The organism is Phocaeicola acetigenes (assembly GCF_027529745.1).
Classification (GTDB): Bacteria; Bacteroidota; Bacteroidia; order Bacteroidales; family Bacteroidaceae; genus Phocaeicola; species Phocaeicola acetigenes.
The window spans coordinates 1-57,671 of record NZ_JAPZVM010000011.1 but is presented as its reverse complement, the minus strand read 5'-3'; the positions used below and the strand labels follow the sequence as shown (position 1 = coordinate 57,671).

Annotated in this window: 51 protein-coding genes and 5 tRNA genes (1 of these 56 running past the window's edge); 26 read left to right on the top strand and 30 right to left on the bottom strand. The window is 41.4% G+C overall.

What is annotated here, in order from left to right; translation table 11 throughout:
- A protein-coding gene (locus O6P32_RS11635; RefSeq protein ID WP_269878666.1) for a hypothetical protein crosses the window boundary here: on the bottom strand, positions 1 to 151 show its 5' portion. The gene continues 626 nt to the left of window position 1, outside the view; only the first 151 of its 777 coding nucleotides appear in the window; the start codon lies at positions 149 to 151; its stop codon lies beyond the left edge, outside the window.
- A gap of 179 nt (positions 152 to 330) precedes the next feature.
- Between O6P32_RS11635 and rpsO the strand changes: the two genes are divergently transcribed.
- Complete coding sequence (gene rpsO, locus O6P32_RS11630) at positions 331 to 600, top strand: 30S ribosomal protein S15 (RefSeq protein WP_178267093.1); 270 nt, start codon at positions 331 to 333, stop codon at positions 598 to 600.
- Positions 601 to 952: 352 nt separating this feature from the next.
- Here the strand turns inward: rpsO and O6P32_RS11625 are convergent, their stop codons facing one another.
- Positions 953 to 1,432: an S-ribosylhomocysteine lyase gene (locus O6P32_RS11625; protein WP_178267092.1), complete on the bottom strand. Its 480-nt coding sequence runs from the start codon at positions 1,430 to 1,432 to the stop codon at positions 953 to 955.
- Positions 1,433 to 1,624: 192 nt separating this feature from the next.
- Positions 1,625 to 2,320 (bottom strand): 5'-methylthioadenosine/adenosylhomocysteine nucleosidase, encoded by a 696-nt coding sequence (locus tag O6P32_RS11620; protein ID WP_178267091.1) that lies wholly within the window; start codon positions 2,318 to 2,320, stop codon positions 1,625 to 1,627.
- A 96-nt stretch (positions 2,321 to 2,416) separates the two neighbouring features.
- Between O6P32_RS11620 and O6P32_RS11615 the strand changes: the two genes are divergently transcribed.
- A complete protein-coding gene (locus tag O6P32_RS11615) occupies positions 2,417 to 4,921 on the top strand; it encodes a YfhO family protein (protein ID WP_269878664.1) in 2,505 nt (834 codons plus the stop codon).
- Positions 4,922 to 5,041: 120 nt separating this feature from the next.
- Here the strand turns inward: O6P32_RS11615 and O6P32_RS11610 are convergent, their stop codons facing one another.
- Positions 5,042 to 5,791 (bottom strand): glycosyltransferase family 2 protein, encoded by a 750-nt coding sequence (locus O6P32_RS11610; protein WP_269878662.1) that lies wholly within the window; start codon positions 5,789 to 5,791, stop codon positions 5,042 to 5,044.
- Positions 5,784 to 7,046, bottom strand: coding sequence for a glycosyltransferase family 4 protein (locus O6P32_RS11605; RefSeq protein ID WP_178266978.1), 1,263 nt, complete (start codon positions 7,044 to 7,046; stop codon positions 5,784 to 5,786). The genes O6P32_RS11610 and O6P32_RS11605 overlap by 8 nt, the downstream gene beginning before the upstream one ends.
- Positions 7,047 to 7,261: 215 nt before the next feature.
- On the opposite strand from O6P32_RS11605, the gene O6P32_RS11600 reads away from it, so the two are divergent.
- Positions 7,262 to 7,762 carry a hypothetical protein gene (locus tag O6P32_RS11600; protein WP_178267012.1) on the top strand — a complete coding sequence of 167 codons (501 nt, stop codon included), beginning with the start codon at positions 7,262 to 7,264 and terminating at the stop codon, positions 7,760 to 7,762.
- A 54-nt stretch (positions 7,763 to 7,816) separates the two neighbouring features.
- Here O6P32_RS11600 and O6P32_RS11595 read toward each other — a convergent pair whose 3' ends face one another.
- The 10 genes from O6P32_RS11595 to xerD form a co-directional block, all read right to left on the bottom strand.
- Positions 7,817 to 8,728: a glycosyltransferase gene (locus O6P32_RS11595; RefSeq protein WP_178267013.1), complete on the bottom strand. Its 912-nt coding sequence runs from the start codon at positions 8,726 to 8,728 to the stop codon at positions 7,817 to 7,819.
- Positions 8,729 to 8,738: 10 nt separating this feature from the next.
- On the bottom strand, positions 8,739 to 9,755 hold the full coding sequence (locus O6P32_RS11590; protein ID WP_269878659.1) for a glycosyltransferase family protein: 1,017 nt from the start codon (positions 9,753 to 9,755) through the stop codon (positions 8,739 to 8,741).
- Positions 9,752 to 10,774, bottom strand: a complete 1,023-nt coding sequence (locus O6P32_RS11585) for a hypothetical protein (protein WP_178267015.1) — start codon at positions 10,772 to 10,774, stop codon at positions 9,752 to 9,754. The genes O6P32_RS11590 and O6P32_RS11585 overlap by 4 nt, the downstream gene beginning before the upstream one ends.
- A 10-nt stretch (positions 10,775 to 10,784) precedes the next feature.
- Positions 10,785 to 11,711, bottom strand: coding sequence for a hypothetical protein (locus O6P32_RS11580; RefSeq protein WP_269878658.1), 927 nt, complete (start codon positions 11,709 to 11,711; stop codon positions 10,785 to 10,787).
- Entirely contained in the window at positions 11,708 to 13,162 is a 1,455-nt protein-coding gene (locus O6P32_RS11575; protein ID WP_269878656.1) for a lipopolysaccharide biosynthesis protein, read from the bottom strand. The genes O6P32_RS11580 and O6P32_RS11575 overlap by 4 nt, the downstream gene beginning before the upstream one ends.
- Before the next feature lie 55 nt (positions 13,163 to 13,217).
- On the bottom strand, positions 13,218 to 15,260 hold the full coding sequence (gene metG / locus O6P32_RS11570; RefSeq protein WP_178267018.1) for a methionine--tRNA ligase: 2,043 nt from the start codon (positions 15,258 to 15,260) through the stop codon (positions 13,218 to 13,220).
- A gap of 318 nt (positions 15,261 to 15,578) precedes the next feature.
- The gene (locus O6P32_RS11565; RefSeq protein WP_269878654.1) at positions 15,579 to 17,117 is read right to left on the bottom strand and encodes a YifB family Mg chelatase-like AAA ATPase; all 1,539 of its coding nucleotides are present in this window, start codon (positions 17,115 to 17,117) and stop codon (positions 15,579 to 15,581) included.
- A 9-nt stretch (positions 17,118 to 17,126) separates the two neighbouring features.
- Positions 17,127 to 18,164 (bottom strand): thioredoxin-like domain-containing protein, encoded by a 1,038-nt coding sequence (locus O6P32_RS11560; RefSeq protein WP_269878652.1) that lies wholly within the window; start codon positions 18,162 to 18,164, stop codon positions 17,127 to 17,129.
- A gap of 137 nt (positions 18,165 to 18,301) precedes the next feature.
- A complete protein-coding gene (locus O6P32_RS11555; RefSeq protein WP_269878650.1) occupies positions 18,302 to 19,978 on the bottom strand; it encodes a tetratricopeptide repeat protein in 1,677 nt (558 codons plus the stop codon).
- A 165-nt stretch (positions 19,979 to 20,143) separates the two neighbouring features.
- Positions 20,144 to 21,055, bottom strand: coding sequence for a site-specific tyrosine recombinase XerD (gene xerD, locus O6P32_RS11550; protein ID WP_269878648.1), 912 nt, complete (start codon positions 21,053 to 21,055; stop codon positions 20,144 to 20,146).
- A gap of 66 nt (positions 21,056 to 21,121) precedes the next feature.
- Here xerD and aroQ point away from each other — a divergent pair, with 66 nt between their 5' ends.
- The 5 genes from aroQ (at position 21,122) to O6P32_RS11525 (ending at position 25,393) form a co-directional block, all read left to right on the top strand.
- Complete coding sequence (gene aroQ, locus O6P32_RS11545; protein ID WP_178267022.1) at positions 21,122 to 21,550, top strand: type II 3-dehydroquinate dehydratase; 429 nt, start codon at positions 21,122 to 21,124, stop codon at positions 21,548 to 21,550.
- 20 nt (positions 21,551 to 21,570) lie between these two features.
- Complete coding sequence (pyk, locus tag O6P32_RS11540; protein ID WP_178267023.1) at positions 21,571 to 23,031, top strand: pyruvate kinase; 1,461 nt, start codon at positions 21,571 to 21,573, stop codon at positions 23,029 to 23,031.
- A gap of 16 nt (positions 23,032 to 23,047) precedes the next feature.
- Positions 23,048 to 23,686 (top strand): O-methyltransferase, encoded by a 639-nt coding sequence (locus O6P32_RS11535; protein WP_269878645.1) that lies wholly within the window; start codon positions 23,048 to 23,050, stop codon positions 23,684 to 23,686.
- A 5-nt stretch (positions 23,687 to 23,691) separates the two neighbouring features.
- Complete coding sequence (gene rbfA / locus O6P32_RS11530; protein WP_178267025.1) at positions 23,692 to 24,027, top strand: 30S ribosome-binding factor RbfA; 336 nt, start codon at positions 23,692 to 23,694, stop codon at positions 24,025 to 24,027.
- Positions 24,028 to 24,166: 139 nt separating this feature from the next.
- Positions 24,167 to 25,393, top strand: a complete 1,227-nt coding sequence (locus O6P32_RS11525; RefSeq protein ID WP_178267026.1) for an FtsX-like permease family protein — start codon at positions 24,167 to 24,169, stop codon at positions 25,391 to 25,393.
- 141 nt (positions 25,394 to 25,534) lie between these two features.
- Here O6P32_RS11525 and ahpF read toward each other — a convergent pair whose 3' ends face one another.
- From ahpF to ribD, 9 genes are all read right to left on the bottom strand, one after another.
- Entirely contained in the window at positions 25,535 to 27,082 is a 1,548-nt protein-coding gene (gene ahpF, locus O6P32_RS11520) for an alkyl hydroperoxide reductase subunit F (protein ID WP_269878643.1), read from the bottom strand.
- Between the two features lie 17 nt (positions 27,083 to 27,099).
- The gene (gene ahpC / locus O6P32_RS11515; protein ID WP_178267028.1) at positions 27,100 to 27,666 is read right to left on the bottom strand and encodes an alkyl hydroperoxide reductase subunit C; all 567 of its coding nucleotides are present in this window, start codon (positions 27,664 to 27,666) and stop codon (positions 27,100 to 27,102) included.
- Between the two features lie 192 nt (positions 27,667 to 27,858).
- Positions 27,859 to 28,689 (bottom strand): glutamate racemase, encoded by an 831-nt coding sequence (gene murI, locus O6P32_RS11510; RefSeq protein WP_178267029.1) that lies wholly within the window; start codon positions 28,687 to 28,689, stop codon positions 27,859 to 27,861.
- Positions 28,690 to 28,808: 119 nt separating this feature from the next.
- A complete protein-coding gene (locus O6P32_RS11505; RefSeq protein ID WP_178267030.1) occupies positions 28,809 to 29,354 on the bottom strand; it encodes an OmpH family outer membrane protein in 546 nt (181 codons plus the stop codon).
- A gap of 62 nt (positions 29,355 to 29,416) precedes the next feature.
- Positions 29,417 to 29,932 carry an OmpH family outer membrane protein gene (locus tag O6P32_RS11500; RefSeq protein WP_178267031.1) on the bottom strand — a complete coding sequence of 172 codons (516 nt, stop codon included), beginning with the start codon at positions 29,930 to 29,932 and terminating at the stop codon, positions 29,417 to 29,419.
- Between the two features lie 108 nt (positions 29,933 to 30,040).
- On the bottom strand, positions 30,041 to 32,689 hold the full coding sequence (gene bamA / locus O6P32_RS11495; protein ID WP_178267032.1) for an outer membrane protein assembly factor BamA: 2,649 nt from the start codon (positions 32,687 to 32,689) through the stop codon (positions 30,041 to 30,043).
- Positions 32,690 to 32,691: 2 nt separating this feature from the next.
- The gene (locus tag O6P32_RS11490; protein WP_269878641.1) at positions 32,692 to 33,429 is read right to left on the bottom strand and encodes an isoprenyl transferase; all 738 of its coding nucleotides are present in this window, start codon (positions 33,427 to 33,429) and stop codon (positions 32,692 to 32,694) included.
- Between the two features lie 25 nt (positions 33,430 to 33,454).
- Complete coding sequence (locus O6P32_RS11485) at positions 33,455 to 34,927, bottom strand: DUF6242 domain-containing protein (RefSeq protein ID WP_269878639.1); 1,473 nt, start codon at positions 34,925 to 34,927, stop codon at positions 33,455 to 33,457.
- A gap of 332 nt (positions 34,928 to 35,259) precedes the next feature.
- On the bottom strand, positions 35,260 to 36,309 hold the full coding sequence (gene ribD, locus O6P32_RS11480) for a bifunctional diaminohydroxyphosphoribosylaminopyrimidine deaminase/5-amino-6-(5-phosphoribosylamino)uracil reductase RibD (RefSeq protein WP_269878729.1): 1,050 nt from the start codon (positions 36,307 to 36,309) through the stop codon (positions 35,260 to 35,262).
- A 32-nt stretch (positions 36,310 to 36,341) separates the two neighbouring features.
- Here ribD and prmC point away from each other — a divergent pair, with 32 nt between their 5' ends.
- The 9 genes from prmC to O6P32_RS11435 all read left to right on the top strand — a co-directional run bounded on the left by prmC (position 36,342) and on the right by O6P32_RS11435 (position 42,270).
- On the top strand, positions 36,342 to 37,187 hold the full coding sequence (prmC, locus tag O6P32_RS11475) for a peptide chain release factor N(5)-glutamine methyltransferase (RefSeq protein ID WP_178267035.1): 846 nt from the start codon (positions 36,342 to 36,344) through the stop codon (positions 37,185 to 37,187).
- On the top strand, positions 37,184 to 37,657 hold the full coding sequence (locus tag O6P32_RS11470; protein WP_269878638.1) for a regulatory protein RecX: 474 nt from the start codon (positions 37,184 to 37,186) through the stop codon (positions 37,655 to 37,657). The genes prmC and O6P32_RS11470 overlap by 4 nt, the downstream gene beginning before the upstream one ends.
- Positions 37,641 to 38,330, top strand: coding sequence for a ComF family protein (locus O6P32_RS11465; protein ID WP_269878637.1), 690 nt, complete (start codon positions 37,641 to 37,643; stop codon positions 38,328 to 38,330). Before O6P32_RS11470 ends, O6P32_RS11465 begins: the two co-directional genes overlap by 17 nt.
- A 101-nt stretch (positions 38,331 to 38,431) precedes the next feature.
- Complete coding sequence (gene pyrE / locus O6P32_RS11460) at positions 38,432 to 39,067, top strand: orotate phosphoribosyltransferase (RefSeq protein WP_178267038.1); 636 nt, start codon at positions 38,432 to 38,434, stop codon at positions 39,065 to 39,067.
- 106 nt (positions 39,068 to 39,173) lie between these two features.
- Positions 39,174 to 39,599, top strand: a complete 426-nt coding sequence (locus O6P32_RS11455; RefSeq protein WP_178267039.1) for an SRPBCC family protein — start codon at positions 39,174 to 39,176, stop codon at positions 39,597 to 39,599.
- Between the two features lie 10 nt (positions 39,600 to 39,609).
- Positions 39,610 to 40,950 (top strand): argininosuccinate lyase, encoded by a 1,341-nt coding sequence (argH, locus tag O6P32_RS11450; protein WP_269878636.1) that lies wholly within the window; start codon positions 39,610 to 39,612, stop codon positions 40,948 to 40,950.
- A gap of 75 nt (positions 40,951 to 41,025) precedes the next feature.
- Positions 41,026 to 41,098, top strand: a tRNA-Gly gene (locus tag O6P32_RS11445).
- A 10-nt stretch (positions 41,099 to 41,108) separates the two neighbouring features.
- Positions 41,109 to 41,193, top strand: a tRNA-Leu gene (locus O6P32_RS11440).
- Between the two features lie 84 nt (positions 41,194 to 41,277).
- The gene (locus O6P32_RS11435; protein ID WP_269878635.1) at positions 41,278 to 42,270 is read left to right on the top strand and encodes a metallophosphoesterase family protein; all 993 of its coding nucleotides are present in this window, start codon (positions 41,278 to 41,280) and stop codon (positions 42,268 to 42,270) included.
- 121 nt (positions 42,271 to 42,391) lie between these two features.
- Here the strand turns inward: O6P32_RS11435 and O6P32_RS11430 are convergent, their stop codons facing one another.
- The 5 genes from O6P32_RS11430 to O6P32_RS11410 form a co-directional block, all read right to left on the bottom strand.
- Positions 42,392 to 42,832, bottom strand: a complete 441-nt coding sequence (locus O6P32_RS11430; RefSeq protein WP_178267042.1) for a hypothetical protein — start codon at positions 42,830 to 42,832, stop codon at positions 42,392 to 42,394.
- 79 nt (positions 42,833 to 42,911) lie between these two features.
- The gene (locus O6P32_RS11425; RefSeq protein ID WP_178267043.1) at positions 42,912 to 43,838 is read right to left on the bottom strand and encodes a magnesium transporter CorA family protein; all 927 of its coding nucleotides are present in this window, start codon (positions 43,836 to 43,838) and stop codon (positions 42,912 to 42,914) included.
- 185 nt (positions 43,839 to 44,023) lie between these two features.
- A tRNA-Asn gene (locus O6P32_RS11420) sits at positions 44,024 to 44,097 on the bottom strand.
- A 24-nt stretch (positions 44,098 to 44,121) separates the two neighbouring features.
- Positions 44,122 to 44,195 (bottom strand) — tRNA-Asn (locus O6P32_RS11415).
- Positions 44,196 to 44,218: 23 nt separating this feature from the next.
- Positions 44,219 to 44,292 (bottom strand) — tRNA-Asn (locus O6P32_RS11410).
- Positions 44,293 to 44,370: 78 nt separating this feature from the next.
- On the opposite strand from O6P32_RS11410, the gene O6P32_RS11405 reads away from it, so the two are divergent.
- Positions 44,371 to 45,357, top strand: coding sequence for an adenosine kinase (locus tag O6P32_RS11405; protein ID WP_269878634.1), 987 nt, complete (start codon positions 44,371 to 44,373; stop codon positions 45,355 to 45,357).
- A gap of 74 nt (positions 45,358 to 45,431) precedes the next feature.
- A complete protein-coding gene (locus tag O6P32_RS11400) occupies positions 45,432 to 47,105 on the top strand; it encodes a S41 family peptidase (RefSeq protein ID WP_408636071.1) in 1,674 nt (557 codons plus the stop codon).
- A gap of 209 nt (positions 47,106 to 47,314) precedes the next feature.
- Here O6P32_RS11400 and O6P32_RS11395 read toward each other — a convergent pair whose 3' ends face one another.
- A complete protein-coding gene (locus O6P32_RS11395) occupies positions 47,315 to 49,009 on the bottom strand; it encodes a Na/Pi cotransporter family protein (RefSeq protein WP_269878631.1) in 1,695 nt (564 codons plus the stop codon).
- A gap of 81 nt (positions 49,010 to 49,090) precedes the next feature.
- On the opposite strand from O6P32_RS11395, the gene O6P32_RS11390 reads away from it, so the two are divergent.
- The 7 genes from O6P32_RS11390 to O6P32_RS11360 form a co-directional block, all read left to right on the top strand.
- Positions 49,091 to 50,764: a nucleoside kinase gene (locus O6P32_RS11390; protein ID WP_269878727.1), complete on the top strand. Its 1,674-nt coding sequence runs from the start codon at positions 49,091 to 49,093 to the stop codon at positions 50,762 to 50,764.
- A gap of 65 nt (positions 50,765 to 50,829) precedes the next feature.
- Positions 50,830 to 52,302 (top strand): RNA polymerase factor sigma-54, encoded by a 1,473-nt coding sequence (rpoN, locus tag O6P32_RS11385; RefSeq protein WP_269878630.1) that lies wholly within the window; start codon positions 50,830 to 50,832, stop codon positions 52,300 to 52,302.
- A gap of 10 nt (positions 52,303 to 52,312) precedes the next feature.
- Positions 52,313 to 52,993, top strand: coding sequence for a hypothetical protein (locus tag O6P32_RS11380; protein WP_269878726.1), 681 nt, complete (start codon positions 52,313 to 52,315; stop codon positions 52,991 to 52,993).
- Positions 52,994 to 53,125: 132 nt separating this feature from the next.
- Complete coding sequence (gene gcvH, locus O6P32_RS11375) at positions 53,126 to 53,506, top strand: glycine cleavage system protein GcvH (RefSeq protein WP_178267048.1); 381 nt, start codon at positions 53,126 to 53,128, stop codon at positions 53,504 to 53,506.
- A gap of 10 nt (positions 53,507 to 53,516) precedes the next feature.
- A complete protein-coding gene (purE, locus tag O6P32_RS11370) occupies positions 53,517 to 54,026 on the top strand; it encodes a 5-(carboxyamino)imidazole ribonucleotide mutase (RefSeq protein WP_178267049.1) in 510 nt (169 codons plus the stop codon).
- Positions 54,026 to 55,867 (top strand): 4-hydroxy-3-methylbut-2-en-1-yl diphosphate synthase, encoded by a 1,842-nt coding sequence (locus O6P32_RS11365; RefSeq protein WP_269878628.1) that lies wholly within the window; start codon positions 54,026 to 54,028, stop codon positions 55,865 to 55,867. The genes purE and O6P32_RS11365 overlap by 1 nt, the downstream gene beginning before the upstream one ends.
- A 578-nt stretch (positions 55,868 to 56,445) precedes the next feature.
- A partial coding sequence (locus O6P32_RS11360; RefSeq protein WP_269878627.1) for a carboxypeptidase-like regulatory domain-containing protein occupies positions 56,446 to 57,671 on the top strand: 1,226 nt, incomplete at its 3' end.

The window sequence follows — 57,671 nt, the reverse complement described above, 5'->3', positions numbered from 1 at the left end:
CTGTTCCACCTAAATTGTGCCAATAAGGTTTACAGCGCCTGGCTCGGATTTTATAAGGTTGCATGAAAGTAAAGCTGGCAATATCTTCTATCTTGATGCCTTTTTTCAGAAGATAAAGTTCTGTTTTATGGAGAGAAATATCTGTATACATATACTTATTATTGGGCATGTTTTTGCTTTGAAAACAATTTGTAGATGTAAAGGTAGTGGATAATGGAATAGCTTATTCTCTTTTTATTAATATTTTTGGGCTTAACTCATTGTTATTTGGAAGATTATCTTTACCTTTGCACCGCAAATCAAATTTATACATTTTAAAAAGTCAAAATTATGTATTTAGACGCAGCTAAAAAACAAGAAATCTTTGGAAAGTACGGAAAGTCTAACACTGATACTGGCTCACCTGAAGCGCAGATAGCATTGTTTTCATACCGTATTTCTCACCTGACTGAGCACATGAAGCTCAACAGAAAAGATTATAGCACTGAAAGAGCTCTGACAACTTTGGTAGGTAAGCGTCGTTCTTTGCTGGACTACCTGAAGCGCCGCGATATCGAAAGATACCGTGCTATTGTAAAAGAACTCGGTCTGCGTAAGTAATCCGTTACTTGCTGCAAACAAACACAAAAGTCCTGCTTTTCTTACAAAGGAAGGCAGGACTTTTTGTTTATCCCCCAAGGGAGAGTGATATTTTTTGTGATTAGTCATCCGGCTTTATGTGTCGGGACATGCCGTTACATTGCCGTCGTCGGCTGTATGAACCGCGTTGTCGATTGTACGGACGACGACGTTGGTTGTGCAGCCGACGTCGTCGGATAAAGAACACAACAGTTGCTTTATGGTTTTATTGCTATAATCCCAAGCAACGGATATATACTTGAAAATCCTTGCCTGTCATAGTATAAAATATGACAGACAAGGATTTTTCAACAATATGTGTATAACTTTCGGTTTACTGTGGGTATTGCAGATTGGCCTCTGTAGCCTGCTCCAGTACTTCGTGCAGGTATTTGGCCGCTTCCCACTTAGCCATCGGCAGATTCATCATGAGATAATTTCCGCAATCTCTGGCTGTAGCTCCGGGTACATCTCCTTCAAATTCGGCAATGAAGCGGAAGGTTTCCTGCATCAGTGGAAGAATATCTTTCGATTCGAGTTCACCTTTCATTACCAGATAATTGCCGGTAAGACATCCCATAGGCCCCCAGTAGATAATCTTGTCTGCCCATACCGGATGGTTGCGCAGGAACGTAGCTGCCAGGTGCTCCATCGTGTGGATGGCAGAAGGACTCAGAGCCGGTTCACGGTTGGGCTCTTTCATACGGATATCGAAGGTAGTTACAATTTCATTGCCTACCTCATCCCGACGAGACACATAAATACCACGCAACAGGTGGATATGGTCGATGGTAAAGCTTGGAATCTTCTTCATATGTTTTTTTGAGTTTTTGAGTTCTTTAGTTTTTGAGTTTGTTTGAACTTTTGAATTTTTGGGTTTCATTTTTACTCATAACGTAGCTTGGTCTGCTAATTATTGAGTTTGTCTGCTTACCATTTATAGGCTTGCCAGTTCAACCCATACAAAATCTGCCCGTTCAGATATAAAAACTCACAAACTTAAAATCTAAATCTTATTAGGTAATGCTTTCAAGAATGTTTCTGTGACATGGAAAGAGCGGTCTGCCATTTCTCCCCAGAAATTCTGATACTGTTCGAAATGCTTGTCGGCTCCCGGTGTATCGCTGATGATACGGAAGCTGATGAATGGTACCTTATATAAATAGCAAACCTGTGCGATAGCTGCCGACTCCATGTCAACTGCCAGCCCTTCCGGGAAATTTCCCTTAATGGCTTCCAGTTCACTCTGGTCGGTAATGAATTTATCGCCACTGCAAATCAGACCTCCGTGAATCGCAGTTTCTGTATCGAGCGACAATGCACAATTGTATAGAGTTTCATTACCCTCGAAGAAAGTAGGCAAGCCTTGAATCTGTCCGTATGCATTGCCTTCTCCGCACCATACATCGTGGTATACAATCTGGCGGCTGGCTACTACATCCATCACTTTCAGGCAAGTATCAATACCTCCGGCTACACCGGTACTGATGATACAGTCGGGGTGAAAGTTGCGGATCAGCTCAACCGAGCCGGCTGCTGCGTTTACTTTCCCGATACCACATTGCATCAGGATAATAGTATTGTTTTTAATGGTTCCTTCCGTATAGGTAAAAGGACCTTCTGTACGTTCGGTTTTGTTTTCCAGTTGGTTGGCCAGTTGCTTCTGTTCTGAAGACATGGCAGTAATGATTCCTATTTTCATATTAAAATTCTATTTTCGGTGGTAAAGTTACTACTTTTCAAGGAGTATTATGTTATCTTTGCTCTCCGAAAACATTTATTAATAGACTATTTTGCTATGAATTTACTGAAGAAACTACTACCTGATATCGTGGCAGTTGTATTGTTTGCAGTTCTTTCGTTTGCCTACTTTTATCCGGCAGTTACCGAAGGACGTATTTTGGCGCAACACGATGCAGTAGCCGGTATTGGAGCCGGTCAGGAAGCGAAGGAATATTATGGTCGTACCGGAGAATCGACTCGCTGGACCAATTCTTTGTTTGGAGGAATGCCTACTTACCAGCTTGCTCCCAGTTATGAATCGAGCCGTATGCTGAACTATGTACAAAATGTGTACAGCCTTTTTCTTCCTACTTATGTGTGGTATGTATTTGTCATGCTGCTGGGATTTTATATCCTGTTGCGTGCATTTAATTTCAAGGTATGGATGTCGGCTTTGGGAGCTATTGTATGGGCATTCTCTTCTTATTTCTTTATCATTATAGCTGCCGGACACATCTGGAAGTTTGTGACATTGGCTTATATTCCGCCTACAATTGCCGGAATGGTGTTGGTGTATAGAGGGAAATATTTGTCGGGCAGTTTGCTTACGGCATTATTTGTAGCCTTGCAGATTGCGTCCAATCATGCTCAGATGAGTTACTACTTCTTGTTTGTCATGCTGTTTATGGCTGTGGCATATGGAGTGATTGCCTGGAAGGAAAAACAATTACCTCGTTTCCTTAAAGCATCGGGGGTATTGGTTGTGGCCGGATTGGTGGGTGTGTGTATCAATCTTTCCAATTTGTATCATACTTACCAGTACAGTAAAGAGAGTATGCGCGGAAAGAGTGAACTGGTAAAAGAAAATTCGGCTAATCAGACGGGTAGTGGTTTGGAACGTGACTATATTACTCAATGGAGTTATGGTATAGGGGAAACCTTCTCTCTGCTTGTTCCCAATGTAAAAGGTGGGGCTTCGGTGCCTTTGGCAGAGAATAAGACTGCTATGAAGAAAGCAGATCCTATGTATATGGGGCTGTATAGTCAGATTGGACAATATTGGGGTGAGCAGCCGGGAACATCAGGTCCGGTGTATGTGGGTGCTTTCATTGTCTTTCTGTTTATTTTAGGATGTTTTGTAGTGCAAGGACCGATGAAGTGGGCTTTGGTTGCCGGTACACTTTTCTCCATTTTGCTGTCATGGGGAAAGAATTTCATGGGGCTGACCGATTTCTTCATCGATTATATACCTATGTATAATAAATTCCGTGCCGTATCGTCTATTCTTGTCATAGCCGAGTTTACGATTCCCCTGCTGGCTATTATGGCATTGAAAGAAGTGATCGAACGCCCTTCCCTGATTAAGGAGAAAGCAAAAGCCTTTTATATCAGTTTGGGACTTACCGGAGGACTTGCCTTGCTGTTTGCAATTGCTCCACGATTCTTTTTCCCGTCTTATGTGTCGACTATGGAAATGGCTGCTTTGCAGAATGCTATTCCGGCGGACCAATTGGCTCCCATTCTGATGAATCTGGAAGAAATGCGTGTCGCTATCTTCACTGCCGATGCATGGCGCAGTTTCTTTATTGTAGTAATTGGAGTGGCTTTGCTATGGGCATATGCTGCCGGAAAGATGAAAGCCTCGTGGCTGATAGCGGCTCTGACGGTATTATGTCTGGCAGATATGTGGAACGTAAACAAACGCTATCTGTACGATGAGCAGTTTGTGGCCAAAGGAACAGAAATGCAGCCTTTCCTGAAACCGACTGAGACTGACGCAGAGATACTGAAGGATAAATCTTTGGATTATCGCGTGTTGAATCTGTCTTCCAATACGTTTAATGAAAACAATACTTCGTACTGGCATAAGAGCATCGGTGGTTATCATGCTGCCAAATTGCGTCGCTATCAGGAGATGATAGAGGAGCATATACAGGGTGAGATGACCGACTTATTTAAACAGATACCGGAAGCTCAGGCAGATATGGAGAAAGTGGACGGTTCTCATTTCCCTGTGCTGAATATGTTGAATACGCGCTATTTCATTTTCCCGCTACAAGGAGGAAAGACATTGCCAATTTATAATCCGTATGCATTGGGTAATGCGTGGTTTGTGGATGAAGTTCAGTATGCTAATAATGCGAATGAAGAGATAGAAGCAATCCATCATCTGAATCCGGCTACTACTGCTGTGGTAGATAAGAAGTTTGCAGAAGAAGTGAAAGCGGTAAAAGAGTCGGTATCAGACAGTACAAGAAGCATTGTGCTGAAAGAATATCAGCCTAATGCACTGACTTACGAAGTGAAATCGTCTAAAGGTGGAACGGTAGTATTCTCCGAAATCTATTATCCGGGATGGCAGTCGTTCATCGATGGAGAGGAAGTGGCACACGGCAGAGCTAATTATATTCTGCGTGCAATGAATGTACCGGCAGGAACACACACTATTACCTTTACTTTCGACCCGAAATCGCTGCATATTACAGAAACAATTGCATTTATAGCAATGGGGCTGTTAATTGCCGGGGCCTTGGTGATATTGTTGTTGTCTATACGCAGACAAAAGCAGACACAGGCATAATATATCGTGTAGAACGATAAAATAAGAATTCCTCATTATACATTGTCTTTTCAATGTATAATGAGGAATTTTTTATTGAGTGAGTGACAAAGCAAACCGTGTCATCTTCTGTTGTCTTTCTTATTTCCGGTAAAGCAGACGGAACACAAAGCCAATGTGGTGGAGTACGGTAGATACATATCCGTAGTGCTTGCACATGATGTGGAAACGTTCTTTGAGCGAGGCTTTATGATTGCGGGTTGTCATTCCTTCGTTGAGGTAATCAATCAAAGTAAGGTGGGTATTATGAAGATTGTGGCTTTTCTTCATGATACGGATACACCAGTCGAAATCGGCAGAGAAACGGTAATGTAAGTCATACGGTTCGACCAGTTCGCGTCGTGCAAAAAATGCCTGATGGCATACCAGCATTCCCTTTCGGAAACTTTTCCATGTCAGTTGTTCAGGGGCAGAAAGGCGTCGCATACGTACAAAATGTCCTTCTTCATCTACAAGCTGGGTCTCTCCATACAAGACATCCGGTAATACCTCTCCGGTAATGGAATGTACCATTAGTAACAGTGTATCGTCTTCGTGTAAGGCATCGCCGGCATTAAGAAAACAGATGTAATCGCCCGTAGCCACACGTATACCTTTATTCATGGCGTCGTATAACCCTTTGTCTGGTTCACTTATCACTGTGTGTATATGCGTTTTGTAGCGGTTGATGATATCCAGTGTCCCATCCTTTGACCCTCCGTCTATAATGATATATTCCACTCCCTTATAGGTCTGGGTGATGACACTTTGAATCGTATCCTCCAAAACTTGGGCTGCATTATAGGTCACAGTGATGATGGAGAACTTGGGATGTAAGTGGGTATTATGCATTGTTTCCTGTAATCTGGTTATAGATTTGAATATATTTCATTGCCACAGTATGTTCGGAATACGAATTCATTACTTTACGGCGTGCTTCTTCACTTAGGCTTTCATAATCTCCTTCTGTGAGTGACCAATGAATGCCATTGGCTAAATCTTCTGCCGATTTATATTGTGCGATATAGCCGTTGTGCAGATGGTCAATCATTTGGGGAATTCCTCCGGTATTAAAACCTACACAAGGTATTCCACAAGCCATAGCTTCCATGATTGTATTGGGAAGATTTTCATGCAGAGAAGGATTGACAAATAAATCGGCCGCATTGTAGATGTGGGCAATTTCTTTTTCGTCCTGAACGAAATCAAGACAATAGATTGGGAAAGGGAAAAGCTCTGCATATTGCTGTGATTCTTTTCCAACCACCACCACTCCTAACGAACGTGAAAACTCCGGATACTGTGTAGTTATCAGCTTACATGCGTCAACCAAGAAATCAATACCTTTGTTTTTATCGGTAATCTTCATGGAACTGAAGAGTAGTAGCTTTTTGTCTGCAGGCAGGTGAAGTTTTTCCCGAATCGCTTTTTTGTCCAGCGGACGGAACAAATTCGTATTAATTGGATTGGGGATGTTGGTTACAGTGTGTCCTTGTGTCAGGACACTTTTCTTAGCCAGTCCTTCCAACCATTGGCTACATGTTACAAAAGTAATGTTTCCGTTGCTGTATAGTTTTTGCTTCTGGCGGAATATCCGATAAGAAAGGTCGTGCTTATGGCCTTTGTACAGTAGTGGGCAACTATGGCATTGCTTGGTATATTTCTCGCATGTGCGGGCATGGTGACAGATTCCGGTGACAGGCCACATGTCGTGTAATGTCCATACGACAGGCTTGCCGGATTCTAAAATTTTGCGGATACTTTTCAGTGAAAGCATTCCTTGATTAATCCAATGTAAATGGATAACATCTGCTTGCTGGAATTCGGGTAAAGAAGTAATATCAGTACCTGTATTGGCTATATCAACGGCAAAGAGGTTGTGCTTGTGAAAATGGTTGGCTTTCCAAATGACAATACGTTCCCACACAAACTGTGCTACCTTACGCCATGATTTTTTCAGTGCAACAACGGTAACTTGGTCAGTTTGCTTGTCCCGTACCAGCATTTTAGCCTTGATTCCACTGTTTTTTAACGCTGTCATCAAACGGTTGGCGGCAATAGCTGCTCCTCCGGTTCTTTCCGATGTATTGATGATAAGTACCCTCATTCCATTTTATTTTTTGCAAAGGTAATTATTTTATGGCATATTGTAATTATGTGTGAAAAATTGTAGAGCATGAGAAGTTGCTATTATTAGACATAAGGTTTATGCCTGTTAAAGAAATGTAATATTGGAATTTAATATTAAACGAATTCTCAAAATCGCACTCTTATGTAGTAAAAGCAATAATGCTAATTGGTTATTAAATAAAATGTAGACGTATGAAAAAATTAAATGTATTTGTAACAATGTTGCTGCTGGTTGTAGGCGGCACTGTATTTGCTCAGGAAAAACAAGTGAAGAAATGCGCAAAATGTACTCCGGAACAACGCATGGAGATGAAGATAAAGCATTTGCAGCAGGCACTTTCTTTGGACGACAAGACTACTGCCAAGTTTGCTCCTCTTTATAAGGAATATATGCAAGAGTTAGGTTCATGTTGTGCAAAGCCGGAAGCGAAACAAAAGAAGGCAGACCGTACCGATGAACAGATTATTCAGGATATGAAAGATCGTTTTGCTGCTCAGCAGAAAATGCTTGATACGAAAACCAAGTATTTTGATAAGTTCCAGAAGATTCTGAATGCCCGTCAGTTGGAAAAACTGTTTGCTCCTCGTCAAGGGAAGATGGCAAAGCGTGCTTTTCATCAGCCAGGCCCGAAGAAACCTGGACAGAAGTGCGAAAGACCATGTGGAAAAGAATGCTGTCAGCTTCCTAAATAATGAATATCATTGTAAAATGTGTCAACAGGAAACATTTCGATGTTTCCTGTTTTTTTATGCTCCAAAATCTCCTTTTAATGTACGACGAATACGTCGGAACGCCTTTGCCCAAAAGTTATTGGTACGGTAATAATATTTCTGGAATTCTTTGCGGGCTTCCAGATTTTCTTCAATGGGACTGAGAAGAGATACCGGAAGTGGTTGCATCCATAGTGTAGAGTTATAAAGGCCACCACCTCCACAATTGGTGCCACTTCCATCGAATCCAGTATTTTGGACCAGTGATTTACCTACATTCAGTGAAAGAATATCGGCTAAGAACAGACTGGCATTCCAACGGATAGCCCATGAGTTGTTTTTACCTTCTGTTTGCCGGCGGAGCATACGTGTAAAGCCATATGTTCCATTGAAATCGAATGTACGTGTCAACTGTTTACGTTCCAGTTCTTGAAGTAAAGCAGTACCATCGGGATTGAAATGCTTCCATGCTCGTGCCCAGGTAGCCCATCCCCAACTTCCTGTCCATTTTATAAGGAAAGTATCGGGTAATGTAGGAGCATGTGTAAAATCACAAGCTTGTATATGTCCTACACGGGATTCGTCTTTGTAGATTTCCAGTGCATCGTTCATAAAACGGAGAAAATATGGGGCTACAATCAAGTCATCTTCCAGTACAATTACTCTTCCATAGGCATTGACCTGTGTAGTAACTCCGTCGATGATGTTTCGGGCGAGTCCCCAGTTTTCTGTACGTTCTATTAAATTGACTCGTTTGAATCCGGTAATAGTATGTATGTATTCTCTTACCTCTTGCACACTTTGTGCTGAGGCTATGTCTTTGCATTGGTCTGCATAGATAAACAACTCGCTCTCTGCTGCTTCCTGATTCTGTAGTAAAGAGGAAATCAGCCGGCGGGTATGTTCGGGGCGGTTGTATACGAAAAGTAGGATAGGGGCGTATGTCATAAAGTTATTCTTATTTACCGGTTGTTAATAACTCCATTAAAGTGTGAATAAAGTGTGTCCAATTATGCTGCTCTAGAAAGCTACGATAATCGGAAAGTGAGATTTCTTCATCTTTATTTTGGGCAACAATAGATTTGATGTCATGAAAACTATTGAAGGTGTAGACCTTTAGATGTGGTTCATGAGCATAGTCACGGAAGGAGCCTACATTAGGGCCGATTACTTTGGCTCCAAATGACAGTGAATCCATCAGCATACCTGAACTTAATACCGATTCTGGGGCATAAGGGCTTAAAACAAAACGGGACCGTGCAATATATTCTCCCAGCTCTTCGAATGATGGACTATGATTCACCAATGTTACACAAGCAGGAGCTATTTCCTTCAGCTCTTGAAAGATTTGGTTGGAAGCGCCACCTATGATGCAAACTTTCCATTCATTTACCTGTTCTTCTTGCAAGAAGCGTACAAAATCGAATATTCCTTTGTATTTACTAATCTGTCCCCAAATAAGTAAGTCGTAATCAATCTGCTGCTTGTATTCTATCGGCAAACGGTTTTTGGTGGGGTGATGTACAAAATGAACCTTGTGGGCTGCATAAGGATATTTTTTTTCTATTACTTCTACACCTTCAGTAGCGTGAGTAAGAATTAGTGTACTGAGTCGTGCTATAAGCATGCCGAGCATTTTTTTGAGTACTTCTCTTCCATCGGCATGAGGACGTTTGTTGTGAAATATCCATACTATTTTCTTTCTGCATATTACTAGCAGAGGGAGGAAGAAAAGAGCAGCAATACTTTGTAATATCCCATATTTGAAATCAGGAATACTCTCGAACCAGTTAAAGACAAATATATCTCCCCAATTTTTGGGGAATAATATACTGAGTAATGGGTTTTTGTGTGAAGGATTAACTACGCAAGCATCTTTTTCTTCGTTTAGTGCCCGAATAAAATCCTGTATATATGGATTGCTCTTTTGTTCTGGCTTTACAATAAGATTAGGAAATATGACAAATTTTTTCATGATTGATTAAAGAGTTGTCGTTTTTTCTGTATGAGGCTTAGGATGAAATCATTGATCTTTTTTGGGAAGCCTATGGTTGGAATTCCATTATATAGACTTGCTTTTTCCCAAAACTTCGATTCATCTTTTATTTTCTGTTCTTTGGAAAGGAGCTTATATAACCGGTATAGGCCTCGCTTCTTTTCGTAAGGTAAATGCCATACCGGATAGTTTTCGTCACCAGGTGCTACATTATTAAACTGAGGGGAAGTCCACATTCGTTTTACGTATTGGTTTGCTGTCGTATTGCGCAGTTGCAGATGTGCCGCAAGGATACTCAGTACATGTGCCTCTTCGTTTAACTTATAGGTATGTTCTTTGCCATATTCCAGATTGAATTGCCACAACGAAGGATAAGCTTCATTGATACGGTTTACAGTATCTCCGCGAAGTGTGATGAATTCTCCTCCGTAATATGTCAGTGGCTGTTTAATATCTTCTTTATAGCATGCTCTGTAGAAAGCTTCCATCTGTGGAAGTGTAATACCGTTGATAGAATATTGACGGTCTGTGATAAACTCATACAATGCGCTTCCGTCTTCGCGTGTGCGATTGAACAAACCATTGAGTGAAGTACGGCAGAGGCAGTCGGCGTCGCTGATGAGCAAGGTATCCTGTTCTGTCATCCGTTTCCCCATTTCCTTAAGAATATCGTACAGATAAAATTGATTCTGCCAGGCTGCGTACCAGTGTTTTGGGGGACGGCAAGTATAAGGTAATGTAATAACCTCTACATGCAGGCGTAGAAACAGGTCAGTAAGGAAATTGGGTAAATCTGCTTTTCTTAAATTGGTAAAGAAAAGCAGGTGGGCCTGTGGGTTATAATAGCGGAAGGTTGTAAAAAAAGGTACTTGTATCTGCATATACACAGAGTGTACCAAGGCCGAGCAACCTTTCTGTCCTAATTGAGGATAGAAACTGGCGTCATCTTTTGATTCTTTGTAGAACCAGGTGGCTATATAGTTGATTGGTTGTTTCATTTTATTTTGTTTAATGCAAGAACTGGTCGATCCATTGGTTGATATCGTACTGTCTTCTGATAGATTCAGGGATTTCTGCCATGGGTCTTGCCATGAATTCCTTGATTTGTCGTATATTTGGAGTTTCCTGCAAGATAAGAATATTTGCTGGATTATAGAAATTATACTCCTTTATATGCGGGTTGTTAGTAATTAATTTCTTTTGATAGAATAGTGCTTCCAGAGGACGACGTGTCAGTCCGGTCTGGTTTTGCTGACAGATATCCACTACACAACGTGAGGCACTGAGTTGTCTGAGATATTCCGGATAGGTGATTTTCTCTGCAGGCAGTTTGGGAATGATAAAATTGCATTTCAATCCTCCTGCTTCCATTGTTTGGCGCAGCAGCAGCAAGTCTTCTTCCCTGTCTTTGGGAAGTCCACAAAAGAAACAGTCGGATGATGGTGCAGGTGGCGTGTTGTCGTCGTGAGGATAGCAAAAATACTGTCCGGCTGAATCCAGATGATACTTACTGGCATCGTGTGGATCAAAAGAACTTAGTCGGAATCCTAACTGGTGAATCTGCTTCAATTGTTTTTCCGGTTGTCGGAAAATAGTATGAATAGGATTGCAATAATAAATATAGCAGACCGTCTGCTTCGGGAGCAATGTCTTGATGGCACGAAGTGCCCGCACGTTGCAGCACTCGTATAGCAAGATACGGTCATAGGCATCTGCCTGGAGAAGATGATTCAGCTCCTGAGCAGAAAACCAGAGATACAAAACCTGTTTGGGGAGTGGAATACGTCCTACCACTAGATAGCGGGTAATCTGTTTCCATTTGCTTTTCGGGAAATTGAGAAAACTGGATACATACTCTATCCGTTGTTGCAATTCAGGGTGCAGTCCGTCGAAGATATAGCGGGGAGCCCCCATCACATATAGTTTTCCACTCATGATAATTTCTTTTTAAATAGATAATCTGTACACTCTTTCAGTATTTCGGTACGGGTGAGCTGCATGAGGCCGATATAGCAAGGTACTGCTACTGCCACTTTAACGGCAAAGGTAAGCAAGAAGTGTCCTTCGATGAGGCTGGAAGCCAGCCATCCGGCTAGACAAGATACTCCAGCGGCAAGCATGAAAGGTAACAAGTCGCTTATCAGCAATCGTACTGGAAGATGGATAAATCGGCGGGCATAGTGCTGCCATACAAAAAGCCATGCAATATTGATACATACATAAATTTCCACCATGGTTTGGATACTACCGTCGAAAGCAATGAGGGTCAGTACCGTAATCAACTGAATCAATACCTGTGTAATGATGTTCCACATGTAGATTTCTGATTTTCCCTGACTGATAATCAGATTGGAGAACAGCGTGGTAATGGGAATAAAGGCACCTCCTATACATAGAATCTGCATCAAGGGTACACTACCCAGCCATTTGGCTCCTACCGTAGTGAGAATCAGTTCTTGAGTGACGATGGAAAGGCCAAACATGGCAGGAAACGCGATAAAGGCTGTGAAGCGGAGAATCTTACGGAAGATACGCAACTGACGCTCGTGGTCGTCGCGGGTTGTGACAAAGACTGGTTGGGCTACACTGTTCAGCATACCAGTGATAAACTGATGTCCGGTGGTATTCCATTTATTGGCCTGATTGTAGTTACCTACCATCTGTGCATTGAAGAATTTTCCGAGAATTACAGACAGAATATTGTTGTTCAGCTGGTTGGCTATGTTTGTTACCAACAGTTTGCTACTGAAGGCAAACAGTGGTTTAATAGGAGTAAGATCGATTTGCAGAGTCGGCCTCCAGGGAGAGAAGTACCAGGAGCAGAGAGTTACTACTAGAATGTAAGTCAGACTTTGCGTAGCAATTCCCCAGTAAGAGAAGCCATTGAAAGCCAAAGTTATTCCGATACATCCGGATACGATATGAGCAATGATACCGCTTAAAGCCTGTTGGCGTACCTTTAAGTTACGGAAGAGGTAAGCTCCCTGTACCGTTCCTAGACTGGCAATTGGAATAGAGAGAAAGCAGTAGCGTGCAAGCGGAAGAAGTTCGGGTTCGTGGTAGAAGTGGGCAATGAAAGGCGCACAGCAGAACAGAAGCAGGTACACCGCGCAGCCGATGAAGGTGCTGCACCAGAATACAGCATTATAATCTCGGTGATGAATCTCCTTCAGGTTGACCAGTGCAGCCCGGAACCCACTTTCCTGCAAGGCATTTCCGATTAAGGTGAAGATGGTGAGCATCCCTACCATTCCATATTCTCCCGGCGAAAGGATACGTCCCAAAATGATGCCGAATACCAGTACCAACACTTGTTGGACGCTGTTGTTGATTGCTCCCCAAAATAATCCTTTTGCTGTTTTTTCTTTGAGTGAATGCTCTGCCATATGGTTGGAGTAAGAGAGCCGATAAGCATCGATGAAATGCTTATCGGCCTGATAATTATTTCACTTCACTTCCCGGTTTTACTTCTTTCAATACTGAAGTAACGGCAAGTGAACCGTCGAAGTTTTCTGCGCTGAGAATCATGCCTTCGCTAACCAGTCCGTTTTTGAACTGACGTGGAGCAAGATTGGCAATAAACAGTACTTGTTTGCCTACTAATTCTTCCGGAGTATAATGCTGGGCAATACCGCTTACAATAGTGCGGTTCTCTAGTCCGTCTGCAATTTTGAATTTCAGCAGCTTTTTCATCTTAGGTACTACTTCACATTCTAATACAGTACCTACACGGATGTCCAGCTTTTCGAAGTCTTCGAAAGCAATAACCGGCTTGATAGGATTAGCTTTGTAGTTGGCTGCTTCGTTTGCTTTCTTTGTTTCGAGCAACTTCTGTACCTGTGCATCGATGACAGCATCTTCAATCTTTTCGAACAGTAATTCAGCTTTGTTCAGCGGATGACCAGCTTCTAACAGATCAGTACGTCCTAACTGTTCCCATTCGAATGATTCCATATTCAGCATCTTACGAAGTTTTTCACTACTGAACGGTAAGAACGGTTCGAAAGCAATAGCCAGATTTGCTACCAGCTGCAAAGAAATGTTCAAAATAGTTGCCACACGGTTCATATCTGTTTTAGCCAATTTCCAAGGTTCAGTATCGGCTAAGTATTTGTTTCCGATACGTGCCAGGTTCATGGCTTCTTTCTGTGCATCGCGGAATTTGAATACATTGAGCAGTTTTTCTACCTCGGCTTTTACATCGGCAAATTCTTTCAGTGTATTTTGATCATATTCATTCAGCTCTCCACAAGCTGGAACTTTTCCTTCGAAGTATTTATGAGTAAGTACCAAAGCGCGGTTGACAAAGTTTCCGTACACAGCTACCAGTTCGTTATTGTTGCGTGCCTGGAAATCTTTCCATGTAAAGTCATTGTCTTTGGTTTCCGGGGCATTGGCTGTTAATACGTAGCGCAGTACATCCTGTTTGCCTGGGAAGTCACGTAAGTATTCATGCAACCATACAGCCCAGTTACGTGAAGTAGAGATTTTATCGCCTTCCAGATTCAGGAATTCGTTGCTTGGAACGTTGTCAGGTAAAATGTAGCTGCCTTCTGCTTTCAGCATAGCTGGGAATACGATGCAGTGGAATACGATGTTGTCTTTCCCGATAAAGTGAATCAAACGGGTTTCAGGATCTTTCCACCATTTTTCCCATGAATCGGGAAGTAGCTCTTTGGTATTGGAGATGTAGCCGATAGGAGCATCAAACCATACATACAGTACTTTTCCTTCTGCTCCTTCTACAGGTACAGGGATACCCCAATCGAGGTCACGGCTTACGGCACGGGGTTGCAAACCCATATCCAGCCAGCTTTTGCACTGTCCGTATACGTTAGGACGCCATTCTTTGTGGTCTTCCAGAATCCATTGGCGTAACCAACTTTCGTGTTTGTCGAGTGGCAGATACCAATGTTTGGTTTCTTTCATAACTGGCTTGCTTCCACTGATGGCACTCTTTGGATTAATAAGTTCTGTAGGTGACAAGGTGCTTCCACACTTTTCACATTGGTCGCCGTAGGCTCCTTCTGCGTGGCAACGTGGACATTCACCTGTAATATAACGGTCGGCAAGGAAGGTTTTTGCTTCCTCATCGTAATATTGCTCGGATGTTTTTTCTATGAATTCACCTTTATCGTACAGCTTGCGGAAAAAAGCAGAGGCTGTTTCGTGATGAATCTGAGAGGAAGTACGTCCATATACATCGAACGAAATACCAAACTCTTTAAATGAGTCTTTGATTAGAGTATGATAACGGTCTACTACATCTTGCGGAGTAATACCTTCTTTTTTGGCACGGATAGTGATGGGTACTCCGTGTTCGTCTGAACCTCCAATGAAGAGGACTTCTTCTTTTTTCAGACGCAGATAGCGTACGTAGATGTCTGCTGGTACGTACACTCCGGCTAAGTGACCGATATGTACTGGACCATTGGCATAAGGCAATGCCGAGGTAACGGTTGTTCGTTTGAATTTCTTTTCCATATACGTATATTGTAATTGTTTATTTTCAGTATCTTACAGTGATTAAGGATGATAAAAATCGGATGTGGAATCAACAGGGAAATAGGAGTTGTTGTTCTACTATATGGCTGTATCCAATCTTGCATCACGCAAAGATAGTGATTTTTACGCTTATCTTATGTTTTTTTCGGATTTACTCCATGCAATATTCTATTGTTGTAGACTATAGAGTTTGAATGCTTTTATGTTGCTGTATAGTGACAGCTCATTGTGAATGCAATAATTCTTCTAGCTTTGTTCGGTAGCATGAATATGGTATAAGTCAAAGGACTAAAACTGCTATCCTGCCCAGTTTTCTCGATCCAGATTTCGGTAGCTGATGGCTTCTGCCAGATGATGAGGCTGAATGACTTCGCTACCTTCTAGGTCGGCTACTGTACGTGCCACTTTTAGAATTCTATCATAGGCACGGGCAGACAGATTCAATCGGCTCATGGCATCGCGCAATAAGGTGAGTCCTTTAGCATCGGGCTGTGCATAGCGTGAGAGCTGGGAAGAAGTCATTTGTGCATTGCAATGGGTGTTTGGAGTGTCAGCAAATCGGGCAGATTGGATTTGTCGAGCCCGTATCACACGTTCGCGTATCACTGCACTGGATTCTCCGGGGCGAGCTTCTGCCAGTTTTTCAAAAGGAACTGGTACGATTTCCACTTGAATGTCAATGCGGTCGAGTAGGGGGCCTGATATGCGGTTCAAGTATTTCTGAACTTGTCCAGGTGAACATACACAATGGCGTGTGGGGTGATTATAGTATCCACAGGGACACGGGTTCATAGAAGCAATCAGAGTGAAGCTGGCCGGAAATTCCAGTGTATATTTGGCGCGGGAGATTGTGATGCATCGGTCTTCAAGTGGTTGCCGTAGAATCTCGAGTACACTCCGACTGTATTCTGGCAGTTCGTCAAGAAAGAGTACACCGTTGTGTGCCAAGCTAATTTCGCCAGGTTGGGGAGTGGCTCCTCCTCCTACCATTGCTACTTGTGATACAGTATTATGTGGGCTTCGGAAAGGACGAATGGCTATAAGCGAAGAGTCTTTATTCAGTTTGCCTGCAACAGAGTGAATTTTGGTAGTTTCCAGACTTTCTGCTAGTGATAAAGGAGGAAGAATACTAGGTAGCCGTTTGGCCATCATCGATTTTCCACTACCTGGAGCGCCAATCATCAGTAGATTGTGGCCGCCAGCAGCTGCTACTTCAAGGGCGCGTTTTACATTTTCCTGCCCTTTTACATCAGCGAAATCAAAAGGAAATTCGGTTTGATTGCGGTAGAACTCTTCTCGGGTATTGACAATGGTAGGTTTCAGTGTCTGTGTACCATTGAAAAAGTTAATTACTTCTGTGATGTTATGGACTCCGTATACGTTCAAATTATTCACTACAGCGGCTTCGCGTGCATTTTGATGGGGAAGAATAAATCCTTCGAAGCCCTGTTCGCGCGCTGCAATAGCTATGGGAAGAGCTCCTTTTATAGGTTGCAGGCTACCATCCAGACTAAGTTCTCCAATAATGAGGTAACGCTGAAGTTTATCGGTTTGGATGGTACCGGTAGAAGCCAATATACCGATGGCAAGAGGAAGGTCATAAGATGAACCTTCCTTTCGTATATCGGCAGGGGCCATATTAACTACAATTTGACATGAGGGGAATTTGTAGCCGTTTACTTGTAAAGCAGAAACGATACGTTCGTGACTTTCTTTCACAGCGGAATCGGGTAGTCCGACTAGGAAAAAACGGATTCCTCTCGAACTATTGACCTCTATGGTCACGATGGTGGCGTTGATTCCTTGTACGGCAGCACCGAACAGTTTGGTTAACATGAGGTAATATTAGTTGTTTTTCTTTTCTTTGTCTTCTTTAATAAGTTGAAGAACTTTTTGGTGTAGTTCTTCTCCGTAGAGATTGGTCCCCATTACTTTGCGGCTCTGGTCGACCAAAATATTAGCAGGCAGTTGGTAAATTTTATTTTGTTTTACTACTTGTGTGTTCCATCCTTTATAATCGCATACTTCAATCCATTGTTTAGAATCTTCTTTACATGCCTTGAGCCATGCGTTTTTGTCATAGTCTAAAGAGATATTCAATACACGATAATTTTCATTTTTCAAGTTGGTTGGAATTTTAAATAAAGAATCACGTATCGCCATGCTACCAGAATGCCAACTTGCCCAAAAATTGATAAGCGTAAAAATATTACCATTGCCACTTGTCCATGTAATGTATTTATTTTTACGGTCTTTATAGGAAAAGTAGTTTAAGTAGTTGGACGAAGATGATTTATTTTTGTTGTTTGGGAGAATATGGAATATACTGTTGATAATTCGGCTGTCCTTTACTGAACCATGTAAAGGCTCGGCTAAAGCAGCAATTTGTTCTAAATTGGGGTTGGGCGTTTGCACGAAATACTGGTTGAGAATATAGGCCGAAGCAAACGAGTTTAGGTGTGTACGAATAAATTCTTCTGCCATTTTTATTTGTCCAATGCTGTCTCCATTCAGTTTTTGGATGTTGGCTAGAAATTCTCCGTACGCTTTATTATCACCATTCCCTTGAATAATAGGATGTGAGAAACTGCCCTTTAGTTGTACACGGATGGATTTATCTGCGAAAAAAGGAATTACCTCTCCTTGGGAAGAGACCAAACGGAATAAGGTTGTGGTGTCGGGAGTGAATGTATAAGTAAATTTCCCGTTTTCGGGAAAGATTGTATCGGTTTTGGATACAGGATCATCGTAAACTACTACAATTTGCTCTTCTTTTAGATCTTCCAGTTCGCCATAAAGCTCAAAATTTGACGCTTTCTTGCATGATGTCATGCACAATAGTGCAAGTAATAAGATCAATTGTGGAGGAGTATGAATTTTCATATTTCTTGTTCTTTCTTGCGAAAATACATAAATAACAGATATCAAGCATGATAAATTGCTCTTATTTTTGAAGAATATAATAAAAAAGCCGGAATACAGAAGTATTCCGGCTTTCCGTGTTATGAGAGAATCAATGATTATTTGATTTCGTTTGCATATTTAGCAAATTCACGGTCATCAGCAGCTTTTGCAGCCAAAGCAGCATCTTTCTGAGCTACTTTTTCCATGCTTGATTTAACCAAGTCAGCATTGTTTGTTCTTGCACCAACAACAGCCATCAAGTAGTCTGTGTAAGCATCAGCGTTTTTCACTGCGTTCAAAGTATTCTTAGCTTTGTTGTAATCTTTAGCTAAGATCTGAGCCAAAGCAGCTGAGTTAGTCTTAGTGTCACCGAATGCAGCTACAGCTTTGTCATACTGACCTTGTTTGATGTACAAGTTACCCAAAGCTTCGTTTGCAGTATTTGCACCAGTTGATTTGCTCAAGTAAGTTTCAGCGTTAGCAACATTACCTTTTACTAATTCGCACAAACCAAGGTTAGTGTTTACTTCAGGAGCATTAGCGTTTTTGCTAGCAGCCTGTTTGAAGTAGTTTTCAGCAGCTGCTTTATTGTTTGCAGCGTAAGCCATCATACCCAAGTTGTTGTATGCACGATAATCGCTAGGATACAATTCTGTAGTTTTCTTGTAAATAGCTTCCTGACGAGCTTTGTCCTGAGTCAAAGTTGCAGCGTACAACAATTCGTCTACGCTTAATACTTTAGCATCAGTATCAAATGCTTCGTTGATTTCTTCATCGCTACGTCCAATAACGTCGTAGTTAGCTGTCAAACGAGCACGACGCAATTGAGGCAGAATTTCGTCAGCCAAAGTTTTGTAAACAGAAGAGATGTTTTTGATTTCTGTTTCACGTTGTTCAGGATCCTGATACATAGAAAGAACACGCAAGATCAGGTCTTTGTCCTGAATGCTTGATTTAGAAACCAACTCCTGGAAACCTTCCCAGTCCTGAGCAGTGTAAGTAGCTTCTACAGTAGTTTCAATCTTACCTTTCTTCAACTGCTGTTTCATGTATTTTTCAGTGTTGTTCTGACGGTCTTCAGCCAAACCTGTATTCAGTTTCACACCACCATCAGGAGAAGCGTAAGCAGAGATTGTGATATCATTCAGTTTGTAGTTCTTAGTGTCACCAGCTACAGTTACTACCTGTTTGTGGAAGTCTTTCAAACCTTCAGATTTCAATTCGCTTGCACGCAAGTTAGCCTGCTGGATCAAGAACATGATCTGTGCTTCTTTAGCCTGTTTGATGATACGCTGGAATGCGTCTGGAGCCAAAGCAGCGTTAGCAGAACCTACTGTAGGCAATTCAGATGTAGCAATTACACCATCTGCAATTTTTACAGAAGGAATAGTGTATTCTTTCTTTCCCTGTTTGATCTTGAAATCCAAGAACAATTCAGATTTCGCCATTTCTGGAACATAGTCGAAAGAAGCTTTCATTGTGTAAGTACCACCAGCTTTGTAAGCAATAGTTTGGTCATTACCTTGAACTTTTTCTCCCTGGAATACAGCAGCCTGTCCTTTTGCTTCGCCACCATTCCATCTCAAAACTGGAGTAACTTCAACAGTAGCGTTTTTCTTGAAGTACTTTTCAGGGAATTTACCTGTAATAGTAACAGGAACTTTACCACCCACAGCTTCCAGAACTTCTGGGTTAGTAGTGAAGTAGTCAGCAGACAATTCGCCCATCTTACCACATGAAGAAAGGGCAAAGACTAACAATGCCACTAAAGGCAAATACAACTTCTTAATCATGATTTTTTAATATTAGGTTTATAAATATTGTATAATATCTTTGTTTACTCAAATTTATTTGGGGCAAAGATAAGAAAAACTCCCTTATCTGTTGACTTTTATATCTGTTTTTTTTAGCAAATGTGAAGAAAAACCGTCAAAAAAGCTGGAAAAATCTTCTATTTGTCATTTTTTCTTATTCCGGGGGTGATGTTCTATAATTTCTTGGCGTAGTCTGCTTCGGTCAATATGTGTGTAAATTTCGGTCGTTCCAATACTTTCATGTCCCAGCATACACTGTATGGCACGAAGATTAGCTCCTCCTTCAAGTAAATGTGTTGCAAAAGAATGTCGGAAGGTGTGGGGGCTGATTTCTTTTGTTAAACCGATCCTACTAGCTAGTTCTTTGATGATGTGAAAAACCATGATACGAGAGATGTTTTTCCCAAACCGGCTTATGAAAACAAAGTCTTCAAACTCTGGTTTAATCAAACCTTCTCCTCTGCTGATAAAGTAGTTTTTTAGTTCGGTGATAGCTCGGGGGGAAATTGGAACTAATCGCTGCTTGTTTCCTTTTCCTTCTACTTTTATAAATCCTTCGTTAAGATATAGATCAGATAGTTTCAAGTTGCATAATTCTGAGACTCGTAGTCCACAACTATATAAAGTTTCTAAAATGGCGCAGTTACGTTGTCCTTCCCGGGTACTTCGGTCTATAGAGCCAATCAGACGATCTATTTCTTCTACAGTCAGTACATCAGGCAAATGTTTCCCTATTTGTGGCGCCTCCAACAATTCGGTAGGGTCTTGTGCAATGTAGTCTTCTAGAAGTAAATAGTGGTAAAAGGAACGAATGCCAGAAATAATACGTGCTTGCGAGCGAGGGTGTATACCAATGTCGTGTAATCCAGCTACGAATTGTTCCAGATCGTGTAATGTAATATCTGCGTAATGGATGTTTTCCAGTGTCAAATAGGCAAAAAGTTTATCTAGATCGGTAAGGTAAGCCTGTATCGTATTATCTGATAACGACTTTTCCAAGGTTAAGTATTGTCTATACTTTATTATTATCTTTTCATTTTTCTCGTGAGATTTCATTCTTTTTTCGTATATTTGTCGCAAATTTCTCGACAAATGTATGAAAACTTCAGGAGAAAAACAGATATGAACATACAAATCATCAATGGCCCTAATATCAACTTGTTGGGCAAAAGAGAACCTTCCATTTACGGTGCAGTTTCTTTCGAAGATTATCTGCAGCAGCTTAAAGCGAAGTATCCGGAAATAGAGATAGGGTATTATCAGTCGAATGTGGAGGGAGAGATGATTAACCGGCTTCATGAGGTCGGTTTCTCCTGTGATGGGATAATATTAAATGCGGGTGCTTATACACATACCTCCATCGCCTTACAGGACGCTATTCGCGCTATTACAGCTCCTGTAATAGAAGTACATATTTCCAATGTCCATGCTAGAGAAGAGTTCAGACATAAATCTATGATATCTTGTGCGTGTAAAGGCGTTATTTGTGGGTTTGGATTGGATTCTTATCGACTTGGGGTAGAGGCCCTGTTAACAGAAAGAAATAAATAACTGTTTTATATAGAAATAATATGATGCTTAAACAGACTAAAATCGTTGCGTCCATTTCGGATTTGCGTTGTGAAGTGGATTTTATCAGAGATCTTTACAATGCCGGTATGAATGTGGTCCGTATGAATACAGCTCATGCGAACCGTGAAGGCTTTGAAAAGCTAATTGCAAACGTTCGTGAAGTGTCTAACCGTATCGCTATTTTGATGGATACCAAAGGTCCCGAAGTGCGTACAACAGCAAGTGCAGAAGGACCTATAGATTATAAAATTGGAGATAAAGTAAAAATTGTAGGTAAGCCTGATCAGGAAACAACTCGTGAGTGTATTGCTGTAACTTATCCAGGATTTGTACAGGATCTTTCAGTGGGTGCATCTGTATTGATTGATGATGGAGAGTTAGCACTGGAAGTGAAGGAAAAGGATGCAGATACTTTGTACTGTGAAGTAACCAATGATGCTACATTGGGAAGCCGTAAGAGTGTAAATGTACCGGGAGTACGTATCAACTTGCCTTCTTTAACAGAAAAAGACCGCAATAACATCTTGTATGCAATAGAAAAGGATATTGATTATATTGCACACTCTTTTGTCCGCAATAAACAAGATGTATTGGATATCCGCCAAATTTTGGATGAACACAACAGTGGTATTCGCATCATCGCTAAAATTGAAAACCAGGAAGGTGTAGACAATATTGATGAAATCCTGGAAGTGGCAGATGGCGTAATGGTTGCTCGTGGCGACTTGGGTATTGAAGTTCCTCAAGAACGTATTCCGGGTATTCAGCGTATGTTGATTAAGAAATGTATTTTGGCAAGAAAGCCGGTTATCGTAGCAACTCAGATGTTGCACACTATGATTAATAATCCTCGTCCGACTCGTGCCGAAGTTACTGATATTGCTAATGCGATTTATTATCGTACCGATGCTTTGATGTTGAGTGGTGAAACTGCATACGGTAAATATCCGGTAGAAGCAGTTAAAACAATGGCGAAGATTGCTGCACAGGCAGAAAAAGATAAGATGGAAGAAAATGATATTCCTATCCGTCTGACCCCGGAGAATGCAGATGTAACTGGATTCCTTGCAAAACAAGCCGTACGTGCTACTAATTTATTGCCGATTCGTGCAATTATTACAGATAGTTTCAGTGGTTTGACAGCACGTAGCTTGGCTGCTTACCGTGGAAAATATCCAGTATTGGCTGTTTGTTATAGTGAAAAGACTATGCGTCATTTGGCTCTTTCTTACGGTGTGGAAGCTATTTATATGCCAGAAAAAGCAAATGGTCAGGAATATTACTTTACGGCTCTCCGTAAGTTGTTGAATGATGGCGTGTTGTCGGAAACAGACATGGTTGCATATTTGAGCGGCGGTAAGGCTGGAACTAAAACATCATTCCTTGAAATTAACCAGGTAGGTGATGTGTTGAAAAATGCTGATGAATACGTGTTGCCCAATCGTAACCGTTACCTCTAAGTTATAACATAGTAATATGAAAGAAACGGACGCTCTGGATGAGTATATACTTCAACATATAGATGAAGAAGGAGATTATCTGAAAGCATTATATCGGGCGACGCATGTAAAATTATTGCGTCCCCGTATGGCTTCAGGGCATCTGCAGGGACGTATGTTGAAAATGTTTGTGCGCATGATACGTCCGAAACAAGTACTTGAGATAGGTACTTATAGCGGATATTCCGCTCTCTGTCTGGCAGAAGGATTGGAGGAAGGAGCAATGCTCCATACCTTCGAGATCAATGATGAACAGGAGGATTTTACTCGTCCGTGGCTGGAAGGTTCTCCGTATGCTGATAAGATAAAGTTCTATATTGGCGATGCTCTGGAGATTGTGCCAGGGATGGATATAACCTTCGATATGGCATTTGTAGATGGGAACAAGCGTTTTTATGTAGAATATTATGAAATGATTCTGCAAAAGATGCATTCGGGAGGTTACATTATCGCCGACAATACGTTGTGGGATGGACATGTGCTCGAAGAACCGCATCACACAGATACGCAAACCATCGGAATAAAGAAATTCAATGATTTAGTAGCAGCTGATACGCGTGTGGAGAAGGTTATTCTCCCTTTGCGTGACGGGCTGACTATCATACGTAAAAAGTAATAGATATGGAAACAACCAGACAAAATAAGATTGCTCGTCTTATTCAGAAAGAATTGAGCGAAATATTCTTGTTGCAGACTAAGGCAATGTCGGGAGTACTGGTATCGGTCAGTGTAGTTCGTATCAGTCCGGATATGAGTTATGCGCGTGTATATTTAAGTATATTCCCTTCGGAGCGTAGCGAGGAAATTGTAAAGAATATCAATGACAATATGAAGTCCATTCGTTTTGAGTTGGGCAATCGTGTTCGTCATCAATTACGTATCATTCCGGAGTTGAAGTTCTTTGTGGATGACTCGTTGGATTATGCTGCACATATTGATGAGTTACTGAAGAAGTAATAATCGAAATAAACAATAAACAATTGACAATTGGCCACTGAATGTAGACAAAGGAAGCAGACAAATAGTAGACGCGAACTTTGTACATCAATGGTCAATTGTTTGTTTTTGATTGTTAATTATTTGTCCTCAATAGAATATGAACTTCCCTTTTTATATAGCCAAGAGATATCTTTTTTCAAAGAAATCGCATAATGCGATCAATGTTATTTCTGCCATTTCGGTGTGTGGAGTCGCATTGGCTACATTGGCTTTGGTGTGTACACTTTCTGTATTCAATGGCTTTCAAGATTTGGTTGCTACTTTCTTTACGGCATTCGATCCGCAGTTGAAAATAACGGCTGTAAAAGGAAAAGTTTTCGATGGACAAGATCCTAGAATATTGCAGATACGAGAGCTTCCGGAAGTTGAACTGTGCTCAGAATCTCTGGAAGATAATATTATGGTGCAGTATCAGGATAAGCAGACAATGGCTGTATTAAAGGGTGTAGAAGATAATTTTGATCGTCTTACCCCCATAGACAGTATTTTATTTGGAAGGGGAGAGTTAATTCTTCACGATGAAGTGGTCGACTATGCTATTCCCGGCATTCAACTACTTTCTACTCTGGGGGCAAGTATCCGTTTTCTTGATCCTCTCGAAATCTATGCTCCTAAACGAGGAGCTAAAGTCAATTTAGCTAATCCGTCTACAGCTTTTTCTACGGGACAGTTATTTTCTTCAGGCTTGGTTTTTGCTGTTAATCAGGAAAAATATGACGGTTCTTACATCCTTACTTCCTTAAGATTTGCTCGTGACCTGTTTCAGTATACTTCAGAAGTCAGTGCTATTAATTTGAAATTAAAGCCAGAGGCTGATACAGATGCTGTGAAAGAAAAAATAGAACAGATTTTGGGAGAAGACTTTTGTGTATCCGACCGATACGAGCAGCAGGCAGATACTTTCCGTATCATGGAAATAGAAAAGCTTATCTCTTACCTTTTCCTTACCTTTATTTTAGTCATTGCTAGTTTTAATGTTATTGGTTCATTATCGATGCTTATTATAGACAAGCGGGACGATGTGAATACATTACGAAATTTAGGAGCCAATGATAATCAGATTGTCCGTATTTTCCTGTTCGAAGGTCGTATGATTTCTTTTATTGGAGCTTCACTTGGTGTAGTATTAGGTTTGTTCTTATGTTGGCTACAGCAGAAATATGGCCTGATAGCCTTAGGAAGTTCGGGAACTTTTGTGGTAGACGCCTATCCTGTGAGTGTACATCTGACAGATGTAATAGTGATTTTCATTACAGTATTGGCCGTAGGTTTTCTTTCTGTATGGTATCCGGTACGTTTCTTGAGCAAGCGATTGTTGAAGTAAAACTTGTATCGATATATGTGATGAATACTGCATTACAGGCTACATAGAAACAAGAGTGTCATTCGGAATGAAATGCAGTCGAGTAATCTCTTCCTTATTATATTCCGAATGACAATTTTATATTCTTTATATATACATAGACTAACTTCTTATTTTATCTTCAAAAGCCGAAAGAGCAGCTTTGGCACCTTCTCCCATAGAGATGATAATCTGTTTATAAGCCACATCCGAGACATCGCCGGCAGCATAAATACCAGGCACGGACGTGCGGCAGTTACGATCGGTTAGAATCTCCCCGGCACGGTTTACTTCCACTATCTCTTTAAACAACTCGCTATTGGCAGAGAGCCCTATTTGTATGAAGACACCATCGAATGGCATTTGCATTTCTTCACCGTTTTCCCGGTTCTTCAGCCTTAATGCATTCATTGAATTTCCGTCGCCTATCATTTCAAGGGTTTGTGTACTTGTCAATACTTTTACATTGGAAAGTGTACGCAGTTTATGTTGAAGGACGGTATCTGCCTTCAGGTTATCCATAAATTCAATAACTGTTACTTCCGAACAGATTCCTGCCAAATCAATAGCTGCTTCTACTCCCGAGTTTCCTCCTCCGATTACTGCTACTTTCTTGCCTTTATAAAATGGTCCGTCACAATGCGGACAGAATGCAACTCCCCGTCCGATATATTCAGTTTCTCCCGGTACGTTCAGTTTTCTCCACGATGCTCCGGTTGCAATAATCAGAGACGGTGCACGAAACTCTTCACCACCTTTAGTACGAAGTATTTTTTCGTTTCCTTCTACTATACATTCTTCAATTTTACGGTTATCATAAATGTCGATATGATATTCCTCCAAATGTTTGCGTAGATTACCAGCTAAGTCTTTTCCTGTAGTATATGCTACTGAAATGAGGTTTTCTATACCTACGGTCTCATTAACTTGTCCTCCTATTTGTCCCGCTATGAGTGCAACTTTCAATCCTTTTCGTGCCGAATAGATAGCGGCTGATGCTCCGGCCGGACCTCCACCAGCTATCAATATATCGAAGTGACGGGTAATGGGAGTGTTATCATTTATATCAGTAGTTTCTGTGTTGGCTTCCAGTTTATCTAGTAGCTCGCCGAAAGAGCTTCTTCCAATATGCAGTCTTTCTTTACCGAGGAATACGGTGGGGACTGCTTGTATTTTAAGACGATCGCTTTCTTCCGGAAACAAAGCTCCGTCAATAGCTGTATGTTTAATTTGAGGATTCAACAGTGCCATCAGATTGAGTGCCTGTACTACATCGGGACAGTTTGTGCAGCTGAGCGACATGTATGTAGTCAGCTGGATATTTCCCTGCAATCGCTTTAAGCGATTAAGCGTTACTGAATCCGGAAGGTTCTTGCCTTTCCCATCAGCATTAAGTATCGCAAGAATCAGCGAACTGAATTCGTGTCCGCCTGGTACTGCTTTGAAGCAGACTCCGGTGTCCTCTCCATTTTTCAGAAGATGAAACTCCAGACTTTCTCCCTCTGCTATGCGGCAAGAGAGTTTATCCGAGCAGGAAGCAGTATCCTCTAATAATTCTAGTAAATCCCTGCGAGACTCATGTCCCGCACGTACTTTTATGTCGAATACATAGTCGGCTTCCAGTGCTCTGAAGAGAGTTTTCAGTTGTTCTTTCAATGATGCATCCAACATAACTCCTCCTTTCCTGTTCAGATTTTACCAACAAGGTCGATACTTGGCTTCAGAGTTTCTGCTCCTTTCTTCCATTTAGCAGGGCAGACTTCACCGTCGTGTGCTGCTACAAACTGAGCTGCTTCTACTTTACGCAACAATTCGTCCGCGTTACGGCCAATGCTGTTATCCTGTATTTCTACTAACTTAATCAAACCTTCCGGATTTACCACGAAAGTACCGCGATAAGCCATACCGTCTTCTTCAATCATTACGCCAAATGCACGCGATAAGGCTCCGGTAGGATCGGCCAGCATCGGATATTGAATTTTACGGATGCTTTCAGATGCATCATGCCATGCTTTGTGCACAAAATGCGAATCAGTGCTTACAGAATAAACTTCCACTCCCATTGCTTTGAATTGTTCGTATTTCTCTGCCATATCTACCAGTTCGGTAGGACACACGAAAGTAAAGTCAGCAGGGTAGAAAAAGAAAATAGCCCATTTGCCTTTCAAATCTTCGTTTGATACTGTAACAAACTTTCCGTTATGATATGCCTGTACTTTAAACTCTGGAATTCTTGAATTGATGATTGTTGTCATAAGCTCTATATTTTAATATTATAAATTTGTAATTATTACAATGCAAAGGTAAAGCAACCGTTAAAGGCTAGCAATACCTAATTATAGGTATTTTATATTTGTAATAATTACAATTGAATAAAGATAGAGTAATACAGGAGACTAGATAGACTAAAAAGATATACCAATAAAAGAGGATAGAGAAGAATATTGTTACTCTAAAGAAATGCTGCGCACATGAATCTGTTCGTGTAGAAAAACCGAGGCTGATTCCTGAAATTTATCGACAGATTCAGTAGTAAGAAACTCACATTTTCCTCCAGTAGCGCAACGTTCTTTCATTTCCGGGTGACGGTGCAGATAATCTTTCAGGCTTCGGCTGACGTATTCTCCTTGTGCGACAAGGCGGATATGTGCAGGAGTAAAGGTTCTGATCTTGTCCATAAGTAGCGGATAATGCGTACATCCTAAGATAATAGTGTCAATATCCGGATCTTTTTCAAGTAGTTGATTGATATATTTTTGAACAAAATAATCTGCTCCTTCCTGGTCAAATTCATTATTTTCTACCAAAGGTACCCACATAGGACAAGGAACTCCCGTAACATGAATGTCGGGAAACAGTTTGCGGATTTCAAGGGGATAAGATTCTGACTTGACTGTACCGGCAGTAGCCAGCAATCCTACGTGACGGCTTTTGGTCAGTTGACCGATGCACTCGGCTGTAGGTCGTATAACCCCCAGTACTCTTCGGCTTGCATCTAGATGTGGAAGATCATTTTGCTGTATGCTTCTCAACGCTTTTGCCGAAGCTGTGTTGCATGCGAGGATGACAAGCGGACATCCCAGCTCGAAGAGTTTTCTGACAGCTTGCAGGGTAAATTCGTATACCACCTCAAAAGAACGTGTACCGTATGGCGTACGTGCATTATCTCCCAAATAAATATAATTATATTCCGGAAGCAGTTCTCTGAACTTGTTGAGAATAGTCAGTCCTCCATAGCCGGAGTCGAATACGCCGATAGGTCCTGTCTGTACATGCATGGTGAGAAGTTTTTTGGATAGGTTATAAAGAATAGCGAAGAATCTCGAACAGAGAGCACGTATTATGTGCAACGAGATTCTTCGCTATTGTTCAGAATGACAATATAGTCTTCTTAATATTACTGAACCGGAGCAGCAGCCGGAGTAGCTGGAACAGCAGTCAGGCTGATACCCAATTTAGTTTTGATGTCATTAGTTACATCTTTTGATACAGTTTCATCGATATAAGGAATATCAGTTCTGTTCAAGTCGAATACATAAGTATATCCGCCGGCAGCACCAACAGCTTTCACAGCATCTTCCATTTTTTTGTAGATAGGCTCCATCATTTCACCATAAGCCTTTTGCAACTGCTGCTGTGCTTCCTGCTGGAACTGCATTCCTTTTTCAGACATTTCCTGCAATTCTTTTTGACGACGTTCCTGAATATTCTGTGGCAGTGATTTCTGTTCCTGCTGATATTCTGCATACTTTTTGTTAAACTCGTCAGAAGCACGTTTTATTTCGTCTTCGTACTGTTTCTGCATAGTCTGAATGTCAGTCTGTGCTTTTGCATATTCTGGCATAACTGGGATAATGTCCATTGACTTGAAGTGTGCAAACTTCTGTGCGAAGACACTCATCGGAGCGATGAGTAAAAGTAAAAAAGCAATTTTCTTCAACATAATTCTTAGTTTCTATATTTGTTTATAATTGTTCTTGTTTACGATTGTGCAAATGTATAAAATTAATTTGAATATCCTAATTTCGAAAGAATTTCATTACTGATATCAATGCGCGGAGAAGCAAATATCATGCTTTGTGCCGATGCCCGGTCCAATACAACATCGTATCCAGCCTGAGTGGCTACTTCTTTTACGGCATTGTAGATAGCATCCTGAATAGGAGTAATCAGTTCCTGACGTTTTTTCATGATGGTACCTTCCGGTCCAAAATAATTCTTACGCAATTCGGCCGCTTCTTTTTCTTTTCCTACAATTGCTTCTTCTCTGGCTGTTTTTTGTGCCGCAGTCAGCGATTCTGCATCTTTCTGGTAGCTTTCATAAAGTTTCTTCGCTTCTGCTGTTTTAGCTTCTATTTCGCTTTGATACTGTTTGGAAAGAGCTTCCAATTGTTGGTTAGCCTGTTCGTAAGCCGGAATCTGTTTCAAGATATACTCCATATCAATCAAGGCAAAGCGTTGTGCATTTGCTGTCATCATACAAGCTATAAATAACACGGTAGATAGAATAAATCTTTTCATAGGCCAAATATAATTAAGGGTTAAGAAAAAAAGAATGAAGAATTAAAAATGAAAGAAACAGTCTGTTCAATCTATTCCCCATTCTTGATTCTTCATTCTCTGAATATTTTAGAATTCTTGTCCGATAATGAAGTGGAACTGGCTTCCACCATACTGTGTCGAACCGTTAATCTTATCAAATCCGTATGCCCAGTCAATACCCATCATACCAATCATCGGGAGGAAGATACGTACACCGACACCGGCAGAGCGTTTCAAACTGAATGGATTGAATTTTCCAACTTCTGTCCATGCATTACCTGCTTCTACGAAGCCCAGTGCATAGATACTGGTTGAGTTTTCAAGCATCAGCGGGTAGCGCAATTCTGCACCCAAACGAATATAAGCGTAACCTTCACTTCCGTAAGGAGTCAGGGCTCCATTTTCGTAACCACGCAGTGCAATCGTTTCCGAAGCGTAGTTGTAACTGTATCCTGTCATACCGTCACCACCTACATAGAATGTTTCAAACGGAGAACGTTTGTACTTGTTGAAGTGCCCCAGAAGACCAAACTCAGTACGTGTCATGATTACCGGACATTTTTGGATATCCATCAGCGCTGTATAAGTTTTGGCTTTAAATTTCCATTTGTGGTATTCAATCCATTTATACATGCTGGCTGCATCTTCGTAATTGTCTTTTCCGTATGTAGAATAGTCTTTATTGCTAAACAAAGAATACGGAGGAGTAATTTGCAGTGAAGCACTGAACTCGGAACCGTAACGTGGGAAAATCGGGTTATCGGTAGAGTTACGAGACAAAGTCAGGTTCAGGCTTAAGCTATTACAGTTACCGGTATTCATATACTGACCGTTGTTCAGCATAATGTACAGATAGCTCCAGTCTTTCAGCATAAAGCGTTGGTAAGACAGTTCGGCAGACAGTGTAAAGTAGTCATCCGGCCATCTCAGACGCTTACCCCATCCTACGGAAACACCAAACATCTTGATAGACTTGTCTGGGTCGTAGTAAGATTCGTAGTTATCGTAATATCCACCGTACATGTTGCCGTAGCCGTACAGGTAGTTGTAATAGTTGTTCATATAAGCCGAGTTATAGTACTGGCTGCTGACGTCGGTCTGTATAGAGTAGAATGCCGATACAGAGAATGACGTCGGACGTTTTCCTCCAAACCAAGGATCGAAGAATGATACACTATATGACTGATAGTACTGACCGTTCGTCTGTCCGCTGATGGTTAAAGTCTGTCCGTCGCCCTGTGGCAGGAATCCTCGGTAGTTATCGTTTTTACGGAATAAGTTGGCAAACGAGAAGTTTGTAAATTTCAAACTCAGTTTACCGATAATACCGGTTTGTCCCCATCCGGCAGAGAATTCTACCTGGTCATTGGCTTTCGATTCCAGTTTCCAGTTAATATCTACTGTACCGTCTTCCGGATTAGGCTTGATTCCCGGATCTATATTTTCAGGGTTAAAGTGTCCCATCTGAGCAATTTCACGGTAAGAACGTTCGATTGCTTCTTTACTGAAGAGGTCTCCCGGACGTACACGCAACTCACGGCGTACAATGTTTTCGTACAAACGGTCGTTACCATTGATGCGTACATGTTTAATAGAAGCCTGTGGACCTTCTACAATACGCATTTCCAGGTCAATAGAGTCGTTGTTGATGTTTACTTCTACCGGATCAAGGTGGAAGAAGACATATCCACGGTTATAATAGTTATTTCCGATAGCATCTTCATCGGTATTGATACGGTCGTTCAGCAATTTCTGGTTGTATACATCACCATGTTTCATGCGGAGCTGTTGGCTCAGCAAGTCCGAAGGATACACTGTATTACCTACCCAGGTAATGTTTCTCAGATAGTATTTTGTACCTTCTTCAATTTTCATGTATACATCAACCGTCTTATCATCGTAAGCAGATACGCTGTCTTCTACGATTTGGGCGTCACGATATCCCAATTCGTTATATTTTTCGATAATTTTCTGTTTATCTTCTTCGTATTTTTCTTCGATGAATTTCTTGGTGCGGAACAAGTTGATGAGTTTACCTTTTTCGTTGGTTTTCTTCATCACACGTTTCAGCTTTTTATCGCTCAGCACAGAGTTTCCCTCGATGGTAATTTTATGTACCTTTACTTTGGCTTTCTTGTCGATATTTACATCTACGTAAACTTGTTCTTTATTTGCAGTATCCTCACGTTCTATAATGTTGACTTCTGCATTCTTGAAACCTTTTTCATCAAAATGCTTCTTGATAATGATTTTGGCACGGTCTATCATGTTCGGAGTAATCTGCATACCCTTAACCATGTTTCCCAGTTTCTGCTGTAAATCTTCACGTTCGCTCTTTTTTACTCCATGAAAAGCGATATCGGTGATTCGCGGACGTTGAGTCAGCTGAATGCGCAAATAAATTTTATTTCCTTCAATCTTGTCTGCTACAATTTTTACGTCGGAGAACAAGCCGTGACGCCAGTATCGTTTTACGGCACTGGTAATGTCGTCTCCGGGCACAGTAATCGTTTGTCCTACAGCTAAACCAGATATGCCAATCAGGACATAGTCTTCGTAATTCTTAATACCATCCACTTTGATATCGGCTATTTCGTATTTTTTCGGAGTTCCGTTATACAGAATAACCGGAGTATCGCTGTTAGTCGTTGTATTATTCTCCTGTGCATATCCGTTTGTGGTAAAACAGAATACACTTGTCAGAGTCAATAGGATGAGGGAAAAACAGTATCGCATCTTTACTTTAATATTTGTTCACTTGTTTTGCCAAATCGGCGTTCTCTTCTTTGATAATCACAAATAGCTTTATATAACTCTTCAGCTTTGAAATCCGGCCAGAATGTATCGCAGAAATACAATTCCGAGTAGGCACATTGCCAAAGCAGATAGTTGCTGAGTCGGATTTCTCCACCTGTACGTATCAGCAGTTCCGGATCCGGCATATAGTTTGTTGCCAAATGCTCGTCTATAGTTCGGTCGGTAATGCTGTTGATATCCAGTTCTTTATTTGCTACTTTCCGGGCTATGTTTTTTACAGCTTCAGTCAGTTCCCATTTTGAAGAATAGCTTAAGGCCAATGTGAGACACATCCCCGTATTACCGGATGTTCGCTGTATGCAATGGTTAAGACGTTCCAACACGTTGGCCGGGAGTTTATCTGTGTCGCCTATGATACGGAAGCGGATGTTGTTTTTCATGAACGTTTCCTCTTCAAGAGAGTCCATAAGCAAATTCATCAATGCTGACACTTCCTCTGCCGGACGATTCCAGTTCTCGGTAGAAAAAGTGTACAGAGTGAGATATTTCACACCCAATTTTGCCGCTTCTTCGGTAATGACGTGTACGGTTTCCGCTCCTGCCTGGTGTCCAACGGTACGTATTTCTCCCCGTTGTTTAGCCCAGCGTCCGTTTCCATCCATGATGATGGCAATGTGTGCCGGAATCCGTGTCCTGTCTATTTGTTCTTTATATGACATAGCGTATAAGTTCAAGATTGATAGTTTACCATTTTGGTGCAAAGCCCAAATGATTGATTCGTCCTCTGCTCATTGAGCCGTCGCCCCAGATAATCCAGATGAAATTATGCTCATCTACAGTACAAGAGTAGCTTTGAGTTTCTGCATATCTTTCAGTGAAGGTCTTGTCATCCTCTGTCGGTTTGGCAAACGTTTCATGGATAGCAATGTTATCCCAACTTAATCCGTTGTCTGTTGAGCTGTAGAGTAATGCAAATGCTTCATGAGTACCGTCGGATGCCTTTGATGCACCACCAAATGCATATAGTTTTTTATTGTAATAAATCATAGTTGGGTTAGTGATATTAGGACAACTCAATGTATCTGGCTGTGTATAGGTTATCCATGAGTTATCACTCGACAGACGGCTACATACAATACCGGTTTTTTCGCTAGCCGTTTCTCCGCTACTCATTACTATCGTACGATAGAGTGTATTATTGTGTGATGCGGGTACTGTGACAGCAGAAAACGGTTGTGCAGTTGCAGGGAATATAATCGGTGCAGAGCCATCGCCGTCGTCTGTGCAAGAATAAGCTCCATTGCTTACAGTCAGGCTGGTAAAGGTCTTTTCGGTGTTGGCTTTGCGGGCATATAAAGTGGTATTATGGCCGGAAATCAGTTGTGAAAAACCTTCAGTGGCATTTGCAACCTGAATTTCTTCATAGCCATTTGTTGTCAATTTGTACAATTTGCTTTGTGCAAGGAAATAGATTTCATTATTCCATAAAGTGGCAGAATAAGGATCTGTATTTTGAGGAAGCGGAGTTTCCATTTCTTTCCATGCGCCCGGAACAGCACCCGAGAAGTCGCTGTTGTAGCTGATTGTAGTGTACTGAAGTGTTGGAGTTCCGTTGGCTATACCAAATACATAAATCTTATTGTCTTTGTAGATGGCTTTCTGTTCTGTCAGGTCGGTAGTGAATGTATGTGTATCGTATACAGAGTGCCAAATCAATGAATCCGGATCCTGGGTGTGTACATTGATTTTAACTGTATAGGGACGACCTTTTGATAAATCGTATGCAGTCACCTGGAATTGAAGCGGGCCGAATGAGAAGTCAATAGAGTCGGTACTGGTCCATAAGGTATCGGTCGGTTCACCATCAGCCGATGTCTTTTTCCCGTATAAAATATAATTGCTGTCTGCTGTTATTTTGGTAATAACTTTTGAAATGTCTGTTCCAACCGGCAGCGAGTCTTTATTTTCGATTGTTCTATTAATCTGGTCAATGGTGAAAGGATAATCTCCCATACTCATGGTATCGATATAAGCAGAATCGGCGATACCATGGCTACTGTTTCCCAGAACTTTTATTTTCAGGGTACCCAGTGAAAACGATTTGATACTGGAATCGGAACTGTATGTCATTTCTGTTACCTCAGTATCCAGACACGAGGTAAATGTAGAAGTCGTCAAAAACAAGCCGACGAGGGCTGGTAAAAACTTTATTTTCATTTGCAAATGATTTCTATTATTACAAGTTGCAAAAGTAGAAAGTTTTTTTTCGAATCACCACTTTTGTGTCAAGTTTTATATAAAATTATGGATAAACGTGCCTTTTTTATCTGCCATTCAGAAGATTTTATCCGCAATAGAGTGTAATGGAAACCTATGGATGTATGATGGAATGAGACTGGGTACACAGGTAGATGGGATAAGTAAGGACTTTTAACCGACGCCGTCGGACGGTCATTCGGTGATGTCGTTTTTATATTCGGCATCGCCGGCTGTTCGGCCGACGACGCCGGATGAAGAAAAGAATTTGTATTTTAAATATATTTATCTGATTATAAACTGTTTTCTTTTGGGATATAATGTGCGGTAGTAACTCCGCCTCGTTCGAAGTAAGTAGCCTGTATTCCAGCTGGAATAAGAGGGGCCTTTACACCTTGTTGCAGAGAAGTACGGGAATGTTCCACATAGATTTCGTCCCAATATCCACTGTCGATAAAACTTTGTAAGAGCTGACTTCCTCCTTCGACCAGCAGTGACTGGATTTTCTGTTCGTACAGATAATCGGCTATCTGGGGAATAATGGACCGGTTAAAATCCAACCGGATGTAGTGGATAGCGTCTGTAGACTCTTTTTCACGATTGGTAAAGACACAGGTGGAAACTGAACCGTCGAACAGTTTCAGCGAAGAAGGAAGGGTTAATTCTTTGTCGATTACAAGACGAAGCGGATTTTTTCCGTACCAATGGCGTGTTGTCAGTGACGGATTGTCGAGTAAAGCCGTTTTCCTTCCTACAAGAATAGCCTTATGCTCTGCACGCTGTTTATGCACGTACATGGACGTGAGTGGAGTAGATAAAACTACCGGGCTGCCTCCTTCACGAAGAATGTCGATAAACCCATCGCTCGACTGTGCCCATTTTAATGTGATATAAGGGCGTTTTCGGGTATTGAAAGTGATGAAACGTCTGATGAGCTCCTGGCATTCTTTTTCTAAGACTCCTACTGTAACCTGAATTCCTGCATCCTGTAATTTACGTATTCCTCTGCCTGCTACCAGAGAGAAAGGGTCTACGCAGCCAATCACTACCCGGGGAATGCCTTTACTGATAATCAGGTCGGCACATGGCGGTGTTTTGCCGTAGTGTGAACAAGGTTCCAGACTGACATAGATAGTCGATTCTTTGAGTAACGCTTCGTCTTTTACCGAGCGGATGGCATTGACCTCGGCGTGACCTTCTCCACAGCGGATGTGGTATCCTTCTCCAATGATGCGGTCTTTGTACACGATGACGGCTCCTACCATGGGATTAGGAGCTGCATTGCACAATCCGTTTCGTGCAAGCTGTATACAGCGGCTGATATATTTTTCGTCTTTTGTTATCATCTTGTATTTTATTTTTAAATTTGCATATTATGCATCCTATTTACACATATATAAAAAATACATTGTCTGGAATTTATCCCGACACAGAGACTTCTGCTTTGGCGAAATGGATATTGACTGAGTTATTCCAATTCTCGGTGACAGAACTTTATACAGGCAAAGATATGAATTTTCCGGAGGATAACCGGAGAAAACTGGAGGAGATTCTGGAGCGCTTGAAACGTTATGAACCGTTGCAGTATATCATCGGTGAGGTTTCGTTTGCCGGTCTGTGTCTGGAAGTAACGCCCGATGTACTGATTCCGCGTCCTGAAACTGCGGAGCTGATAGACTGGATTGCTGCGGACTATTCTCGTGGGGGAGTCCGTATCTTGGATATCGGAACAGGAAGCGGATGCATTCCGATTGCTTTGGCAAACCGTCTGCCGGAGGTACAGGTTACTTCGTGGGATGTTTCGGAAAAGGCTTTGCAGGTAGCTGCACGGAATGCAGACAAGAATAAAGCCCGTGTTTTGCTGGAAAGAGTCGATGTGTTGTCTGCTGATATTCCTTCGGTGCAGGTGGATGTGTTGGTCAGTAATCCTCCTTACATCACGGAGAGTGAGCGGGCGGAGATGGAGCGTAATGTGCTCGACTGGGAACCGGAACTTGCTCTTTTTGTGCCCGATACCGATCCTTTGCTGTTTTATCGGCGGATAGCGGAAATCGGACAGCAGATATTGTGCGAAGGAGGAACTTTATATTATGAAATAAACCGTGCATACGGCCCGGAAACTGTGGCATTGCTGCAGGAAATGGGGTATGGGCAAATTGAACTGAGAAAAGATTTGTCTGGCAACGACCGTATGATTAAGGCTGTTAAAACCATTTTATGAAAGAATATACGGAAGCAGAACTGAAATATAAGGCCGAAGCCTATTGCTCAAAATCAGAGCATTGTCCGGCAGAGGTAAGAGAAAAGCTGCGTCAGTGGGGTGCAGAACCGGAAGTGGCGGAACGGATTCTTTCCGGTTTGGCAAAAGACCGCTTTCTGGATACTTCCCGTTTTTGTCGGGCTTTTGTGCGCGATAAGTATCGCTTCAATCAGTGGGGAAGGATGAAGATTGTACAGGCCTTGCGCATGAAGCAACTTCCTTCTGAGGATATAGAGGCCGGGCTGGAAGAAATTGACGAAGAAGAGTACAGCAATGTGCTGAAATCGTTGCTGGCGCAGAAAGCCAGAGGCTTGAAGGCCGGAAACGACTATGAGCGGAATTCAAAACTGATTCGTTTTGCGGTGAGCCGCGGATTTGCGATGGACGAAGTGTTACGTTATATCAGACAAGCGGATGAGTTTCTGGACTGACTGGAAAGACTTTTTCTTTCCTCGTTTTTGTGTAACTTGCGGCAGACCGTTGCTGGCAGGAGAGAAGGCCTTGTGTGTATCTTGTATATCCGGCCTTCCTTATACAGGACTGGGGAATACATCCGGCAATGAAATGGAACGTTGCTTTTGGGGACGCTTCCCGGTAGAACGGGCTACCTCTTTGTTCTTTTATAAGAAAGACGGTCATGTAGCACAGATTCTGTATGGGATGAAATATAAGGGCCGCAAAAAGCTTTGCTTGCAAATGGGAAGGCTGATAGCAGAAGAGCTGAAACCGTCAGGGTTCTTCGACGGTGTAGATTATCTGCTTCCCGTTCCTTTGCATCCGTTGCGTAAGAAAAGAAGAGGATATAATCAGAGCGAACTGCTGGCTCAAGGTATTTCCATGTATACTCATATTCCACTTTGTACAGAAGCGGTATGCCGTATTCATAACAATGAAAGCCAGACACACAAGAGCGGGTTCGAACGATGGCAGAATGTATCACAACTTTTTCGGGCTACCGGTGCTGCACAATCGTTAAGTCATACTCATGTAATGATTGTTGATGATGTACTCACTACAGGAGCCACTCTGATTTCCTGTGCCGATGCTTTGGCGCAGGTAGAGGGGATACGGATTAGTGTCGTTACGCTTGCCTGGGCTAAATAGAATCGTCTGATAATTTTTTCATAAAAATAATGATTCATTATTTTCTTATACCAATGTATTTCCATAATTTTGCAGAAATGTTTATTAGATAATTGCTAATTATGAAAGCTTTGGAAAGATTATTCGCAGAAAAGTTACTGAAGGTAAAAGCTGTTAAGATTCAGCCAGCAAATCCGTTTACTTGGGCATCAGGTTGGAAGTCTCCTATTTACTGTGACAACCGTAAGACTTTGTCTTATCCTGCTCTACGTAACTTTGTTAAGTTGGAGATTTGTCGTGTGATTCTTGAAAAATTCGGAGAGGTGGATGCCATTGCGGGTGTAGCTACAGGAGCTATCGCACAGGGAGCATTGGTTGCCGAAGAATTAAACCTTCCGTTCGTTTACGTTCGTTCAAGTCCAAAGGATCATGGATTGGAAAACTTAATCGAAGGCGAATTGCGTCCAGGTATGAAAGTTGTAGTAGTAGAAGACTTGATTTCTACAGGTGGAAGCAGTTTGAAGGCTGTTGAAGCTATCCGTCGCGACGGTTGCGAAGTGATTGGTATGGTTGCTTCATTTACTTATGGCTTCGATGTTTCTGTAGAAGCATTTAAACATGCAAAAGTAGAATTGGTTACACTGACTAACTACAATGCAGTATTGGATGCAGCATTGAAAACTGATTATATCAACGAAGAAGATATTCCGGTATTACAGGCTTGGAGAGAAGATCCTTCTCACTGGACAGGAAAATAAGTAAAGTTTTTCTTATTAAATAATAGAGGCACGGATTACACGGAGCTCACGGTTTGGAGAATGAACCGTGTTTGTCCTTGCAATCCGTGTTCTTTTTTTAATTATTATGGTAAAGTTTGAAAGTGAAGTAAAGCATGTTCCTTATAGCCAGGAACGAGTATATACAAAATTGGCCGATTTGAATAATCTGGCTTCCGTACGTGAACGTTTGGATTTGCTGAAAGACAAGTTGGAAGGAAAACTGGAAGATATGTCGTTCGACCAGGATTCGCTTACACTGAAGGTACAGGGCATTAGTCTGACGTTGCGTATCGTGGAGCGTGAACCAATGAAGTGTATTAAATTTGAAGGAGACAAGACACCCATTCCTTTGAACTTGTGGATACAGATTCTGCCGGTTACCGATGTGGAAGCGAAAATGAGAGTGACAATTGGGGCAGAAGTGAATATGTTTATGAAAGCAATGGTATCCAAACCGCTGAAAGAAGGAGTGGATAAACTGGCAGACATGCTGGCTATGATACCTTATTAATAGTTTGATTATGGCTCAGAAACTTTGGGAAAAAAATGTGCAGGTAAATGCCGAAATCGATCGCTTTACAGTAGGGCGTGACCGTGAACTGGATATTTATCTGGCTAAGCATGATGTATTGGGCTCGATGGCTCATATTACCATGCTTGAGAGTATAGGCTTGCTGACAGCAGAAGAACTGAAGGTGTTGCTGGAAGAACTGAAAGCGATTTATGCTTCTGCAGAAAGAGGAGAGTTTGTGATAGAGGATGGTATAGAAGATGTTCATTCTCAGGTGGAATTGATGCTGACCCGTAAACTGGGAGATGTGGGAAAGAAAATCCATAGTGGACGTTCGCGCAACGATCAGGTTTTGCTCGACTTGAAGTTGTTTACCCGTGAGCAGTTGAGAGGGGTAGCCGAAGCGGTGGAAGATTTGTTCCATGTGCTGATTGCACAGAGCAACCGCTATAAAGATGTATTGATGCCGGGATATACACATTTGCAGATTGCCATGCCTTCTTCTTTTGGCTTGTGGTTTGGTGCGTATGCAGAGAGTCTGGTAGATGATATGATGTTCTTACAGGCTGCTTATAAGATGTGTAACCGTAACCCGTTGGGTTCGGCAGCCGGATATGGTTCTTCTTTCCCGCTCGACCGTGAGATGACAACTCGTCTGCTGGGATTCGATTCCATGAACTATAATGTAGTGTATGCGCAGATGGGACGTGGAAAGATGGAAAGAAATGTAGCCTTTGCACTGGCTTCTATTGCCGGCACATTGTCTAAGCTGGCTTTCGATGCCTGCATGTTCAGCAGCCAGAACTTCGGTTTTGTGAAGTTGCCGGACGAATGTACTACCGGCTCCAGTATCATGCCTCATAAGAAAAACCCGGATGTATTTGAGTTGACTCGTGCCAAATGCAATAAGATCCAGGGATTGCCACAGCAGATTATGCTGATTATGAATAATCTTCCTTCGGGATACTTCCGTGACCTTCAGATTATCAAGGAAGTGTTCTTGCCGGCTTTCGAAGAGTTGAACGACTGCTTGCGAATGGCTACTTACATCATGGATAAGATAAAGGTGAACGAACACATATTGGATGATGACAAGTATCTGTATATTTTCAGTGTAGAAGAAGTCAACCGTTTGGCTGCCGAAGGAATGCCTTTCCGGGATGCTTATAAGAAGGTAGGATTGGATATTGAGGCTGGTAAGTTTACACATAACAAACAGGTGCATCATACTCATGCCGGAAGTATCGGCAATTTGTGTAACGACAAGATTGAAGCCTTGATGAATGAAGTTGTGTCCGGATTTGGCTTCGATACGGTAATGTGTGCAGAGAAGTCTTTATTAGGACGATAATGTAATATTTATAAAAGAAAAACGGGTGAAATGTTTGGAAGGTATTGTAAAAGTTTCTACATTTGCACCCGTAACGCGGAAATAGCTCAGTTGGTAGAGCATAACCTTGCCAAGGTTAGGGTCGCGAGTTCGAGTCTCGTTTTCCGCTCTTATAGGCTGCTCGAATGGTGGAATCGGTAGACACGAGGGACTTAAAATCCCTTGGCCATTGCGGCTGTGCGGGTTCAAGTCCCGCTTCGAGTACTTGAAATGGCTTCTGTAAATTCTAAAAAGGATTTATAGAAGCCTTTTTTAATGGCATAGGTTATAATTAAAAATAAATCTTTTATGAAGAACTTTTTATTTACGGCAATTCTGCTGTTGTGCGTGGCTATGGGGAGTAATGCACAAACCAATACATTGAAATTTAATAAAGACGGTAAATTTAAGATTGTACAGTTTACGGATTTGCATATCAAATGGCAGGATACCCGTTCGGATATTGCATTTACTTGTATAAAAAATACATTGGAGGCTGAAAAACCGGATTTGGTGGTATTGACAGGTGATATTATTTACAGTGCTCCGGCTGATAAGAATTTTCGTCATGTGATGGAATTTATTTCACAATATAAGATTCCTTTTGCTCTTGCATTTGGCAATCACGACCGGGAACAGGGGTTGAGTAACGCGGAGTTGTTGAAGATTGCACGTGAGTTTCCTTATTGTGTGGCTTCGGATGTGGAAAATTTGACTGGAGATGGTAATTATACGCTGGAAGTCAAAGGAGGAAACGATGATAAAAATAAGATGATTCTTTATTTTATCGATTCGAACCGTGGTTCTTTACTTGAGGAACAGGGAGTAGGAGGTTATGATTATATTCATTTGGATCAGGTAAACTGGTATGTGAAGACGAGTCGTACTTATACCAAGCAGAACGGCGGCACTCCTCTGCCGGCATTGGCCTTCTTCCATATTCCTTTGCCGGAATATAATCTGGCTGCACAGAATGAGAATACTACATTGTATGGTATCCGAAGAGAAAAGGCTTGTTCTCCTGAATTGAATTCAGGTTTATTTGCGGCTATGAAAGAACAGGGAGATATAATGGGGGTATTTGTAGGTCATGACCATGATAATGACTATGCTGTAAACTGGTATAATATTTTGTTGGCTTATGGCCGTTTCACAGGAGGCCCTACAGAGTATATTCATATTCCTAATGGGGCGCGTGTGATTGAGTTGACGGAAGGGAAACGGATAATTGATACTTATATCCGTTTGACAAATGGCTCGATAGAACAACGGACCTCGTTTCCTGCTGATTATGTGAAATAATCGGACTGCTGATGGAATGTTCCGAAGTGAATGTTTTTACTTATATCCGGCCTTTGCAGAGAAGAAATCTGTGAAGGCCGGCTTTTTATTACAGAATGTTGAAGGTCTGTGAGGAATTCTTTTATGCCTGATCGATTGGGGAGGATGTTCTGGCTTTCTTCCAAAATAGAAGAAAGCGAATGGCTGTGCCTATAAGGGCAAGAGACAGTCCGGTGTAAAATACTGCAATAAATGATTCGGGGAGCAGGTGCAGGCGGCGTATGCCGACTCCCATTCCCATCATGACAGCCATCATAATCCATCCTTTCACATCGAAAAAGGAGAAGGGGCAGTTTTTGTGTTGCTTTTGCAGGATACGTTGTGTGTGCTTTTTATATACCTTATGAAAGATGAGTCCGAAAAAGAGGAGGAAGATGAGGCTGGCCTCACAGATTTTGAAAAGCCAATAATGGGATGTGTGAAACCAGTATGTAATACCAATCTGAAGGATATTAATGCCTGCTATCAGCCAGATTATTCCTGCTGTGATGAGTAATGTGTATTTGGAGACTCCGTATCGCATGGTGTGAATGGTTTTCTTTTGTGTGAAGTCTTGCCATTGTTCTTGAATTGGAGAGAACAATGGCAAGACTGTGGTTGGATTAGAACCATTTGATTTTTCTGAAAATAATCAGTGCTGTAACTGACAGGCAGACGGAAATGAGTGCAATCAAACTGAAAGCGTGAGGTACGTGTTCCAGATGAATGTCTACATTCATTCCATAAAAACTGGCTATCAATGTGGGAACCATCAATACAATGGAAAGGCTGGTCATGCGTTTCATGATGGTATTGACATTGTTGGATATAATGGAGGCAAACGCATCCATTGTACCTGTCAGAATGTCGCTGTAAATGTTGACCATGTTATGTGCTTGCTTCAGTTCGATAAGCACATCCTCCGTCAGTTCTGAATTTTGGTAATCCTTTTCATTGAAGATATTGCCGAGTTTTCCAATCATGGTTTCATTTCCACGGATGGAGGTGTTGAAATAAACCAGACTTTTCTGTAGGTTCATCAAACGGAGCAAGTCTTCGTTTCGGATGCTTTTTTCCAATTCTTTTTCCGCACAGCTGACTTCGTTGTTTATTTGTTTTAAGTATTTCAGAAACCATACGGCTGAGGAGTAGATTAGCCGTAAGATGAGTTCGTACTTATTAGGAACATTGATTCCTTTTCTGCGGGTATGTTCAATAAAGTCGGGAATCATTTCGGTGGAATGGTAGCATACGGATACTACAATTTCATTGTTGGTAATGATTCCGATGGGTACTGTGGTGTATGCGACTTTGTCTTGTGGGGTTTGTATGGGAATACGCAGAATAGTCAATAACCAATTTCCTTCTGTATCGGTTCGCGGACGTTCGTCGGTGTCTGCTATATCATGTAGGAAAGAAGCAGGTACTTTTAGCGTGTTTTGTAGAAAATCAAAATCTTCTTGGGTGGGGCATTCTACGTTTACCCAGCAGTGGGGAAGCCAATTGGGTTTTTCAATAAATCCGGCTTCACAATAAAGATACTTTCTCATTGTGCTATTCCTTTCTTGTTTTTGTATCCGTTGAAAGGGTAACACAAGGACATCAAAACCTTATTTTACTTCTTCAACGGAGAAGGTAAATACTTGTAAGTGTACGTTCGCGGGTTTGAATCGTCCATAATGATAGTTTTTGGGGATTTATAAAAAAAGTTCGTCTTGTTGGAGACGAACTTTTGCTCTTCAGGTTGGACTTGAACCAACGACCCTCTGATTAACAGTCAGATGCTCTAACCGACTGAGCTACTGAAGAATGATGTAATTATGTTTAGAAAAGCTCTTCAGGTTGGACTTGAACCAACGACCCTCTGATTAACAGTCAGATGCTCTAACCGACTGAGCTACTGAAGAATGGTGCAATTGTGTTTAGAAAGCTCTTCAGGTTGGACTTGAACCAACGACCCTCTGATTAACAGTCAGATGCTCTAACCGACTGAGCTACTGAAGAAGGTTTTTTCTCAATTGCGAGGCAAAGGTAGTAGGATATTTTGAAATATGCAATATCTTTGCAAAAAAAATATTACTAATGGACAAAATTCTTGGAATGGGCAATGCTTTAGTGGATATTTTGGCTGTTTTAGACAATGATTTGTTACTTGAAGAGCTGAATTTGCCAAAAGGAAGCATGCAGTTGATAAATGAAGAGGTATTGCAGAAAGTGCGAGGGAAGTTTGCCTCATTACCTACTCATCGTGCAACCGGTGGGGCAGCGTGTAATACAATAGCGGCTTTGGCTAAACTGGGAGCTACTCCCGGATTGATAGGAAAGGTTGGTGAGGATGAAAACGGCCGGTTTTTTACAGCTACCTTGCAGGACTATGGGGTAACAACCAATTTATTGTCGGGTGGTTTGCCTACAGGGATAGCCTCTACTTTTATATCTCCGGGTGGAGAGCGTACATTTTGTACCTATCTGGGGGCTGCAGCGACATTAAAAGCAGAGGATTTGTCACCTGAAATGTTCGAAGGATATACCTATTTTTATATAGAGGGATATTTATTGCAGGATCATGACCTTATTTTACGTGCAATGCAGTTGGCTAAACAGGCAGGACTACAGATTTGTCTCGATATGGCGAGTTATAATATTGTAGAAGAAGAGCGTGAATTCTTTGCCATGTTAATAGAGCGCTATGTGGATATTGTATTTGCAAATGAAAGCGAAGCAAGGGCTTATACAGGCAAGGACCCTATGGAGGCTTTGGATGAAATATCTTCTTTATGTAGCGTTGCTATCGTCAAAACAGGAAAAGAAGGCTCGTTGATTAAAAAAGGAACGGAATTTGTACAAGTGACTCCTGTTCCTGTAGAGAAAGTCGTAGATACAACAGGGGCAGGTGATTTTTATGCAGCTGGATTCTTGTATGGTCTGGTTTGTGGTTGTTCGCTGAAGAAATGTGCGCAAATTAGTTCAATTTTGGCAGGACAAGTTATTCAAATAGTAGGAACTGAGTTGAAACCAGAGCAATGGAACGAAATAAAGTTAAATATTGATAGGGTTCTGCATGCGTAAATAGAATATTGTGTTTATTTGTATAAACAACTTGAATAGATATGAATAGAAGAGCAATATGGGCAGGAGTGTTGATGGTATCATTGGCACTGGGGTTGTCAAGTTTTAAGGGTGATGATCGTAATTTCCAGATTTCAAAGAACTTGGATGTATTTAATTCAATTTTTAAGGAATTGGATCTGTTTTATGTGGATACGATCAATGTAGAAAAGATGATTCAGAATGGAATAAACGGAATGTTGTCATTGACAGACCCTTATACCGAATATTATCCCGAAGAGGAAGTTAGCAGTCTGAAAGAATTGATTACAGGTAAATACGGTGGCATTGGAGCTGCTATCCGTTATTACGAATCGAAAGACCGGATTGCAATAGTAGAGCCGATTGAAGGTATGCCGGCAGCTGAAGCGGGTGTAAAGGCAGGTGATATCATCCTTGCTATCGGAGGAAAAGAAATGGTACGTGGTGACCAGAAACCACAGGATTTTTCCAGCAGAGTGAGTGATGCGTTGCGTGGCGAACCGGGAACCTCTTTTGTATTGAAAGTGCAGCGTCCTCTGAAAAACGACAGTACAGTACTTGAGTTTAAGATTACCCGTAAGAATATCCGGACAAATCCAGTGCCTTATTATGGTATTGTACGCGATAGTGTAGGTTATCTTTCGCTTACAGGGTTTACAGACAATTGTGCAAAGGATGTAAAAAAGGCTTTTATCGAATTGAAACAGCGTGGGGCTACTTCTATGATAATTGATTTACGTGATAATGGAGGAGGTTCTTTGCAGGAAGCTGTAGATATCGTAAATTTCTTTGTTCCTAAAGGAACAGAAATTGTTACCACAAAAGGAAAGATTCGTCAGGCAATGGGCTCGTTTAAAACACAATACGAGCCGATTGATACTGAAATTCCACTGGCTGTACTTGTGAATGGAAATTCTGCTTCCGCTTCTGAGATTTTAAGTGGATCGTTACAGGATTTAGACAGAGCAGTAGTAGTTGGTGCACGTACTTATGGTAAGGGTTTAGTCCAGACTACTCGTCCATTGCCTTATAATGGCACTTTGAAAGTGACTACTTCTAAATATTACATACCAAGCGGACGTTGTATTCAGGCGATTGACTATGCAAAGAAAAATGCAGATGGTTCGGTAGCCCGTACACCTGATAGTCTGACTAATGTGTTCCATACAGCGGCAGGGCGTGAGGTTCGTGATGGAGGAGGTATTCGTCCGGATGTTGAGGTGAAAGGAGAGAAATTTCCTAATATTCTCTTTTATCTGATGAATGAGGATTTGATATTCGATTATGCTACACAGTACTGTCTTACTCATGAGGCCCCGGCTTCTGTTGATTCGTTTGCCTTGACAGACTCTGATTATGCTGATTTTAAAGCATTGGTCAAATCTCGTAATTTTACTTACGACCGTCAGAGTGAGAAAATGTTGAAGACTTTAAAGGAGGTTGCTGAATTTGAAGGATATATGGAAGGAGCTTCCGAGGAATTTAAGGCATTAGAGCAAAAGTTGAATCACAATCTTGACCGCGATTTAGATCACTTTGCCAAACCTATCTGCAAAGAACTGGAACAGGAAGTTATTGCCCGTTATTTTTATCAGCGTGGTGCGGTGATGCAGTTATTGAAAGACGATGAGGTATTGGACAAGGCTATAGAAGTATTGGAGGACAAACAGCAATATAAGGAAATATTATCAGTACCTGTAGTGGCTTCTGCTGATGCTGCCAAGTAAAAAGGAAGAGGTCTGAAATTACAAAAAGCATATCTGATAAAGTTTTTATATAATGGCATGTGAATCGACAGAAGTTTGTCATTTCACATGCCATTTTTGTATTCTGACATTTAGGTGAAAACCGGATGCGTAATCGTATAAGCTTTTTCATGAAACAAAAAATGCCGGTACACGACCGGCATTTTAGTATGGTTCATATGAATGAAGGGTTAAGCTTTCTTCTCTTTTACATCAGAGTGAGCTTCTACTACATTTACAACATAATCCCCCAGTTTCTCACATTCTGCGATAATATCCATATAGTGAACTCCCATCTGATAACTGTATTCTTTATTATTTACATCAATTACGTTTTGGGTCTTAAGCTGGTTTCGGTAGTTGTTGATTTCGTTTTCAGTGTTAAATGAACGATTGACATCTACGCTATGATGTGTATCTTCTACCAATGCAATCATCTGACTCAGTGCATTGTCCGTCAGTGAGAACATCTGATGAATATGTTCATACTGTTTCTCTGTGAAATCAGAATCTCCTCTACGTTTTCTATTGATAGTACGTGCCAGATTGTAACAACTGTCTCCTATACTCTCTATTTCTGTAACCTCACGTAGCATTTCCCGAATCTGTAATTTACTTTCTGAACTTAGACGTCCTTCTGATACCTGATTCAGATAGTTGGCTATTTCCAGTTCCATGCTATCACTGATGTTTTCGTATTTTTCGATACGGCTGAATAATTTATTGAAATCATTTTCGTTTTCAGTATGCAATAAATCTTTAACCATACGGAACATACGCTGAATACGTTCAGCGAACAAATTGATTTCTTTACGTGCCTGAAGGATAGAAAGTTCTGCTGTAGAAAGCATACCTCCGGTGATGAATTGCAGACGGTATTCTTCTTCCTGTTCTTTCTGAGGAACCAGTTTGCAGACTGTCTTCTCAATGAAATGAACGAACCATATCAATATTAATACATTACATACGTTGAAACAGGTATGGAAAGCAGATAATTTAAATGAAACAGCTACACCGTCAGCCTCGCTTACTTTCATGAAGTCAGTAATCAGCCAGTCTACCATATGTATAAAAGGTTCAAAGAGAATCAGAACCCACAATACACCGAATACATTGAACATTAAATGTGCCACTGCAGCTCTTCGGGCTTGTGTATTGGCAGTAAGTGCTGCTAAATTGGCCGTGATGGTTGTACCGATATTCTCTCCTAATACCAATGCGGCTCCCAGTTCGAAACTGATCCATCCATTGGCACACATAATAAGGGTAATAGCCATTGTAGCGGCAGATGCCTGTACAACCATGGTAAGGATGGTACCGATAAAGACAAAAAGTAAAATGGAGAAGTAGCCCATGTCGGTATAGTTCTGTACAAAGGCTAACATATCAGGATTAGCACTTAAATCGGGAGCATTGGTTTTTAGAAGATTTAATCCCATAAACAGGAATGCAAAACCAAATATAAATTCACCGACAGATTTGCGTGTACTTTTTTGAGAGAAAAGAAGTGGAATACCGATTGCCAGCAGTGGAAGTGAAAATGCAGAAATGTCGACCTTAAAGCCCAATGCGGAAATAATCCAGGCTGTGACAGTAGTACCAATGTTGGCTCCCATAATAACACCGATGGATTGCGAGAGGGTAAGTAGTCCGGCATTTACGAAACTGACTACCATTACTGTAGTGGCAGAGGACGATTGGATAAGTGCTGTAATCAGTACGCCCGTTAAGACTCCGGTGACTCGGTTGGTGGTCATAGCCGTTAAGATACTACGGAGTCTGTCGCCCGCAAACTTCTGAAGTCCTTCACTCATGATTTTCATTCCATACAGGAAGAGTGCTAAAGATCCCAGCAGCTTTAAAAAATCATAAAAAGAATATTCCATTTCTAATTAATTAAGTTGGAAATAGGCAGTTAATGGTTTAATGAGTAAATTAACTGCAAATTCACTGTGTTAGTAATATTTATTACGATTATGCTACAAATATATTGCAAAAATAAGAATTTAACAAAAGAAATTCCCGAAGGAAGCAGTCTTTTGGATATTTATGAAGGATTTAATCTGGAAATGCCCTATGGGCCTGTGAGTGCGAAAGTTAATAATAAGGTAGAAAGTCTGGATTTCCGGGTGTATTATAACAAAGACGTAGAATTCCTCGATATAACTACTACTTCAGGTATGCGTACCTATGTCCGTTCTTTGTGTTTTATTTTGGTGCGTGCAGTCGAAGAATTGTATCCGGACGGTACGGTTTCTCTTGAATATCCGGTTTCGAAAGGATATTTCTGTAATTTGCATATCGGCCGTCCCGTTGAATTAGATGATGTACAGCGTATCAAGCAGAAAATGCATGAAATTATTGAAGCCAATCTTCCTTTCTTGCGTACTGAAGCACATACGGATGATGTGATTAACTTGTTTTTGCAACGGGGAATGATGGATAAAGTAAAACTGCTGAAAACTTCTGGCCAGTTGTATACCTGTTATTATCGTTTGGGCGATACGGTAGATTATTACTATGGCAGCTTGGTTCCCAGTACCGGATACATCCATTTGTTTGATATTGCCAAATATTATGACGGCTTGCTTTTGCGTATCCCCAGCCGTGAAAATCCAGGTAAACTGGAAGAAGTTATCAAGCAAGAAAAAATGTTGGAAGTCTTTCAGGAGTATCACCGTTGGAACAGAATTATGGGAATCAGTACTGTCGGTGATTTTAATGTGGCCTGCAATGAAGGACATGCAACGGATTTGATTAATTTATCCGAAGCTCTGCAGGAAAAGAAAATTTCACGGATTGCCGATGAAATCACCAACCGGAATCAGAATGGAGAACGGGTAAAACTGGTTTTAATTTCCGGTCCTTCTTCTTCCGGCAAGACCACTTTCAGTAAGCGTCTTAGCATTCAGCTTATGGCAAATGGCTTAAAGCCTTACCCTATTTCATTGGATGATTACTTTGTAGACAGGGAAAAAACTCCTTTAGACGCAAATGGAAAGCATGACTTTGAGTCTTTATACGCACTCGACTTGCCTTTCTTTGAGTCACAGTTAAGTGATTTGCTTGCCGGAAAAGAAGTAGAACTTCCTCGTTTCAATTTTACCACAGGAAAGCGGGAAATGACCGGAAATAAATTGCGTATAGACGATCATATGATTCTGATACTGGAAGGAATCCATGCCTTAAATCCTGCACTTACTCCCAATATTCCTGCGGCCAATAAGTTTAAGATTTATGTATCGGCTTTGACTACAATTCAACTTGATTATCACAATTACATTCCTACTACCGATAACCGTCTGTTGCGCCGTATTATACGCGATTATAAATACCGGAACTATTCGGCAGAAGAAACCATAGCCCGATGGGGAAGTGTACGGGCAGGAGAAGATAAATGGATTTTCCCTTATCAGGAGTATGCGGATGCCATGTTCAACTCTGCACTGTTGTTTGAATTGGCTGTGCTAAAAGATTATGTAGAGCCAATTTTGCGCAAAGTGCCTAATAATAGTCCGGAATATTCGGAGGCACATCGTTTGCTGAGGTTTTTATCTTATTTCGTTTCTGTACGCGACAAGGAATTACCTCCTACTTCGTTGTTGCGTGAGTTTTTAGGAGGAAGTAGTTTCAGATACTGATTTTGATGAAGATTTTTCATACATTTGTAGCTGCTAATCGTAGAACGTAAGTGGAATAATAGAATATGGTGCAACATTCACGTCTGGAACAGACTCAGGCTCAACAACAAATTCAGACTTTATCTCCTCAACAGATACTGGCTGTCAAATTATTGGAACTTCCAACTGTGGAGCTGGAAGAACGGATTCATGCCGAACTGCTCGATAATCCGGCTCTGGAGGAAGGAAAGGAATCTTCCGCAGAAGCAGAAGAGCAGGATAGTTATCTGGATGGAGAAGCAGAGCGAGATTCTGATTCCTCGGAAGACCTTTCACTGGGAGATTATCGTACAGAAGATGATATTCCAGATTATAAGCTTCAGGAGAACAACCGTTCCAAGGGAGAAACAGCAGAAGAAATTCCTTTCTCCGACAGTATCTCCTTTTATGAAACTCTGAAAGAACAACTTGATATGCAGCATTTGACTCCTGAAGAAAGACAGTTGGGAGAGTATCTCATCGGTTCGCTCGATGATGATGGTATGTTGCGTAAAAGTACAGAGGCATTGCTCGATGAACTGGCTATCTATCAGGGAGTATACACTACGGCCGAAGAATTGGAACACGTATTGTCGATTATTCAGGATTTTGATCCGGCAGGTATCGGTGCGCGCGATTTGCAGGAATGTTTGCTTTTACAAATAAAGAGAAAAGAAAATACACCTCTAAAGCAGGTGGAACTGGATATAATTAGCAAATGCTGTGATGAGTTCACCAAGAAAAATAAAGAACGGATTATGCAGAAGTTAGGCATATCCGAGGAAACTTATCAGGCAGCTGTAGCTGAGTTGACTAAACTGAATCCACGCCCCGGAAGTTCATTGGGAGAAGTGATAGGCAAGAATATGCAGCAGATTATTCCAGACTTTATTGTCGATACAGAAGAAGACGGCACCATCTCTCTCAGTTTGAACAATCGTAATGTACCCGAGTTGAGGCTGAGTCGTGAATTCTCCGAAATGCTCGACGAACATACGCGTAATAAAGCCAATCAGAGCAAAGAGTCGAAAGACGCGATGATGTTTCTGAAACAGAAAGTAGATGCAGCCCAGGGATTTATTAATGCCGTCAAGCAGCGTCAGCAGACTTTATTAAGCACAATGCAAGCTATTATAGATTTGCAGCGTCCTTTCTTTCAGGAGGGTGATGAATCATTACTACGTCCGATGATCTTGAAAGATGTGGCAGAACGTGCACAGTTGGATATTTCCACCGTATCGCGTGTAAGCAACAGCAAGTATGTACAGACCAACTTTGGTATCTATTCGCTTAAGTTCTTCTTTAGCGATGGCTATACGACAGAGTCGGGAGAAGAACTTTCGGTACGCGAAATCAAGCGCATATTGAAAGAATGTGTAGACCAGGAAGACAAACAGAAACCGTATACCGATGACGAACTGGCGGATATACTGAAAGAAAAAGGGTATCCCATAGCCCGTCGTACAGTAGCCAAGTATCGTCAACAACTTAATATACCTGTAGCTCGATTAAGAAGATAATTATAATATGATGGAAGAGACAAATATCCCCGATCAATTGACATTTCACGAGCCTGTTCCCCATTCTCAATCGGAAAACAGAGACTTGCTCTATACGGTGTCCCGTATCATTTCGGCTGTCTTTACACCTTTTATGGTTCCTTTTGTTGCTTTCGTGCTGCTGTTTGGCTTTACCTACTTGCGTATTATGCCGTTGCAGTATAAAGTAACCATCTTGGCCATGATTTACTGTTTTACCATTCTGTTACCCATGCTGGCCATTTATCTGTTTCAGAAAATCAATGGATGGGGTATTCGTGAGTTGGGGCACAGAGAACGCCGTTTCATACCTTACGGTTTGACGATACTCAGCTATATCGGTTGTCTGCTGACCATGTTTCGCATTCATTTGCCCCGCTATATGTGCGGTATTGTAATGGCTGTACTTCTCTGTATGGTAATCTGTGCAATTATTAACATGAAGTGGAAAATCAGTACCCATATGGCCAGTAGCGGCATGATGGTAGGCGGACTTTTATCGTACAGTTTTATATTTCAGTTCAATCCTATATCCTGGCTTTGTATCTTTGTTTTGCTGGCAGGAATGTTAGGTTCTGCAAGAATCATTGTCCGTCAGCACACATTGGGTGAAGTAGGAGGAGGCTTTTTGGTCGGATTGCTTTGTGGAGTCATTGGAATTTTGTTTATTTGAAGAAAAATGAGTGAACGAGATAACGAGTTGGCAAGGAAGCAAGACTTTTTGCTTTATCACCTTGTATCTGAAACCTTGTCAACTCGTTGCCTTGTTCCCTTGTCAAAATATTAACCTTAAAAATAAAAGATTATGAATTTCCCGACAAATGTAAAGTACACGAACGAACATGAATGGATTCGTGTAGAAGGCGAAGAAGCCTATGTAGGTATTACAGACTATGCACAAGACCAGTTAGGTGATATTGTGTTTGTCGATGTAACTACAGAAGGTGAAACTTTGGAAAAAGGTGAAGTATTTGGTACAATTGAAGTAGTAAAGACTGTATCCGATCTTTTCCTTCCGGTAGGAGGTGAAATTCTGGAAGTAAATCCGGAGTTGGAAGAACACCCTGAAATGGTCAATCAGTCTCCTTATGGAGAAGGCTGGATTGTCAAGATAAAGCCGACAGACCTTTCGGAACTGGATGATCTGATGGATGCAGAAGCATACAAACAGATTATTAATGAATAAAGATAAAAAGATGAAACCAGTTGTAAGTATTATTATGGGTAGCACTTCCGACCTTCCTGTGATGGAGAAGGCTGCGAAGTTGCTCGACGAGATGCAAGTACCTTTCGAGATGAATGCACTTTCGGCTCATCGTACACCGGCAGAAGTAGAAGCTTTTGCTAAAGGAGCTGCCGAAAGAGGCATTAAAGTGATTATCGCTGCTGCCGGTATGGCTGCTGCTTTGCCAGGTGTTATTGCTGCCAATACCACATTGCCTGTAATCGGTGTTCCGGTAAAAGGTTCTGTACTCGATGGCGTAGACGCACTGTATTCTATTATTCAGATGCCTCCCGGTATTCCTGTAGCTACTGTAGCGATTAATGGAGCTATGAATGCAGCTATTCTGGCTGTTCAGATGCTTTCATTGGCAGATACTGAATTGGCTCAGAAGTTTGCAGCATACAAAGAAGGCCTGAAGAACAAGATAGTAAAAGCCAACGAAGAACTGAAAGAAGTTAAATACGCTTACAAAACAAACTAATGGATTACTTCAACTATTCTCGCCGACAGGCGAATGAGGTATATGTCGGCGCCACTCCTATGGGTGGCGCTAATCCTATACGTATACAGAGTATGACCAATACGGTGACAATGGATACGGAAGCTTGTATAGAACAGGCTAAACGTATTATTGATGCCGGAGGGGAGTATGTGCGTCTTACCACACAAGGAGTACGCGAAGCAGAAAATCTGAAATACATAAATGTAGGTTTGCGCTCGCAGGGTTACGATACTCCTTTGGTAGCCGATGTACATTTTAATCCCAATGTGGCCGATGTAGCTGCCCTCTATGCTGAGAAGGTACGTATCAACCCGGGAAACTATGTAGATGCAGCCCGTACCTTTAAGAAACTGGAGTATACCGACGAGGAATATGCTCAGGAAATACAGAAAATACGTAATCGTTTTGTTCCTTTCCTGAACATTTGTAAGGAAAACCATACAGCTATCCGTATCGGGGTAAATCACGGTTCCTTGTCAGACCGTATCATGTCGCGCTATGGCGATACACCGGCTGGTATGGTGGAATCGTGTATGGAGTTTCTTCGTATCTGTGTAGAAGAAGACTTTACCAATGTAGTCATTTCCATCAAGGCTTCGAATACTGTAATCATGGTGAAAACTGTTCGTCTGTTGGCCGAACAGATGGAGAAGGAAGGAATGAACTTTCCGTTACATTTAGGAGTAACCGAAGCAGGTGATGGGGAAGACGGACGTATTAAGTCGGCATTAGGTATTGGAGCCCTTCTGGCCGATGGATTGGGTGATACAATCCGTGTTTCACTGAGTGAGGCTCCCGAAGCAGAAATTCCTGTGGCCCGTAAATTGGTCGACTATATCGTTTCCCGTGAAAATCACCCTTATATCCCAGGAGCAGAAGCGCCGGGTTTCGATTACGTAAATCCGGTTCGTCGTACAACAAAGGCAGTTGGAAACATTGGAGGTGAACATGTTCCGGTAGTAATTTCTGCCCGTTTGGATGGTAACATGGCAGTGAGTGAGCAGTTTAAACCCGACTATATCTATTGTGGCCAGCAATTGCCCGAAACAAGACCTTCGGGGGTAGGCTATATTGTCGATGCCAATGTCTGGAAGGGAGAAGAAGGTGTTTATCCGGCATTCAATTATCAGCAGCTGATCGGTCTGCATCATTGTGAGGCTTCGATGAAATTCCTTTTTGTGCCTTATATGGGACTGACAGAAGAGGCAATGGCTTGCTTGCGTCTTCATCCGGAAGTGGTCATTGTAGCACAAAGCAATCACCCCAACCGATTGGGGGAATTCCGGGGAATTGTACATCAGCTAATGACATACGGTCTGGAAAATCCGGTTGTCTTCTTCCAACTCTATCAAGAAGAAGAATTGGAAAATCTGCAGATTAAGTCGGCTGCCGATATGGGTGCATTGATTTTCGACGGTTTCTGTGATGGTATCCTGCTTTACAATCATGGTGGTAAAATTTCTGATGTAAAAGTCGATGAAACTGCATTCGGTATCTTGCAGGCCGGACGAGTACGTACTTCGAAGACGGAATATATCTCGTGCCCGGGATGTGGACGAACTTTATACAATCTGGAATCCACCATTGCCCGTATCAAGGCCGCTACTTCTCATCTGAAAGGACTGAAGATTGGTATCATGGGCTGTATTGTGAACGGTCCTGGTGAGATGGCCGACGCAGACTATGGGTATGTAGGTGCCGGTCGAGGTAAAATCAGTCTGTATAAGAAAAAGGAATGCATAGAAAAAAATATTCCGGAAGAACAGGCTGTAGAAAAGCTGATTGAACTGATAAAAGCTAACGGAGATTATTGCGAATAAAATCCGGACTTGATTATAGAAGAGGGTTGTCTGTCGTTTCACACCGGCAGGCAACCTTTTTGTTTTTATTTGAAGTGTATTTTTGCTTGATTAATAATGCATTACATGTATACTTTGATTATGATGAATAGTCGTCTCCTTGTAGTGGGACGGTCGTCTCATTAGGCTGGTACACTCGTCTCATTACAATGAGACAGTTGTCTCCTTAAAGTGAGACGCTCTTTGGTTTATATTCTTATGAATTGCTGTTTTATTTATGCTTTCCCTCCTTTGATAGAAGCTTTTTTTGTCTTTTTGTCTATCTTTTAATATTATTTTTTATCTTTTGTTAAATAATTTCCATGTCTTAGTATTTTGTTTTGTGTTTTTGTGTCTTTTTGACATTGATAACCTCTTAAATATTTCAGTATTGCATTTTGTGTGTTTGTGTTTTGTGATAAAATGACATCAATTGTTATGTATCAAGAAAATTATATCATTTGCAAATTTTTTAATAAAAAATGTGTATTTAGTGTTGTTTTTATAAAATATTATACATACGTTTGCAAAACGTTAATATATAATTTTAAAGAGAGAGTATGAAAAGAAGGTTAATGTTATTCTATGCCTATCTGCTGATAGGCATAGGATTAGCGATTGCGCAAACATCGCAGATTTCGGGTGTGGTGCTCTCGGCAGAAGATGGAGAACCTATCGTTGGAGCATCAATCCTGGTACAAGGAACAACTACCGGTACGATTACCGATATCGACGGTAAGTTTAGTGTAAAGGTTAATAAGGGAGGAAAGTTGCAGATTAGCTATTTGGGCATGAAAACTGTTACGTTGACTGCCAAAAATAATATGACTGTAAAGCTCGAATCCGATACCGAAGTCTTGGATGAAGTAGTAGTAACTGGTATGCAGCGTATGGATAAGCGTTTGTTTACTGGTGCTGCGACAAAAATTTCTGCAGAAGATGCAAAACTGGATGGTGTTCCAGAAGTGAGCCGTGCTTTGGAAGGACGTGCAGCAGGTGTGTCTGTACAGAACGTTTCCGGTACCTTTGGTACAGCCCCTAAAATCCGTGTACGTGGAGCCACTTCTATTTATGGTAGTTCTAAACCGTTATGGGTAGTCGATGGAGTAATCATGGAAGATGTAACTGAAGTAGGCGCAGATGAATTGTCTTCAGGTGATGCGGTTACTTTGATCAGTTCGGCTATTTCTGGCTTGAATGCAGATGATATCGAAAGTTTCCAGATTTTGAAAGATGGTTCTGCTACTTCTATTTATGGTGCACGTGCAATGGCCGGTGTCATTGTAGTCACAACTAAGAAAGGTAAAGCGGGAACTAATAAAGTTAGCTATACCGGTGAGTTTACTATGCGTATGAAACCCAGCTATCGGAATTTCAATATTATGAATTCACAGGAACAGATGGGTGTTTATAAAGAAATGGCCAATTCTGGTTGGCTGAATTTCTCTGATGTGTTCCGTGCTGCAAATAGCGGTGTGTATGGTAAGATGTATCATCTTATTAATTCTTACGATGCCACTTCCGGACGTTATGGCTTGATGAATACTCCTGAAGCTCGTGCTGCTTATTTACAACAGGCAGAATTCCGTAACACAGACTGGTTTGATTTACTTTTCAGTAACTCTATTTCTCAAAACCATGCTGTTAGTTTTTCTTCTGGTACAGAAAAAGCTTCATATTATACTTCTTTGAGTGTAATGAACGATCCAGGTTGGTATAAGCAGAGTAAAGTACAGCGTTATACAGCCAACGTGAATGCATTGTATAATATTTACAAGAATTTATC

Excerpts from the sequence above, each read along its gene's own strand:
- O6P32_RS11535 (WP_269878645.1), top strand. The coding sequence starts at position 23,048 with ATGAAAGAAACGGACGCTCTGGATGAGTATATACTTCAACATATAGAT.
- O6P32_RS11405 (WP_269878634.1), top strand. The coding sequence starts at position 44,371 with ATGGACAAAATTCTTGGAATGGGCAATGCTTTAGTGGATATTTTGGCT.
- O6P32_RS11610 (WP_269878662.1), bottom strand. The coding sequence starts at position 5,791 with ATGCATAATACCCACTTACATCCCAAGTTCTCCATCATCACTGTGACC.
- O6P32_RS11430 (WP_178267042.1), bottom strand. The coding sequence starts at position 42,832 with ATGCGATACGGAGTCTCCAAATACACATTACTCATCACAGCAGGAATA.
- O6P32_RS11425 (WP_178267043.1), bottom strand. The coding sequence starts at position 43,838 with ATGAGAAAGTATCTTTATTGTGAAGCCGGATTTATTGAAAAACCCAAT.
- rpoN (WP_269878630.1), top strand. The coding sequence starts at position 50,830 with ATGGTGCAACATTCACGTCTGGAACAGACTCAGGCTCAACAACAAATT.
- O6P32_RS11525 (WP_178267026.1), top strand. The coding sequence starts at position 24,167 with ATGAACTTCCCTTTTTATATAGCCAAGAGATATCTTTTTTCAAAGAAA.
- O6P32_RS11580 (WP_269878658.1), bottom strand. The coding sequence starts at position 11,711 with ATGAGTGGAAAACTATATGTGATGGGGGCTCCCCGCTATATCTTCGAC.
- pyk (WP_178267023.1), top strand. The coding sequence starts at position 21,571 with ATGATGCTTAAACAGACTAAAATCGTTGCGTCCATTTCGGATTTGCGT.
- O6P32_RS11590 (WP_269878659.1), bottom strand. The coding sequence starts at position 9,755 with ATGAAAAAATTTGTCATATTTCCTAATCTTATTGTAAAGCCAGAACAA.
- O6P32_RS11455 (WP_178267039.1), top strand. The coding sequence starts at position 39,174 with ATGGTAAAGTTTGAAAGTGAAGTAAAGCATGTTCCTTATAGCCAGGAA.
- xerD (WP_269878648.1), bottom strand. The coding sequence starts at position 21,055 with ATGAAATCTCACGAGAAAAATGAAAAGATAATAATAAAGTATAGACAA.
- O6P32_RS11465 (WP_269878637.1), top strand. The coding sequence starts at position 37,641 with ATGAGTTTCTGGACTGACTGGAAAGACTTTTTCTTTCCTCGTTTTTGT.
- O6P32_RS11595 (WP_178267013.1), bottom strand. The coding sequence starts at position 8,728 with ATGACATACGCCCCTATCCTACTTTTCGTATACAACCGCCCCGAACAT.
- murI (WP_178267029.1), bottom strand. The coding sequence starts at position 28,689 with ATGCATGTACAGACAGGACCTATCGGCGTATTCGACTCCGGCTATGGA.
- purE (WP_178267049.1), top strand. The coding sequence starts at position 53,517 with ATGAAACCAGTTGTAAGTATTATTATGGGTAGCACTTCCGACCTTCCT.
- O6P32_RS11585 (WP_178267015.1), bottom strand. The coding sequence starts at position 10,774 with ATGAAACAACCAATCAACTATATAGCCACCTGGTTCTACAAAGAATCA.
- prmC (WP_178267035.1), top strand. The coding sequence starts at position 36,342 with ATGCATCCTATTTACACATATATAAAAAATACATTGTCTGGAATTTAT.
- O6P32_RS11395 (WP_269878631.1), bottom strand. The coding sequence starts at position 49,009 with ATGGAATATTCTTTTTATGATTTTTTAAAGCTGCTGGGATCTTTAGCA.
- O6P32_RS11620 (WP_178267091.1), bottom strand. The coding sequence starts at position 2,320 with ATGAAAATAGGAATCATTACTGCCATGTCTTCAGAACAGAAGCAACTG.
- O6P32_RS11505 (WP_178267030.1), bottom strand. The coding sequence starts at position 29,354 with ATGTTGAAGAAAATTGCTTTTTTACTTTTACTCATCGCTCCGATGAGT.
- ahpF (WP_269878643.1), bottom strand. The coding sequence starts at position 27,082 with ATGTTGGATGCATCATTGAAAGAACAACTGAAAACTCTCTTCAGAGCA.
- O6P32_RS11555 (WP_269878650.1), bottom strand. The coding sequence starts at position 19,978 with ATGATTAAGAAGTTGTATTTGCCTTTAGTGGCATTGTTAGTCTTTGCC.
- O6P32_RS11470 (WP_269878638.1), top strand. The coding sequence starts at position 37,184 with ATGAAAGAATATACGGAAGCAGAACTGAAATATAAGGCCGAAGCCTAT.
- O6P32_RS11490 (WP_269878641.1), bottom strand. The coding sequence starts at position 33,429 with ATGTCATATAAAGAACAAATAGACAGGACACGGATTCCGGCACACATT.
- rpsO (WP_178267093.1), top strand. The coding sequence starts at position 331 with ATGTATTTAGACGCAGCTAAAAAACAAGAAATCTTTGGAAAGTACGGA.
- metG (WP_178267018.1), bottom strand. The coding sequence starts at position 15,260 with ATGGAAAAGAAATTCAAACGAACAACCGTTACCTCGGCATTGCCTTAT.
- O6P32_RS11575 (WP_269878656.1), bottom strand. The coding sequence starts at position 13,162 with ATGGCAGAGCATTCACTCAAAGAAAAAACAGCAAAAGGATTATTTTGG.
- ahpC (WP_178267028.1), bottom strand. The coding sequence starts at position 27,666 with ATGACAACAATCATCAATTCAAGAATTCCAGAGTTTAAAGTACAGGCA.
- O6P32_RS11500 (WP_178267031.1), bottom strand. The coding sequence starts at position 29,932 with ATGAAAAGATTTATTCTATCTACCGTGTTATTTATAGCTTGTATGATG.
- O6P32_RS11400 (WP_408636071.1), top strand. The coding sequence starts at position 45,432 with ATGGTATCATTGGCACTGGGGTTGTCAAGTTTTAAGGGTGATGATCGT.
- O6P32_RS11615 (WP_269878664.1), top strand. The coding sequence starts at position 2,417 with ATGAATTTACTGAAGAAACTACTACCTGATATCGTGGCAGTTGTATTG.
- O6P32_RS11365 (WP_269878628.1), top strand. The coding sequence starts at position 54,026 with ATGGATTACTTCAACTATTCTCGCCGACAGGCGAATGAGGTATATGTC.
- pyrE (WP_178267038.1), top strand. The coding sequence starts at position 38,432 with ATGAAAGCTTTGGAAAGATTATTCGCAGAAAAGTTACTGAAGGTAAAA.
- aroQ (WP_178267022.1), top strand. The coding sequence starts at position 21,122 with ATGAACATACAAATCATCAATGGCCCTAATATCAACTTGTTGGGCAAA.
- O6P32_RS11565 (WP_269878654.1), bottom strand. The coding sequence starts at position 17,117 with ATGTTAACCAAACTGTTCGGTGCTGCCGTACAAGGAATCAACGCCACC.
- gcvH (WP_178267048.1), top strand. The coding sequence starts at position 53,126 with ATGAATTTCCCGACAAATGTAAAGTACACGAACGAACATGAATGGATT.
- O6P32_RS11600 (WP_178267012.1), top strand. The coding sequence starts at position 7,262 with ATGAAAAAATTAAATGTATTTGTAACAATGTTGCTGCTGGTTGTAGGC.
- O6P32_RS11625 (WP_178267092.1), bottom strand. The coding sequence starts at position 1,432 with ATGAAGAAGATTCCAAGCTTTACCATCGACCATATCCACCTGTTGCGT.
- bamA (WP_178267032.1), bottom strand. The coding sequence starts at position 32,689 with ATGCGATACTGTTTTTCCCTCATCCTATTGACTCTGACAAGTGTATTC.
- O6P32_RS11380 (WP_269878726.1), top strand. The coding sequence starts at position 52,313 with ATGGAAGAGACAAATATCCCCGATCAATTGACATTTCACGAGCCTGTT.
- rbfA (WP_178267025.1), top strand. The coding sequence starts at position 23,692 with ATGGAAACAACCAGACAAAATAAGATTGCTCGTCTTATTCAGAAAGAA.
- O6P32_RS11605 (WP_178266978.1), bottom strand. The coding sequence starts at position 7,046 with ATGAGGGTACTTATCATCAATACATCGGAAAGAACCGGAGGAGCAGCT.
- argH (WP_269878636.1), top strand. The coding sequence starts at position 39,610 with ATGGCTCAGAAACTTTGGGAAAAAAATGTGCAGGTAAATGCCGAAATC.
- O6P32_RS11435 (WP_269878635.1), top strand. The coding sequence starts at position 41,278 with ATGAAGAACTTTTTATTTACGGCAATTCTGCTGTTGTGCGTGGCTATG.
- O6P32_RS11560 (WP_269878652.1), bottom strand. The coding sequence starts at position 18,164 with ATGAAAATTCATACTCCTCCACAATTGATCTTATTACTTGCACTATTG.
- O6P32_RS11485 (WP_269878639.1), bottom strand. The coding sequence starts at position 34,927 with ATGAAAATAAAGTTTTTACCAGCCCTCGTCGGCTTGTTTTTGACGACT.